We start from the raw sequence: 49,039 nt of genomic DNA on the forward strand, positions 1-49,039 counted from the left end.
TGCCGGGTGATTTGATCGGCGTCAAAGAGAGCCTTCGCAGCGCGGTCTAGCTGTTGATGGAAACATCAAGACAAGGAGCGAACAGGATGTCTCATACGCCTCACGAACTGGCCGAAGAGTTTCCGGACAAGGTCGATCTGATGAGTCAGCTCAAGCAGTCGGATGCGCATTTCGCGAAGCTGACAGAAGAATATCACGAGATCAATCGTGCGGTTCATCGCGCTGAAACCAATATCGAACCGATGGAAGAACTGGCAGAGGTGGACCTGCGCAAGAAGCGCGCGGCTTTGAAGGACCAGATCTGGGGGATTCTGTCCAAAGCCTGAATTCCGCAAAGGCGTGACGGGGGCTGTGGCCCCCTCCGTCTGCACCTGAAATTGGCGGGGTAAAAGGTCAATTTACCTCATATGGCAATGTGCCCCGCATATCCGTATTGATGGTAAGACGGCGCTCCAGCGGTGGAACCGAGCGTTGGTGGCAGGATTTTCTCTCGCAGATGCGGCAGGATATCCCAATAGGCTCGTAAGCGCTGGCATTGTTGATATCGAGGTTGTCCGCATAAACCAAAGCGTCAGCGTGCCTGACTTCACAGCCCAGTGCGATGGCATAGCGTCGAACCGGCGCGCCAAACGAACCACCGGGTTTTGAAATGTCTCGTGCCAACGAAATGTAGCGCACCCCATCCGGCGTCTCCGCCAATTGGCGCAGGAAATGTCCGGGCGTTTCAAAGGCGCGATGCACGTTCCACAGCGGGCAGGCCCCACCGAATCGCGCAAACTGCAGACGGGTGGCCGAGTGTCGCTTTGTTATTGTGCCTGCCTGATCCACACGAACAAAGAAAAATGGAATCCCCTTTGCTCCAGGGCGTTGCAAGGTCGACAGTCGATGGGCAACTTGTTCGATGGATGCGCCGAAGCGGTTGCTGAGCAGTTCCAGATCGTGGCGGTCTTCCTGCGCGGCTGCCAGGAAAGTTCCATAGGGCATCAGGGCGGCGCCGGCGAAATAATTTGCCAGCCCGATCTTGGCGATGGAGCGTGCCTCGTCGCTTTGGAAGCGTGCAAAGTCCAGCGTTGCTTCCAACAGTTTGTCTTGACTCAACAAGGCGACTTGGAGAAGGAGCTGAAAAACCTGAGTTTGCGGGGCCGACCGAGAGGAAAGACGCAGGGTTTTCGATTGGGTGTCATAACTTCGCAGAGCCTCGATATCGGAAAGCTCTACATGAATGCCGCGATCGCCGAGGCTTTGCAGCGCAGCGGCTCGAATGCCGCCCGTGCCGCCGCCGCGTTCGGCAAAGTGCTCGGCCGCGTGATCGACAGCGTCAATATAGTTGTCGCAATAGTGGAAAAAGTCGCGCACCTCTTCCCAGGGGCTGGCTTGTATGCGGGCATCTTCACGCCCCAGCGCCTCGTCAAGAGAGGCCAGCCGCTCATGGGTCTGACGGTAGTTTCGGTGCAATTCGATAAAGGCTCGTGCAAGCGCCGGAGCATTTGATGCTGTCAGGCGCAGGTCCGCAAGCGGCGGCATTGCGTCAGCAAAGATCGGGTCCGCAAGTGCTTCGCGCATGTCGGATACCAGCCGTTCGCTGTCGCCAGTGCTCAATTCGGTTACATCCAGCCCGAATTCCTGCGCCAAAGCCAGAACAACCGTCGTCGAAATCGGACGGTTGTTGTTTTCCATCTGGTTCAGGTAGGGCAGCGAGACACCCAGCTTTGAGGCAAAATCCTTTTGCGTCAGCGACAGTCGGGTGCGGATTTCGCGCAACTTTGCGCCGGCATAGAGTTTCTGTGTAGCCATCGACGTGCCTTTGCGGATTTACTTGGCGAAAGGCTAACTTTGCAAATCATCCTGTGCAAGTATTCAAAGGCCAAGCTGCTTTTCGCGAATGATGACCACAGTGATTGCCAGAACGGCAAGTGCCGAGGTTGCGAACATAAGCCACAACAAGGGCAGCGCGCCCGTCTCGGGAGTCAGTAACCATCCTGCAAAAGCGCTCAGCGCAGCGCCGCCACCGAGCATGATCGCGCCGCTCAGGCCCGAAGCCGTTGCAGCAAGGCGCGGGCGGACCGAAAGGGAGCCGGCTGTTGCATTGGGGATCGACATCCCGTTTCCGAGCCCAACGAAAGTCATCAGGCCAAAAAAAGAAACCGCACTGTCCGCGCCTAGAAGTGTAACTAAGATTGAAAAAGCAATTCCCAGCGTGTTCAGCCAACACCCCCAAAGAACCATGCGGTTCACTCCGACACGTGTCGAGAATTTCCCACTTATGAAATTGCCAAAGAAATACCCAAGAGCGGGTGCGCCAAAATAGATGCCAACCTCGGCGGCCGTGAGTTGGAAAACTTCGGAACCTACAAAGGGCGCGCCGCCGAGATAGGCAAAAAAGGCCCCAGACGAGAAACCACAGGCCAGCGAATATCCCCAGAAGCGTGGCGAGGTCAGCAATTCCGGATACTCGCGGAATTGTTGGACCAACGTCTTGCCACTCTTGAGGGCAGTTTCCCCGAAATCCGAATACGTCAGGAAAAGGGCCATGCAACCGAGAATGAGGAGCAGCCAGAAATTGGCCTGCCAACCAAGTGTTTCGTCCAAAAGCCCCCCGATGGCCGGGCCGATCATCGGCACTACGGCCATGCCCATTGTGACGTAGCCCAGCATTGAGGCCGCTTTGTCCTGCTCGTACATATCCCGCACGGCAGCGCGACTAAGCACAACTCCAACCGCGATCACCGCCTGGCACATGCGGAAAAACAGAAAAATCTCGGCGGTCGGAGCGTAGATGCAGCCCAGCGTCGCCAGAAGAAATAAGGCGATCCCCCACAGGATCACCGGGCGGCGACCGGCCTTGTCTGCAAGCGGTCCGATTATGATTTGCATGCCTGCATTTACGCCAAGATACACTGCCACCGAAAGCTGCATGACCCTGTAATCAGTCTGAAAATAGGCCGTCATGTTCGGTAGGCTTGGCAGAAACACGTTCATTCCCAGCGCCGAGAGGCCGGACAACAGAATAAGCGTCGCCAACGTCGGCGGACTGCGGTGAGTCTGGGTGGAACTGAACTGCATGGTTTGCATCTATTGCATTGGTTGCGCCAAATCCATGCCAGCCGGAGTGTAGATATGTTGATTAGCCAATTTTCATTTAGCAAATAAAAGATTGCCAATACTTTGCAAATTTGCCGAATTGTTCTTTGGATGATGCAAGACACGCTATATGGTCCGGTCAAATTTTAAAGGGGACAATCGTGATGAAAGACATCCTTTCCGAACTCGAAGGCCGCCGCGAAGCAGCGCGCCTGGGGGGTGGGCAAAAGCGGATCGATGCGCAGCACGGGCGCGGTAAACTGACAGCGCGCGAGCGGATCGAGTTGCTGCTAGACGAAAACAGCTTCGAAGAATTCGACATGTTCGTTTCACACCGCTGCACCGATTTCGGGATGGAAAAACAAAGGCCTGCGGGCGACGGGGTCGTCACCGGCTGGGGGACGATCAACGGGCGCATGGTATATGTATTCAGCCAGGATTTTACCGTTTTTGGTGGATCGTTATCGGAAACGCATGCACAGAAGATCTGTAAGATCATGGATATGGCTGTGCAAAACGGCGCGCCGGTGATCGGCCTGAACGACTCGGGTGGCGCGCGAATCCAAGAAGGTGTCGCCTCGCTGGCCGGATACGCCGAAGTGTTCCAGCGCAACATCATGGCCTCGGGCGTGGTGCCGCAGATCAGCGTGATCATGGGCCCCTGTGCTGGTGGCGCGGTCTATTCTCCGGCAATGACTGACTTTATCTTCATGGTCAAGGACACCTCATACATGTTCGTGACCGGCCCCGATGTGGTCAAAACCGTCACCAACGAGGTGGTCACTGCCGAGGAACTGGGTGGGGCCTCGACCCACACCAGAAAATCCTCGGTCGCCGATGGTGCATTCGAAAATGATGTTGAGGCGCTGGCCGAGGTGCGGCGTCTGGTGGACTTCCTGCCGCTCAACAACCGCGAAAAGCCGCCCGTGCGCCCATTTTTTGATGAACCGGGCCGGATCGAGGCGTCGTTGGATACGCTGGTTCCAGAGAACCCGAACACGCCCTACGACATGAAGGAACTGATCGCCAAAGTAGCGGATGAGGGTGACTTCTATGAGATTCAGGAGGACTACGCCAAGAACATTATCACCGGCTTCATCCGACTTGAAGGGCAGACTGTGGGCGTTGTTGCCAATCAGCCGATGGTGCTGGCAGGTTGTCTCGACATCGACTCCAGCCGCAAGGCTGCTCGTTTCGTGCGTTTCTGCGACTGCTTCGAAATCCCGATTCTGACTTTCGTCGATGTTCCGGGCTTTTTGCCGGGCACCAGCCAGGAATATGGCGGTGTGATCAAGCATGGCGCCAAACTGCTCTTCGCCTATGGCGAGGCGACAGTTCCAAAGGTCACGGTGATCACCCGAAAGGCCTATGGTGGAGCCTATGATGTGATGGCGTCCAAGCATTTACGCGGTGACTTCAACTATGCCTGGCCGTCCGCAGAGATCGCGGTAATGGGGGCCAAGGGCGCAACCGAGATCATTCACCGTGCTGATTTGGGAGATGCCGAAAAGATCGCGGCGCACGCCAAGAATTATGAAGACCGTTTCGCCAACCCCTTTGTGGCGGCCGAACGTGGCTTCATCGACGAAGTGATCATGCCGCATTCAACTCGCCGTCGGGTTTCGCGTGCCTTTGCCTCGTTGCGAGGCAAGTCGCTGAAGAACCCTTGGAAGAAACACGACAATATCCCGTTGTAAGGCTTTCGGGTGGGAGAGGCCCCGCCCCATGAAGGACAACAGATGATCCAAAAACCGCAAGATCGGAGACTCCCTATATTGTTCGTCGACGTGCCTATTGGCGTCGGACGGGATGCACTTGGGTCGCGCGCGGGTCATTGCGTCCATCTCCCCGGCAGCAAAGGGCAACGCAGAGTTTGGAGTTCGACTGAAACGAGAGTGATCGGACCGAAAGCGCGATCTCAATTTGACGCCAGAGGCGAATCGCCCACATGATCCGTGCGATCGTACATAGAGCCGCGCGCGCCCACCGCGCAGCGCCTGCAGCCCTGGCAGGAGGAGCCCGCCATTGGCGGGGCCGGGGCTGCGGCAGTTCTATTACCACAGTATCTCTGGTCATGCACACGAACGCCTTTGCGCAAGGCAGCCTGCCGGTGCCGTCCGGTCAGGAAGTCTGGCTGGATGAGGTTCTGCTGGATACCAATCCGGGCGAACTTTGGGTCCGCTTCCGGTTCGTAGCACCCGGAATCGGGTCAGAGATCGGGCAGATCGGGCATGACGTGGCGACCCACGATATGGACCATCTCTGCGATACCCTGGCCGTGCCGTACGTCGCCAGGCACCAGTTGGAACCGGCTCGCGTGATCATCTCGATGGCAGATCGTGAGGTGGAATTTGGGCAAACTCAGAAGGCTGCGACCCAGTACTTTGAAGCTTACAGGCTGGAAAATGCCGCCTGCGTATGGGAGGGGCTCTGATGTTGAATGCAACCTCTACACTGTTTCTGGCCCCTCAACCGTGCCAGATGGTTCTGAAAGCGAAAAAGATGACCCAAGTCGCATCCGGATGCCTGTTCCGGCACTATCCCGACGCCACGATGATACCTGCGTTTGCCTTCGCCCCTCTGCACGAGGAGGCGCTGCCATGCTGAAGCATCGTGGTTTTCCCGGCCGCCTTCCCGGCACCGATTTCCAGTTCACGATACGCCGGGCCAATCCCAAAGGTGTGACGCCATTGACGCGTCGCGAAAGGTTCCGCGACCGCAAGGCTGTTGACCGCAAAGCGGATGCAGTCTTTTTCGAAGCACTGTGGGAACATTTTGGCGATCAACCCTTTGAGCGCGGCAATCTCGATGCTGGACGGTTGAGCTGGCTGTTCGGACGCGAGGTGATCCCGGCAGAGGACCCATTCGATCCTGAAAGCTATAGCGCGCTACTAGTGATCGATGTGGATGCCGCGCGGCAGACGTTTCCGGGCGTTTTCGGGGGGGCTAGCTGAACATGCTCCCGGCCGTCGCATACACTGTCTCGCGCAATGTTGCGGACAAGGCCCTGCCCGGAATGGGGCAGGGCCGGAATGTGGTGTCAAAATGTCCACTGAGCCGCAAGTTGCACGCGACTGCCGTCAAAGGTGTTTCCCGAAATGACGTCATTGCGTTCGCCATAGATGTATTCGGCCATCAGTGTCAGATTGTCGGTGGCCTGGTAAAAGGCGTTCACGTGGATGGTTTCCAATTCCGTGAAAGACAGGGTCCCGGTCGACGTGGGAAGGTCATAGTCCTCTCTGCCGTAAGCTACGCCGACATTCCATCTGTTGCCCAGGTCTTGCCGCAACTCGATGGTATAGCCGTCCACGTCATTGGCTTGGCCGCCGACAATCGCATTGCCCACGCCGATCAACCAGGGACCAAGGGCTTCACCGTTCACGTACGTGACCTGAAAAAGACCGCCTTCCCAAGGGCGGACCGAACCCGCAAGGGTAATCCCAGTTTGATCGACTTCTGCGCCGCCCGACGTAGCTGTCCCGTAAAGGCCGGCCGCGCGAAGCGAGAACCGGTCAGTGCTGTACGCAACGGCTGCGGTGAGAACCGGATCGTCGGAAGCAGAGCCCGAAACGTTTTCCTCGACCGACGCGCTGAACACCGTATTGGCGGCAATATCCGCCGTGTATCTGACCTGAGGCACACGTGCGAAAGCAATACCAACCGGACCGTTGAATTCGACCGTGGTTGGATATTCTGCCAGGGGCATGAAGTTGGTCCAGTACTGGCCGATCAGCCAGGTGTCACCAATGCGGACGTTCGCATGGCGAACCCGCAACTCGGGCGAGCTGCTGGAGCCACCGAACAGGTCGAGTTCCAATTGACCGGTAATGTCGCCGATATCGCTCGGAGTGGTGCTTCGCAGGCCGATACGCGATTGCCGAACCGTCGCGCCGAAATGACCGTCCGTCGCGGCAGACGGCTCGCCGATTACGTTGACGAACGCTGTGTCCCCCTGGTCAAACTCGAAGTCATAGAAGAAGTCGGCTTTGACATAGCCGTAGATGTCGATTGCGGTGTTGCCAATGTTCAAATCACCGGACGGTGCGGCACCTTCGGAAGCCTCCAGCGCCTCGACCCGAGCACGCAGTTCGGCGATTTCCTCGGAGTCTTCCGCCAGGGCAGGAAAAGCAGCAAACGCGCACGCCGCTGCAGTCAACCCGAGGGTTGTTTTTGTGTTCATTTTCATATGCTTGGTCCTTGTCTTGCGAGTGAGCACAGCCAGCGTTTCACGCTGTTTACCAAGTGTGAAATCACGTTCTCGAGACTGGTCAGCGGTGATTTCTCACGGCAAAATGATTGTCCATCACGGAATGCCCACGCCTGCGTGAAGAATGAGTGCAAACTGTTGTCAAAGCGTGATTCTTTCAAAGCGGCGGCGAACAGCAGGAATGAAGGGAACTCCGCGGAGTCGAACGATCAATATGAAGGCCCTTACGTAAATGTGACACCAGCCACCTCAGGTGTTGGCCGGTCTGTTCACATTTGCGTCGGCACAATTTTGCGTGTGGGTGTAGAGAATGGGCAGAAACTAGCCGGAAACTCTGCCTTCCCAACAGACGTGTTGGCGGAAAAGCACGGCGCGGGCAGAGTGACCGGGCCGTGCGGCACGTCTTTGCCTGCGCCGCACATGCACCTACTATTCCGTACCCCTTCCTTCAGCGGGCTGGTTGATGTACCCCACATTGACCCGCCCGCTTTTTTCCGTCGGCTGGTTTTCGCAGGGTCACGGCAAAGATTTGCGCATGGTCAAGCTGTTCACCGAATTGACTTGAGAAATTTGGGATTTCCCATTCATCACACGCGTGAGCAGTCAAACTTGGATAGGGGATGCGACTCATGCGGAACATTCGGTTCATTTCGGTCATCGTGCTTTGTGCGGGCTTGGCCGCGTGTGGCGACACGAAAGGCGAACAGGCACTCTTTGGTGGCAGCGCGGGCCTGCTGGGCGCGCTCGTTCTTGACGCAAACCCGGTTGTCGGGGCAGCGGCTGGTGCGGCAGGAAACCTGCTGTATTGCGAAGTGCAGAAAAGCTGCTGATCAGCAGATTGTAGTTAAGGTCGGACATCCCGGCCAACCGAAATCACTGTGGAACGCCGTTTCGGGCCATATTGTCCGAAGCGGCGTTTTGCATTTGAAACATCCCAAGACAAAGGACGTTCCATGTTCAACAAGATCCTGATCGCCAACCGGGGCGAGATTGCCTGCCGGGTTATCAAAACTGCCAGAAAGATGGGTATCGCAACAGTCGCCATCTATTCGGACGCCGACAAGCAGGCCTTGCATGTTCAAATGGCCGACGAGGCTGTACACATCGGGCCGCCACCGGCAAACCAATCCTATATCGTGATCGACAATGTAGTGAACGCCATTCGCGAAACTGGGGCGCAGGCGGTACATCCGGGCTATGGTTTCCTGTCAGAGAACTCCAAGTTTGCCGAGGCTCTCGAGGCCGAAGGTGTGGCCTTTGTCGGCCCTCCCAAAGGTGCGATCGAGGCTATGGGGGACAAGATCACCTCCAAGAAGATCGCTCAGGATGCAAATGTCTCGACCGTTCCCGGTTACATGGGACTCATTGAAGATGCGGAGGAGGCCGTCAAGATTTCAAATGAGATCGGCTATCCGGTCATGATCAAGGCCAGCGCCGGTGGCGGCGGCAAGGGGATGCGGATCGCCTGGAACGACACCGAGGCACGCGAAGGCTTTCAGTCGTCAAAGAACGAGGCGGCAAACTCTTTCGGAGATGATCGGATTTTCATCGAGAAATTCGTGACCCAGCCGCGCCATATCGAAATCCAGGTGCTTTGCGACAGCCATGGCAACGGCATCTATCTGGGTGAACGCGAATGCTCGATCCAACGCCGTAACCAGAAAGTTGTCGAAGAGGCGCCGTCGCCGTTCCTTGATCCCGAAACGCGCAAGGCGATGGGCGAACAAGCAGTCGCGCTGGCCAAGGCCGTCGGATATTCCAGTGCGGGCACGGTTGAATTCATCGTGGACGGGAAAAAGAACTTCTATTTCCTCGAGATGAACACCCGCCTGCAGGTAGAACACCCTGTGACCGAGCTGATCACCGGTGTCGATCTTGTGGAACAGATGATCCGTGTGGCGGCGGGCGAGCCGTTGTCGATCACACAGGATGACGTGAAACTGAACGGCTGGGCCATCGAAAACCGGCTGTATGCCGAAGACCCGTATCGGAACTTCCTGCCGTCCATCGGTCGGTTGACCCGCTATCGCCCACCTGCCGAGACAGCCGCAGGTCCGTTGCTGGCCCACGGCAAATGGCAGGGGGACGCACCCGAAGGTGTAACGGCGGTGCGCAATGACACCGGGGTCTACGAGGGCGGCGAGATTTCGATGTACTACGACCCGATGATCGCCAAACTGTGCACTTGGGCACCAACGCGTGAACAGGCCATCGAAGCGATGCGTGTGGCGCTCGACGGGTTCGAAGTCGAGGGGATCGGCCACAACCTGCCCTTCCTGAGTGCGGTGATGGATCATCCCAAATTCGTCGAAGGTGACATGACCACCGCTTTCATCACCGAAGAATATCCCGACGGATTCGAAGGCGTAACACTGCACGAAGATGATCTGCGCCGTATCGCGGCAGCCAGCGCGGCAATGCACCGTGTTGCCGAAATTCGCAGAACTCGGGTTTCTGGGCGAATGGACAACCACGAACGCAAAGTGGGCACTGACTGGACGGTCAGCCTTCAGGGGCTTGACTACAACGTCGTAATCGACGCGGATCCGGCTGGTTCGACAGTAACATTCGAAGGCGGTGGGTCCTATCGCGTGGCTTCGGACTGGACGCCTGGGGATCAGCTGGCAACGTTGGATGTCAATGGGACACCGCTTGTTCTGAAAGTCGGAAAAATCTCGGGCGGTTTCCGCATCCGCAACCGGGGTGCGGATCTCAAGGTGCATGTGCGAACGCCGCGTCAGGCGGAATTGGCGCGCCTGATGCCCGAGAAACTTCCACCGGACACATCCAAAATGCTGCTTTGCCCGATGCCTGGTCTTGTCGTGAAGGTCGACGTCGAGGTGGGCCAGGAAGTGCAGGAAGGTCAGGCGCTGTGCACCATCGAGGCGATGAAGATGGAAAATATCCTTCGCGCCGAAAAGAAAGGGACCGTCGCCAAGATCAACGCCGATCCCGGAGACAGCCTGGCTGTCGACGAAGTGATCATGGAATTCGAGTGACCGGGCAACCCAGGTCGCTCACTGTGAAGAAAGGGTAACACCGTGAAACGCGGCAAAACCGTCTTGCCTGAATGGGATTTGACGACCCGGTGCGAGAGTCAGTTGCTTTCGCGCCGGTCGCGGATTTCCCGTTCGCGCATGGGGGTCTTGTCGATCGACCGGCTAATCTCGCGTACGCTCCATGGCGTGGGCTTACGCAGCTTTACCTCGCCGTCCTTGTCTACCAGAACCATCTGGAATCCACGTGGACGCAGCTTGTTGCGTACAGGTGTGCGCTCTTGGGGATTGGTGTCGGTCAAGACTACGACATCGCGGTCACGCAGCATCGCTTCGCCTTGTTGCAACATGTCGATCTGTTGCTGGAACCGGGGATCGGCAGGTGTGTCGGCAAAGATCACAATGGGACGCTTGACCCACAAGAACTCGGTCAGGTCGCTATTGCTGGCGGGACGGATCAGCTCGTCCTCCGCTGGTAAAGTGCCATCCGCCGCAAATGCAGCGAAGGGGATAAGTGCAGAAAAAACAACAGCTAGCGTGCGTCTCATTCGGCCTCCTGTTCGATTGAATATAGAGGCTATGTTGGCGATTGCGACTGAAGAAATGGACGCGCCTGCGAAAAAAACCGGGAATGGTCTTATCGAAAGGGGTGGACATGACTGTGAATAGTCCCCTTTCAGAGCATCGGCAGTCACATGATGGGATAGGCGACCAAAGGCTGCGCGTCATTCTTCACCTCGGCGCTCATCGCTGTGCCACGACGAGTTTCCAACACTACCTGCGCGATAACTCGGAGTTTCTTGAGCAAAACGGAATCGGCTTCTGGGGGCCTCCGAGGATTCGGAACAAGTTGTGCCCAGGATTTGGAAACACGGAAATCGCTACTCAAGTCCGCGAAGCGGCTGCGGAGCGTATCAGGGTGCAATCCAAACGCGCGGCAAAACGTGGGATCCAATGTCTCATTGTGAGTGACGAGAATATCCTTGGGACAATGGGGCAGAGCCTCAGAGAAGCAACCCTGTATCCAGCAGCTGGCGCGCGGCTTTCTGTTTTTGCCGGATTCTTCGACGGCGGCGTGACGGATATCGTACTGAATATCCGTCAACTGGAGGACTATTGGGCGTCGGTCCTTGCGTTTCAATTGCAAAAAGGTCGAACGATGCCGGGACCAGTTATTCTAGACTGGTTGGCCAAGAACAAGCGCAGTTGGCGAGAAGTCATCACTGATGTCGCATTGGCTGCTCCCGGTGTCCGCCTGTCGATTCTGCCATATGAAAGCTATGCCGGTCATCCGGATTTGCAATTTGCACATATGATTGGGCGACCCACACCAGTGGCCCATAAGGCCAAGCATTTGAACGCGGCCGAACGCCCCTGGCGCCCCACGACCTGCATCCCGGAAGATCCCGAGAATTTGCTCGCCGCATCCCCTTTCACTCTGGAACAGTCCGCCGTGCTGAACGTGGCCCACACCGCTGACCTGGACTGGCTTGCCGGTGGCGCCAACGGGCTCGCCGTTCTGATCGAGGGCCAGGAAACAAAACCTGACGGGGCATCTCCTGTCGCGACCGATATCCACAAGAGGAAGACATCATGACCAAAACCGACGACTGGCGCGCGCTGGCCGAAAAGGAACTGCGCGGCCGACCCGTTGAAGACCTTGACAAGACGACTCTGGAAGGGATCAAGGTCAAACCGCTCTATACCGAAGCGGATACGGCAGAGCTGGCGCATATGGGCACGTTGCCGGGATTTGGCCCTTTCACTCGTGGCGTCAAGGCAACCATGTATGCAGGCCGCCCATGGACGATCCGGCAATATGCCGGTTTTTCGACGGCCGAGGAATCGAACGCCTTTTACCGCCGTAATCTGGCAGCTGGTCAGCAAGGTGTTTCAGTGGCCTTCGATCTGGCTACTCACCGCGGTTACGACAGTGACCACCCTCGAGTGGTGGGCGATGTGGGCAAGGCCGGTGTGGCTATCGACAGCGTCGAAGACATGAAAATTCTGTTCGACGGCATCCCGCTCGACAAGGTGTCGGTGTCGATGACAATGAACGGCGCTGTCGTTCCGGTTCTCGCCAGCTTCATCGTTGCGGGCGAAGAACAGGGTCATGACAAATCGGTGCTCTCCGGGACCATTCAGAACGACATTCTGAAAGAGTTCATGGTGCGCAACACTTATATCTATCCGCCCAAGCCTTCGATGCGGATCATCTCGGACATTATCGAATTCACATCAAACGAGATGCCAAAGTTCAACTCGATTTCGATCTCGGGCTATCACATGCAAGAGGCCGGGGCGAACCTGGTGCAGGAACTGGCCTATACGCTGGCCGACGGGCGCGAGTACGTGCGCGCGGCGATCAATGCGGGCATGGATGTGGACAAATTTGCCGGGAGGCTCAGTTTCTTTTTTGCCATTGGCATGAATTTCTTCATGGAAATCGCCAAACTCCGTGCCGCGCGCACGTTGTGGCACCGGGTGATGACCGAGTTCGGGGCGAAAAGCGAACGTTCAAAGATGCTACGCACCCATTGCCAGACCTCGGGGGTGTCGCTGCAGGAACAGGATCCCTACAACAACGTGATTCGCACTGCCTATGAGGCGATGAGCGCAGTGTTGGGCGGCACCCAGTCGCTGCACACCAACGCGCTGGACGAGGCGATTGCGTTGCCGACCGATTTTTCGGCCCGTATCGCGCGCAACACGCAGCTCGTTTTGCAGGAGGAAACCGGCGTGACCGATGTGGTCGATCCTTTGGCAGGGTCTTACTATGTCGAAAGCCTCACTAACGAACTGATCGAAAAAGCCTGGGCCTTGATGCAGGAAGTCGAAGAGATGGGCGGCATGACCAAGGCTGTCGAAAGCGGCATGCCCAAGCTCAGAATCGAGGAATCGGCAGCCCGCCGTCAGGCAATGATCGACCGCGGCGAAGAGGTGATCGTTGGTGTCAACAAGTACCGCAAAGAAAAGGAAGACCCGATCGATATCCTTGATGTGGATAACGTAGCGGTGCGCGAGGCGCAGATTGCGCGGCTTGATAAAATGCGGGCCGACCGTGATGAGGAAGCCTGTATCGCAGCCCTGAACGAACTCACCCGCCGCGCCAAGGGAGGCGGCAACCTGCTCGAGGCGGCGGTCGAGGCCGCGCGCGCGCGTGCATCCGTAGGAGAAATCAGCATGGCGATGGAAAAGGAATTCGGACGTCACCGCGCCGAAGTGAAGACGCTCGCCGGTGTGTATGGCGCAGCTTACGAGGGCGATGAGGGTTTTGCGGCAATCCAGAAAAGCATCGAGGACTTTGCCGAGGCCGAAGGGCGCCGCCCGCGCCTGTTGGTCGTCAAGATGGGGCAGGACGGTCACGACCGCGGCGCCAAGGTCATCGCCACGGCCTTTGCAGATATCGGATTTGATGTGGATGTCGGGCCATTGTTCCAGACTCCGGCCGAGGCGGCGCAGGATGCCATCGACAACGACGTGCATGTGGTCGGCATCTCGTCCCAAGCTGCGGGGCACAAGACGCTGGCGCCGCAACTGGTTGAAGAACTCAAAAAAGCCGGTGCTGAGGATATCATCGTGATCTGCGGTGGCGTGATCCCGCAGCAGGATTATGACTTCCTTCACAAGGCGGGCGTCAAGGCGATCTTTGGCCCGGGTACCAACATTCCCGAAGCGGCACAGGACATCTTGCGTCTGATCCGCGAAGCGCGTGGCTAAGCGCGGAGTCATTTTAATAGGTATGGCGGCGGGTGCCCTGTGGGCACTCGCTGTCGTCATCTTGCTGCCACGGTTGGATTTGCCATTTTTGCCTTTGCCAATGGCCCTGCCGGTTGCGTTTGTTTTGCCGGGGCTGGTTCTCGCCGTCATGATTGGGCGGGCGGCCCAGCGGCGCTTCTTTGATGACGCAATTATTGATGGCGCAACATTTGTTCCGGATTCCGCCGCCGACATCGACCAGCGGGTGCTGACCAATACGGTGGAACAACTTGTGCTCGCATTGGCGCTCTGGCCGTTTGTCGCCCTTGTTCTTGGCGGGGCCGTTGCCGTCGTGCTCGGTATGTCATTCGCCTTGATGCGCGTAGTGTTCTGGCTGGGCTACCACAGGTCGCCACCCTTACGCGGATTCGGCTTTGCAGGAACTTTCTATCCGACTGTCGTTGCCGCTTTGTGGTCTATATTGGTTTGGTTTGTTTGATGCAGGTATCAGACTGTTGCACGCCGCCCACGAAACGCTAGGGTTCGCCTAAGCGGAGGTAAGTCATGCAACTGGACCACATTGCCGTCGCCGGGGCGACGCTTGAAGATGCGACCGAGCATGTCGAGGCAGCTTTGGGAGTTAAATTGCAGCCGGGCGGGCACCATGACAAGTTCGGAACGTACAACACGCTGCTAGGGCTTGCGAATGGCCTGTACCTGGAGGCTATAGCAATCGATCCCGAAGCGCCCGATCCCGGCAGGCCGCGCTGGTTCGATCTGGACAGGTTTTCCGGTGCACCTCGCCTGACAAACTGGATTTGTCACGTGACCGACATGAATGCGATTCTGGCTCGTATGCCGGACACGGTTGGTATGCCCATGTGGCTGTCGCGCGGTGAACTGCGATGGAAAATGGCCGTTCCTGAATCTGGTGCGCTGCCCTTCGACAACCTGTTTCCGGCGCTCATCGAATGGCAAGGAAACCTGCATCCGTCGGGCATGCTTACGCAAAGTGGCTGTACCCTAAGGCGACTGACCGTGTCTCACCCGCTTGCGGACGATCTTTCCGGCCTTCTCGGGCCACTGAAATGGGTCAACATCGAGCCCGGCGACCCCGGATTGAAGGCCAAGTTCGACACGCCCCACGGAATGCGGATTCTGGAATGACTATCCGCCGTGCAAGTTCCGAAGATGCGTCGGCCATTGCCGACATAACCAATGCCATCATACGGGAGACGTTGATCACGTTTACCTCGGCAGAACGCAGCCCGGAAAGCATTGCGGCAGATATCGGAGCGCGCGGCGAGGGGTATCTGGTGGCGGAGCTGAACAGAAAATGCGTTGGGTTTGCCACCTATGCGCCCTTCCGAAGCGGTCCCGGCTATGCTCATACGCGCGAGCATTCGGTACTGCTTGCCTCAGACGCGCGAGGGCAGGGATTGGGACGCGCTTTGATGGAGCAGCTCGAAATTCAAGCACGGAAGGATGGCGTGCATGTTCTGGTTGCAGGCATCTCCGCCGCAAATCCTTCCGCTATCGCCTTTCACAAGGCGATTGGGTTTTGCGAGGTTGGCCGGATGCCTCAGGTGGGCCGAAAGTGGGGAAAGTGGCTTGATCTGGTGTTGATGCAAAAAATCCTGTCTGGGGTATGATTCGTCGCACCTGACACCGGCTCTCTCGCGGGATAGGGTGGCCTCATGTCGATCTGGACCCGCATAACAGATGCCCTGAGCGCATTGGCGCAGGGGGAAAGTCTTGCCACCGTATTCGAACGGCTGCGCACGCCTCCTGAAAAGTCGGTGGCCTTCACCATTGCTGTCATTGCCCTTGGCGCCAAAATGGCAAAAGCCGACGGGCAGGTGACGCGCGACGAGGTGACGGCGTTTCGGGAAGTCTTCAGAATCGCCCCCGAGGACGAGGCAGGCGCAGCACGCGTGTTCAACATGGCGCGCACAGATGTAGCGGGCTTTCAGGACTATGCGCGAAACATACAAAAGATGTTCTCCGAAGACAGCACCACGCTCTGCGACTTGATGGAAGGGTTGTTCCACATCGCCTTGGCCGACGGGTTCTATCACCCTGGCGAGAACGAGTTTCTCGAAGAGGTCAGCCGGATATTCGGGCAAACAGACGCCCAATTCAAAGCCCTGCGCGCCCGTTTCGTTCCAGATGCGCCGACCGACCCCTACACAGTCCTTGGTGTTCCCTCCGACATGCCGCTGGCGGAAATCCGAAAGGTATGGCGACAGCTTGTGCGCGACACGCACCCGGATGCTATGATGGCCCGCGGTGTTCCGGAAGAGGCGGTGCGACTGGCCGAGAAGAAGATGATTGATATCAATCGCGCCTGGGACGAGATCAACGGCGCAAGGGCTTAAAAACGATGCGGTTGGCGACCTATAACGTGGAATGGTTCGCCAATCTCTTTGACAGGGATGACCATCTGATCGTTGATGACAGCTGGTCGGGACGGCACGACGTGACCAAGGCTCAGCAGGTCGAGGCCGTGGCCAAGGTGATGACAGCGATGGACGCTGATGCCATCCTTGTTGTCGAAGCTCCGAACACCGGTCGAACGCAGAATACCGTGCGTGCCCTGCAGGAGTTTGCCGCAACTTTCGATCTTCGGACCCAACGCGCGGTCATGGGATTTGCCAACGAAACGCATCAGGAATTGGCTTTGCTTTATGATCCCGATGCATTGCAAGCGCGACATGACCCGAAAGGAGAGGAGACCGGCAAGAAAGGCAGCACGGAGGCCCCCCGCTTTGACAGTGTTTTCCGGATCGACCTCGACATTGACGCCACCCAAGATCTGATCCGGTTTTCCAAACCTCCCATCGAACTTGCAATCCGAACCAAGGCGGGCAATGACCTGCGGCTGATCGGCGCACACCTGAAATCCAAAGCACCCCATGGCGCACAAAGGCGCGACGAGGCAATACAGATTTCTATCGCAAACCGGCGCAAGCAACTGGCCCAGGCGATCTGGCTTAAGCAGCGTATTGAACAGCATCTGGATGCTTGCGAAGAGGTCATCTTGCTGGGCGACATGAACGACGGTCCGGGGTTGGATGAATTCGAACACCTTTTTGGTCGTTCTTCGGTCGAGATTCTTCTGGACGCCGGGTTGTTCGACCCCCATGCGGCCAAGGCGAGCCAACTAAGGCCGGGGGCGGTTCCTGCGACGGCACGGTTCCAGATGCCGGGCGACGGGCGCTTTCTTCAGGCTCTGCTCGACTACATCATGATCAGCCCCGGCCTGCGAGACAAAGACCCGGTTTGGCGTATCTGGCATCCATTTGACGATCCAGATTGCTGGAACGTTCCGGAGCTCCGCGATGCCTTGCTAACCGCATCCGATCATTTCCCCGTGACATTGGATATTCAGATATGACCTTTGAACGCATGGATGGCGCGCCCTATATTCACTGGATGCGATCTGTCCTTGTCATCACCGCAATTGTCCTGGCGCCGGTTCCTGTGCTTGCCGAAGAAGAGACCGGAAAATCACTGATGGAGCAGGGGGCTGAACTGTTCTTTGAAGGGTTGAGGAAAGAGATGGAGCCGACACTGGACAATCTGCGTGACCTGACACAGCAGCTTGGCCCCTCTATGCGATCCTTCATGGAAGAGATGGGCCCGGCACTTGCCGATCTGGCGCGCAACATTCAGGATTGGAGTGTTTACGAAGTGCCCGAAATGCTGCCGAACGGAGACATCATCATACGCAGAAAACCACAGTCCGAGACCCCTGAGGAAGAACAGGAACCGCCGCAGGACAAAACGGCCCCCGGTCCGGAAATCGACATCTGAGAAAGGTTCAGTCTTTAACGATGATGCGGACCTTGGCACTCAGCGCCTCGGCCAGTGAATCGAGTCTCGCAGCGGCAATTTCGCTGAAAAGCGGCACGGTTTCCTTGGGCAGCACAAGCTCAAGCTCCAGCTTTTTCGGATAAAACCTGAGTTGCCCCATTCTCACCTCGTGCTGCATCCAAAGCATGGCCCCGAACCGCATCGCCTTGCCCAAAATCTCGGCCTGTTTTTGACCCTTTTCATCCAGAAGAGCGTATAGCGGGTCGAATTGAGCCTTGTCGCGTTTGTTGCGGTAGCGGTGCTGCAACGCGAGGCCGATGAATATCCGTTCAGAGTGCTTCAGACCGCCAAGGTTTGCGCGTGTGACGTTGTCGAAGCAAATCTCGGCCCGATAGTCGGGATGCGCCCGCCAGGACACGTCATGCAGAAGACATGCCGCCTTGATCAGCCTGACTCTGGCAGGCGGCACCGATTTGAACAGGGGCATCACGAATTCGAACAGGTACTTGCCAAAACCGGGCAGGCGGGCGTCTTTGGATTCCGCGAAATAGCTCGCCTCAATCAGTGGATCGCGGTCGCGCAGGCGTTGCGGCATCTGTTCATAAAGCAGACCCTCGCGGATTCCATAGCTGGAAATGGCGATATCCTTGGGCTTGAAGGTGCGGATCAGGCGGGCAAGAACGTCCATTGCATAGGGGACCAGCGCCATGCGCGAGCCGGAAACGCCCGCCTTTGCACGCAGCTTTTCCGGGTCTGAGTTTTCGATGAACTTGATGGTGGCGCGCACCTGTTTGGTGCTCATTCGGTATTCATGCAGAACCTTCAACGGGTAACCGCGCCGCGCCATGTCGATCCGGGCAAAAGCGCGCCAACTGCCACCAACCAGAAACAGGCGGTCCCGTTGTGGGCCTAACTGATCTCGCAGCTGTTCCATCACCTGCTTGATGTGGTCCTTGCGGCCGCGACGTCCGCCCTTGATATCACGCAGCTTCAGAGGCCCAAGCGGAGAGGTAAGGCGGCGACCGACTTTTCCGCCGCCGATCTCGGCCAACTCCATGGACGAGCCGCCCATGTCGCAGATCAGTCCATAGGCGCCGGGCCAACCCAGCAAAACGCCCTGCGCAGACAGCCGGGCCTCTTCCTCGCCGTTGATGACCTCGATGTTCAGGCCGGTTTCCCGCTGGACCTCGGCGCAAAACTCTGGCCCGTCCTCGGCTTCGCGGACCGCAGCGGTGGCAACGACGTGCAAGGGCGGCATGTCCAGATCGCGCGACAGGTGTTTGAACCGACGCAAGGCCGCAAGGGCGCGGGTTCGGCCTTCAGGGTTCAGGCGTCCGGATTCCGACAGGCCTGCACCCAACGCGCACATTACCTTTTCGTTGTAGAAATACGCGGGCGACCTGGCCGCGCCATCGAACACGACCATCCGGACCGAGTTCGACCCGACGTCAACGACCCCAACGCGCGACAAGGCGCGTGCGCTTGGGTCGTCGAACAGGGGCCTTCCGAAGGGTCCCCAATCTGGCGCGGTGGTTGCGATTGGTTTTTCCATCTCTCCCCCGGTCATGGCGTCGGCAGGATGCGAAATCGCCGGGATAGGGTCAATTGCAGGATCATCCTTGGCCTGCGTCATAGTTGAGCACCCTGACAGCCAGGGCGCGCGTGATTTCGCGTTTTTCTGCCAGTGCGAGGCGGTCAAGCTGGTCTACCACTTCAGAAGCGGATGCGAACCGGCGGTCCATGTGTTTGACGAGATACGATATGACATCGGGGCCGGGATTGAGCTGGCGGTCGACAAAGAGCTTGGCCAGAACCGCGCCCAAGAGTGCGTCGTCGGGCGGATCAAGCGCCACGTGATGCGCACCTTGGATGCGACTTTGCAGATCGGCCAGCGGCAGTGCCCACAAGACAGGGGGCAAACGGCCAGTCATCAAGAGCGACCTGCCTTCGGCCAGAGCCAGATTGTGCAGGTGGAACAGCGTTTTCTGACACTCGATGTCACTAGCAATATCAGGCACGTCCTCGACGGCAACAGGGTGCTGCGCCAGTTCCGGCACCTCTTCGTGCCGCAGGTCAGATGCGTGAACGATGCGCGCGCCTCTCTCGCCGGCCCAGACATGCGCCAGATGGGTTTTGCCCGCCCCTTCAGGCCCGGTCAGTACCAGTTTGTTTCCCGGCCAGGTCGAGGCGGAGATCATCGCAACCGCCAGTGCATTTGCTGGCGAGACAAAGAAATCCTCGCGCCCCAGTGCCGTCTTGGCCGGGAGGTCAAAGCTGAGTTGCTCGGCCATTCAGTCGTCGTCCTGATCCTGTGCGGTCAGCCCCAGATAAAGGCGACTTGTCAGATATTGTCCCGCGCCGAAACGTGCAAGCACCCCAAGTGCAGCGGCAACCGGAACCGCGATCAGCATCCCGACAAAGCCGAAGAGTGCGCCGAATACCGAAAGCGCCAGCAGAAGCCACACAGGATGCAGGCCGACTGAACTGCCCACGAGTTTCGGGGTCAGAAAATTGCCCTCGGCAATCTGGCCGGCAGCAAAGATGCCCGCAACCAACCCGATTGAGGCCCAGTCGCCCCAGAACTGAAACAGGGCCAGCCCGATGGCTAAAGACCCGCCGATCAGCGCCCCCAGATATGGGATGAAGGTCACAAGCCCTGCGATGAATCCTACGATCAGCCCGAATTGCAGCCCGACAATCATGAGAGCAACAGCATAATAGGTGCCAAGAATCAGGCACACCGTCCCCATCCCGCGCACGAACGAGGCCAGAACCTGATCGATTTCTCTCGCGAGCCGCCTGATCACGGGGGCGTGGTCCATCGGCAAAAGCTGGTCTATGCGCTCGATCATTCGATCCCAGTCAAGCAGCAAATAGACCGCCACCACTGGCACGATGACCAGCAGGATAACTACATTGATCGCCGAGCCGAGCGACGCCACCACGGTTTGCAGCACATCGCCGGTCTTGGATTTCAGGGTCTCACCGACTGAGACGAGAAACTGGTGGGTATTGGAATGTTGGTCGAGCAGCGAGGGAAACTGTTTTTCAATGAAACTGCGCAGATCTTTGAATAGCGACGGCAAAATCTCGACCAGATCGATCAGCTGCGTGATCAACGCTGGAACCACCATCAGAAACATCAAAACAAAAACCAGCACCGACAAAATCGTTATGGCCGCCGTTGCAGCCGACCGTGACAACCCCATACGTTCCAGCCGGTCGGCAACCGGATCAAGGAAGTAGGCGATGGCTCCCCCGATCACGAATGGCAACAGCACGTCGCCCAGCAACCACAAAGCTGCGACAAAAACCACCGCTGCAATGCCCCAGTATCTGAGTTGGTCCCTGACGGGCAAAGCCATGGTTTTGTTCCCGTTACCGCTTTCCTTCTTCAGTTCTTGGCCGATGCGTGGGTTTGATGCAACCCGTTCCTTGGCTACGGGTAATTACCCTAAGGCAATGTCGCACATTGCTCTGCCTGCCAAATTGAACGGTGGTGAAGCATGAAGCAGAATGCAAAATCTGTGAATTCCTACACCTTGACGATCCGCAAGCCGCAATGACGTGCTGCCTTGCCTCGGGTTTGTGGATCGCGTAGAGCGTTCGGGCTTTCGCTTGCCAAAGAGGATTGCCTATGCGTCTGTCCCGCTATTTCCTGCCTGTTCTCAAGGAAAACCCGTCCGAGGCCCAAATCGTCAGCCATCGCCTGATGCTGCGGGCAGGGATGATTAAGCAGGCCGCCGCCGGTATCTATTCCTGGCTGCCGCTTGGCTTCAAGGTTCTGCGCAAACTGGAAAACATCGTGCATGAAGAGCAGGCGCGGGCAGGGCATATCGCCATCCAGATGCCGATCCTGCAATCGGCGGATCTGTGGCGCGAGTCCGGGCGATATGATGACTACGGCCAGGAAATGCTGCGGATGCAGGATCGGCACGGACGCGACATGCTATATACGCCGACGGCCGAGGAACTGGTGACCGATATCTTCCGTGGCCACGTAAGCAGCTACAAGGACCTGCCGCTGACGCTTTATCAGATTCAGTGGAAATTCCGCGACGAAATCCGCCCGCGCTTCGGTGTGATGCGGGGGCGCGAATTCCTGATGAAGGATGGCTACAACTTTGACCTGACCAAAGAGGATGCGCTGCACGCCTATAACCGCCATCTCGTCAGCTATCTGCGCACCTACGAGCGCATGGGCCTGCAGGCCATCCCGATGCGTGCTGACTCGGGGCCGATCGGTGGGGACGATACTCATGAATTCCTGGTGCTGGCCGAAACCGGTGAATCCGAGGTGTTCTATGACAGCCAGGTCACCGATATTCGGCTGGGGCAGCGCGAGATCGACTATGACGACAAGGCCCAGTGTCAGGCGGTGCTGGAGGAGTTTACTTCGCTCTATGCCCGGACCGATGAAACCCATGACGAGGCGCTGTTCAACCAGATCCCCGAAGGGCGCCGGCGGTCGGCGCGGGGGATCGAGGTGGGGCAGATCTTCTATTTCGGTACCAAGTATTCCGAGCCGATGGGGGCAACTGTACAAGGCCCCGACGGAAAATCGGTGCCGGTACATATGGGCAGCCACGGCATCGGTGTCAGCCGCCTGATCGGCGCGATCATCGAGGCCAGCCACGACGACAAGGGCATCATCTGGCCCGAAGGCGTGACGCCGTTCCATTGCGGTATCGTCAACCTGAAACAGGGCGATGACGAGGCCGACGCGGCCTGTGAAAAACTCTATGGGGCGTTGACGCATCTGGGTCTTGACCCGCTTTACGATGACCGCAACGAGCGGGCGGGCGGCAAGTTCGCCACCATGGACCTGATCGGCTTGCCGTGGCGGATCACGGTCGGGCCTCGCGGGCTCAAGAACGGGGTGGTCGAACTCACCTGTCGCCGCACCGGGGAAAGCGAGGAGCTGAGCCCGGAACAGGCGGTCACCAAGCTTGCGGGCATTTATGAAGGCATTGCCTGAGCAAAGTGACGGGCCGCTGATCTCGGTGATCACGGCCACGTACAACCTGCTGTCCCAGGGGCGCGGCGACAGTTTTCGCGAGGTTGTCGCATGCCTGAGGCGGCAGGATTGTGCCCGGTTCGAGCATGTGATCCAGGACGGGGCCTCGACCGATGGTACAATCGACTTCATTCGGGAGTACACCCGAATTGACCGGTTTGTACGCATTCAAAGCACCCAAGATGCCGGATTGTACGACGCCATGAACCGCGCCGTTGCGGCGGCGCGGGGGGATTATGTGCTGTTTCTGAACTCGGATGACGCGCTGGCCTCGGACGATGTACTGAATGCGGCGGCTGACGCGTTGGAGGCTTCGCGGCCGGATTTCCTGTTTGGCGCGACGGCACAGCAGATGGGCGCGGGCGGGGTTCACATCCAGAACCGGATGTCGCTGAAGGCTGTGTTGCAGCGGATGCCGTTCTGCCACAACTCGGTGTTCATCCGCCGCGAGGTGTTTCTGGCACTGGGCGGGCATGACCTGAGTTTTCCGGTGGCGGCAGATTACGACATGATGCTGCGGATGATCGCAGCGGGATATCGCGGCGAGCGGCTGGAGCATCCGGTATCGTTGTTCTGGACCCGGGGAGTGTCGGGAGACGATGAGCGGACCGCGCAGGATTATGCAAGGATCTGGATGAAGTTCTTTGACGGGTATTCCTCGGCCAAGGGACTGACTGTTGAGGATTTTGCAAGGTTCTACAAGCGGGGGCACATGCCGGCGGCCCTGGTGCTGGACGTCTTGCGGCGGCGGGGGCAATCGGAGGCGCTGCGCGCGGCGGCGCGGCACAGTCTGTTCAAGACCATCCGGCGCAATTTGCAGCCCTGGCGGAAATTCTGAGCCTTGCGGATTTCGGATTGAGCGCCTTCGGCGCGCTCTTTTCGATCTTGGATTGAGGGACGCTGTCCCTCAAACTCTCTGGGGTACTTGCAACCAGAAAGAAGCAGCGAACCCCGAGCGGTAACCGCAGCGGGGTTGCCTTGGCGTGTCGCCGACGCTCAGGACGGATGCGCCGGTCGCGCGGCGATCAGATCGCCATCTGCGTTGCTGCCGGGCAGGGCCACGACGATGGGGCGACCGAACCGCCGCACCAGATCGCGTAATTCGATGCCGAGAAAACGCAGCCCACAGATCCTGCAGCCGGTTGTCCGGTCGGTGATGCAGAGCCGACCCTGCCGGAAAACCAGCCGGTAACCCTTGGCGCGCAACGTGTCCCTGAGTGTTGTCCAACTGGCGGCGTTTTCGAAATCCGGTCGGATCGCCGCGCGAAGAAGGGCGGCGGTTTCGCAATCCAGTTGAGTTGAGGCGTGGTTCGGCCCCGATGGGCCTACGGGTTGAATTCGTTCTTCATAACTCATGAGCGTCTCCCGCTCTAAACTCATTAATCCCCCGGAGCAGGGTGTCAAAATTTCCCTATCCGGTCAAACAGTGAAATAAAATTACTCGAGGAGCGTTGCATTTGGAAGTCAGTTAGCGCAACCGGAAACGAATTGTTTGTGTTCTGGGGACAATCCTTGGCGCCTGATTGGCCGGGCATTTGCGGTGACACTTGAATTGTCGCGCCTGACGCTGCAGGTGTGAAAGGTGAACAGAGCGGCGTCGCGCGCCGGTTGCAATGGATACGGGCAGAACGGCATGGCGATGAGTTTCGTGACGGTGGTCTATTCGCGAGACTACCCATTGCTGGAGCTTCAGGCCCTGTCGATGGCCCGGTTTCTGGACACAGGTCAGGTCGGTTCGATCCAGGTCGTGATGAACGATTGCAACGAGGCCGTGCTTGAACGGGCGCTGGAGCCATTGCTGGCCGCCTATGGTCCCTTGGCGGCCAAACTGCGTATTCTGCGCGGGGATGACCTGTTGCGTGAGGGCTGGCGGGGCAACGACGGCTATCGTATGCAGCAGGCGCTTAATCTGGCGGCGGCGGCGCGGGCACCATGCGAGCGAGTGGTTATTCTGGACACTCAGAACCTGTTCCTGCGTCCGGTGACGGCAGAGGATTTCTTTACCAGCGACGTCAGGGGCAAACTGACATTCCTTCGGCCCGAAAACGAGTGTCACCGGGCGTGGTGGCGCGAGAGCCTGAATGCGCTGGGCATGCAGGCGGCAAATCCGGACACTGTCCGGACAACGACATTTTCGACGCCGTTTCCGGTCAGGCGTCAATTGGCGCAGGATCTGTGCAGGGATATCGAGGCGCGGTACCATTCGGTGCAGGGCCTGTTCGCGTCGCGGCGCAACCTGTCGGAGTTCATGTTGCTGAACGCCTTTTGCCTGAGGGAATATGGCGATATCCGCGCCGGGTTCGAGGAAACCATGCGCCGGAATGCGGAGCTTTGGCCGACCAATTCGCCCGAGCAGGTGGCGGCGGAGATCGATCGGCTGGAACGGGTGGAAACCTTGTCCTTTGGGCTGGACACCCGGGCCTTTGCGGCCTTGTCCGAGGATATGCGAGCGCGTGTCTTTGCCGCGCTCGAGGCGCGGGGAATTTGTGACCGGGATACGGCGCAGAAGGTCCTGGCGCGGGTATCGGCAGTATCCGGCTGACAACATTGCGCCCTGCGCAAACTCTTCCCTTGACCATTGGCTGTGATCGAACGAGGGTCCGGCACGCAAACCCGCGGAGATTTCATGACCGGCACCCCACCTCCTTTTGCGCCATTCGAATGGAAGATCGCCTGGCGGTATCTGCGCGCCCGGCGGGCCGAGGGCGGGGTCAGCGTGATGACCTGGATCTCGTTGATCGGCATCACGCTGGCGGTGTTCGCGCTGATTGCGACGCTGGCGGTTCGGTCGGGGTTCCGGTCGGAGTTCGTCGGCACCATTCTGGGGGCGAACGCGCATGTCACCCTGTACAGCGCAGGCGAGATCGATGCGCAGGGGCGGGTGGACCGGACGATCAAGGAATTTGACGCGATTGCGCAGCGGGTGGCGCAGGTTCCGGGCGTCGTCAGCGCGGCGCCGCTGGTCAAGGGTGAAGTGCTGATTACCAATCGCGAGGCAAGTTCGGGTGTGCAGATATTCGGCATTCGCAAGGATGACCTGCTGAAGCTGCCGGGGATTGCACAAAGTGAGGATGCGTATGGCGATCTTGCCCGGTTCGATGAAGGCATCGCCATCGGCTCGGGCGTGGCACGCGCCATCGGTGCAACGGTTGGCGACCGGGTCAAGCTGACCTCGCCCAACGGGGTCAGGACGGCGTTCGGGGTGTCGCCTCGTGTGAACGCCTATGAGGTTGTCTATGTGTTTTCGGCGGGGCGGTATGACATAGACCGGACGCGGGCCTATCTGCCATTTGGCGAGGCGCAAAAATTCTTTAACCGCGAAGAGTTGGCGGATGAAATTGAAGTGATTGTCGAAGCCCCGGAAGAGTTGGATCCGATGATCCTGCCGCTCTATGATGCTGCCGGAGAGCGGATGCAGATCTGGACGTGGAAGGATTCCTCGGGCGGGTTCCTGCGGGCTTTGGAGGTTGAGGACAACGTTATGTTCATCATCCTGTCGATCCTGGTGCTGATCGCGGCGATGAATATCGTGTCGGGCCTGATCATGCTGGTCAAGAACAAGGGGCGCGATATCGGCATCCTGCGCACCATCGGGTTGAGCGAGGGTTCGGTGCTGCGGGTTTTTTTCATCTGCGGGGCGTTCACGGGGATGATCGGCACCGCGATGGGAGTGATCCTGGGGTGCCTGTTCGCGCTGTATATCGATCCGATCTTTTCCTTTGTGAACTTCGCGATGGGCGGCGGGGTCTGGGACCCGGCGATCCGGGGGATATACGCGCTGCCGGCCGAGTTGCATCTGGGGGATGTACTTAAGGCGGTGGGGCTGTCGCTGGGGCTGTCGTTTTTCGTCACCTATTTCCCGGCCCGCCGTGCGGCGCGGCTGAATCCGGTCGAGGCGTTGCGCTATGAATGACGTGACTTTGCGGCTGGACGGCCTGACCAAGACTTATCTGCAGGGCACGCCGGGTGAGGTGCAGGTTCTGCGCGGTGCCGATCTGGAGTTGCGCGCGGGCGAGGCGGTGGCGCTGGTGGCGCCGTCGGGGGCGGGCAAGTCGACGCTTTTGCATATTGCCGGGCTGCTCGATACGCCGGACACCGGGACGGTCGAGGTCGCGGGCCAGGCGGCCAGCGGCAAGGGCGACCGGACGCGCACGGCGATCCGGCGGCGGGATGTCGGGTTCGTCTATCAGTTCCACCATCTGCTGCCCGAGTTCACGGCGCTGGAAAACATCACCTTGCCGCAGCTGGCAAACGGCGTGTCCGAAAAGGATGCTGAGGCGCGGGCGATGGATCTGCTGGGGCGCGTCGGCGTGGCGGGGCGTGCGGGGCATCGCCCGGCAGCTTTGTCCGGGGGCGAGCAGCAGCGGGTGGCCTTTTGCCGCGCGCTGGCGAATGCGCCGCGGGTGTTGCTGGCGGACGAGCCGACGGGCAACCTGGACCCCGAGACCTCGGATCAGGTGTTCGACGCGCTGATGGATCTGGTGCGCGGCAATGGGTTGTCCGCGCTGATCGCGACGCACAACATGGACCTGGCCGCACGGATGGATCGCGTCGTGCGGCTGGAGGCGGGCGTTCTCAGGCCAGCTGAGTGATCGCAACGCCAATGGCCATGACCGCGATACCGCCAGCGCGCATCAGGGTCAGTGGGGTGACCTGTGCGCCGAACAGGCCATAGTGATCGATGGCGGCGGTGCTGAGCAATTGCCCGAGCAGCACGAAGAACACCGCATTGCCGACGCCGAAATGCGGCGCGACATGGGTGATGGACAGCACGTAGAAGGCCACCAGCAGGCCGCCAAGCAGCAGGTGTTTGGGGCTGGAGGCGACCTTGGCCAGCGCCTGCGGGCCTGGGAACAGCAGCATGACCAGCGCCGAGGCGCCAAGGGCCACGGCAAAAAGAACGACCGCGGCAGCGGTTGGCGAGCCGATCAGCTTGCCCAAAGCGGCGTTCAGTGCGGCGAGGATCGGGATACCGATCCCTGCGGCCAACATGATTGCTGCGTATTGTGTCATGCCCGAATCCCTTCTGCCCGTAAATCGTTGATCTGGATCATTGTGATACTCCCGGTTGTGGGCAAGCCTGCAATTGCGCAGATCAGATGTGGAGAGGGATCGATGAGGACAGTTCTTGGATATGCAATGGCCGCAGGTATTGCCCTGGCAGCGCCTGTCGCGGCGCAGGATGCCGAACGCGGGGCCGAAATCTATCGCCACCATTGCGCCACCTGTCACGGCATCGAGGCGACGGGGCACGGGCCAATGGCCGGGGTTCTGATCATCCAGCCGGTAGACCTGACCGCCTTGCAGGGCGCGGACGGCGAGTTTCCGACCGAGCGCGTGGTGCGCCGCATCGACGGGCGCGACCCGCTGGTCAGCCACGGCAGCCCGATGCCGGTTTACGGCCCCTATTTCGAGGGTAGTGACGTGGCGATCAAGACGCCTGCCGGGCAGCCGATCCTGACCAGCGAGCCGATTGCCGATCTGGTCGCGTATCTGAAAACACTGCAGGGTAGCTAAGAGCATGCGTATCACGGGCATTGGATTGGCAGGGGTTTTGATTCTGGCCGCCTGCACACCGGAGCCAAGGATGCCGACGCCGTCCGAGGGCGAGGCGATTTTTGCCGCCAACTGCACGGCCTGCCACGATTACGACGGGCGGGGCGGGACACTGGCCGAAGGCCAGGTCGCGCCCGATCTGACGCGCATTGCGGAGCGCAATGGCGGGACGTTCCCGCGCGCCGAGGTGATGTCGCAGATCGATGGTTACGGGCGTGGCAGGGTGTCGCCCGACATCATGCCGGAATTCGGCGGGCTGCTGGAGGGAGAGCTGGTGCCGGTCGAAGTGAATGGGGTGCTGACGCCCACGCCGCGCCCGTTGGCCGCCTTGCTGGCCTATCTGGAAAGCATTCAGGTCAGCGGCTGAACGATCAGTCGCAGATGCCCTGAATTTCCGCGCCGCTCCACGGAATGACCACGTCGGTTTCGCGCGATTGCGGCAGATCGGCCACCTGCATCGACTGGCTGAGCATGGCGTGCAGGCGTTTGGTGCGCTGTGCCCCGGGTGCGAGGGCGCGGCAGCAGACATATTCCTCGATGATCGCGCCTTGCTGTTCGAACCCGTAGCTGAGGAAATCGGCAGGCCCGTCGAGGTCGAACAGGTAAGGATCGTCATCCCCACCATGTTCCGCGGCGGCGCGCAGCGGGTGATATCCGGTTTCGCGGCGGTTCTGCCATTGCCAGACATGGGTCAGTTCATGGGCCAGCAGCATGGCGGCCACCAGGTTGAGGCTGTCGGGATATTCGCTCATGTAATCGTCAAGGTACCAGTCACGGGTAAAATAGACCTTGTTGAACAGGGCCACGGCGGCGGGTTTGCTGGTTACGATCTCTTCCTTGAGGGGCGGCAGGATGCGCTCGCGGCAGGTCACGCGCGGGCGCTGGTTGCGCCGGAAGGTCACCGCCGCCACTGGCGCGCCTTCGACCAGGCGCACACGGTCGAGGTTGAGGCTTTCGCCATGAACACGGGCGGCAAAGTCGCGTTCGGTGTCGGTCAGGGGGCGACCGCAGGCGGCAAACAGAAGAAGGACAAGAAACGCGCGTAAAACCATGATTTCGAGAGTAGCCCGCATTCGGTCTGCCGCAAGACGTTTTCACAGGCTCATGGCCAGAACCCGGCTGATTTCGGTCAGTGACCGGCCGGATTGATCCATCCATTTGTTGAACGCGTCCTGCGTCGCGGCCAGTGCCTTTTTCGAGGTGGGCGTCTTGTCGACCACGCCTTCGGCCACCAGTCGGGCGGTAACATCACGGGACAGGATGAAACTGTCGCGCCCGACAAAACGCATGGCATATTGCGCGGTGGCGCCGCCCAGACGCGAGCCGCGTTTGCCCAGCATGGCGAGCAGCCCGACATAGTCGGTCGAGGGCCAGCCGCCCAGAACCGTGCCCGCGCCGCCCTGTTCACGAAGCTCCATCAGAAAGGCGGCGTTGTCGCGAACCGTGGCGATCTTGGTGCCGTTGCGCACGATGCGGGTATCCTGCAGCAGCGCGTCGAATTTTTCATCGTCCATGAAGGCGCAGCGGCCCACGTCGAAGCCGTCGAACGCGGTTTCGAACCCGTCCCATTTGGCTTCGATGACCTTCCAGTTGAACCCGGCCTGAAACACGCATTTGGTGATGGTCGACAGCCACCTGTCCTCGGGCAAGGCGGCCAGCTCGGCAGCCGATTTGGGTTTGACCAGTTTTTCGTTCAGCGCATCCGGGCCGCCGTGCCGGTCGGCGGCGAGTTGAAATATCTCGTCGAAATGGTGCATGTCGGCATCCTCCTGCGTCAGAGTGGTTCCTTTCGCTTTGCCTTGGCAAGCGGAAATCATGCGCTTGTTCTGGTGTCATATGTACCTCCGCCGTTGCGGGGAGCTTGTCGGGGCGCAGGAGCGCTGCCAAGAACTGCTGTCCGAGCGGATCTTGGGGTGCCGGGATCACGGGAAGGTGAGATTCGTGATTGACTGGTCAATCAATAACCGGCAAGACTAGGATCATGGAGAGACCAGACCGGGGTGCAGGTCCGGAATGGAGGGGAGGAAACAGTGCCGGGGCGTGGTCGTCTTTGGCGCGATGGGGTTTGAACTTTTCCGGGTTTCCATATTGCAGTGCGCCGAGAGTTGTCGGCAATATGAGACCTTGGAATATGAACGGTCGCGAGAGGGCCGATTTGCCAACTGGGAGAGAAATGATGAAGAAACTGAGCCTCGGCCTTGTTGCCGCAACTGTTGCAGGGTCGGCCTATGCCGCCGACATGGGCGCGGTGGACGAGCCGATCAAGCTGGCGATCAACGAGTGGACCGGTCAGCACGTCACCACGCATGTCGCCGGCGAGATGCTGAAAGCCGCCGGGTACAATGTGGAATATGTCACCGCGGGCATGATGAACCAGTTCCAGGCGCTGGCGGATGGCGACATTCACGCAACGCTGGAAATCTGGTCGTCCAACGTGTCGGACGAATATGCCAAGAAGATCGACGAGGGATCCGTTGTCGAGATCGGCGATCTGGGCCTGGCCGCAAAGGAAGGCATCGCTTATCCGGCGCATGTGGGCGAGTTGTGCCCCGGTTTGCCGGCGTGGGAAGCGCTGGCCGACTGCGCGCAGATGTTCGCCACCGCCGAAACGCTGCCATCGGGCCGTCTGGTCGATTATCCGGCTGACTGGGGGACGCCGGGCGCGGACCGCATGACCGGTCTTGCCTTGCCGTTCAAGGCGGTTCCGGCGGGTTCCGAAGGGGCGCTGATCGCCGAATTGCGCGCCTCGACCGAGCGCAAGTCGCCGCTGCTGATCACCTTCTGGCAGCCGCATTGGGCAATGTCGGCCTATGACGTGAAATTCGTCGACCTGCCGCCGGGTGAAGAGGCGTGTTTCAACGATCCGGCATGGGGTCCGAACCCCGACGCGGTCAACGATTGCGATTTTTCACCCTCGCGCATCTTCAAGGCCGGCTGGAATGGCATGGCCGACAAATGGCCCGCCGCCTATGAGATCCTGACCAACTATCAACTGGCGGTCGAGGACCAGCAGCCGATGATGGGCGCGATCGATGTCGATGGCGGCGCGGTCGAAGAAGTCGTGGCCGCATGGATGGCCGAGAACGAGGGCAAGTGGCGTCCGGTTGTCGACGCCGCAACCAAGTGAGTCCCATAGGTGACTGACGCCAAAACGCCAGCCATTGCCTGCCGGAACCTCTGGCAGGTCTTTGGCCCCGGTGCGGAAAAAGCCCTGACCGACGCGCTGTCTCGGTCAGGGGGAGATGCCGACAAGGCCGCCGGCGATCTGCGCGCAAAGGGATACATCCCCGCCGTGCAGGACGCCAATTTCGACGTCAAGGAGGGCGAGCTTTTTGTCATCATGGGGCTGTCGGGGTCGGGCAAGTCGACACTGATCCGCTGTATCTCGCAACTGCTGCCCGGAACCGGCGGAGAAATCCGGATCGAAGGCGACAATGTCGTCGGTGCGACGAAAAAGCGCCTGACCGAATTGCGCCGCAAGACGCTGGGCATGGTGTTCCAGCATTTCGGCCTGTTCCCGCACATGACCGTGGCAGAAAACGTGGCCTATCCGCTGCGGGTGCAGGGTGTTGGCAAGAAGGAGCGCCGTGCGCGGGCGCAGGAGGTCATTTCGCTGGTGGGCCTTGACGGGCGCGAGGACAGTTTCCCGCGCCAACTGTCGGGTGGGCAGCGGCAGCGCGTGGGTATCGCCCGGTCGCTGGCGGTGAACCCCGATATCTGGTTTCTGGACGAGCCGTTCTCGGCGCTTGATCCGCTGATCCGGCGGCAGTTGCAGGACGAGTTTCTGCGCATTCAGGCGACATTGAAGAAATCCATCGTCTTCATCACCCACGACATTGCCGAGGCGCTGAAGCTGGCGGACCGGATCGCAATCATGCGCGATGGCAAGATCGTGCAGATCGGCACGCCGTCCGATATCGTGCTGCGCCCGGTGGACGACTATGTGCGCGAGTTTTCCAAGGATGTGGCCAAGGGGCAGCATGCCAAGGTGGCCTCGGTTCTGCATGCGGGCGAGGGCGAATACGGGCCGGACGATCCCGGACTGACCACGGCGATGACGCTGGACACGGCGCTGGCGCGCTGCATGCAGCTGTATCAGCCGGTGCCGGTGCGCGACGCATCGGGCACGGTCGTCGGCACGGTTCACCCATCCGATCTGGCCGCTGCCTTGCAGGTGGACGAGGCATGAGCGCGGTTGCCGATATCGCATCCGCCCGCGCCATGCGCCTGACGGCGGGGGCGCAGGCGGCGCTGATCACGGTGATCGTGGGCGCGCTGTGTCTGGTGCTGGAGCCGGTGGCCCCCTGGCTGGTGAAATGGCCGGCGGCATGGGTCATCCCGGCGACCGATTGGGTCGGATCGTTCCTGGCGTGGTTCCTGAACGGGATCAAACCGGCGGCGCGGCTGTTTTCGGACGTGATGGCCTATCCGATGAACTGGGCCAACTTCGTGCTGGGCGGCACACCCTGGCCCATCGTGATCGGTATCGTCACCGCGCTGGGCTGGTATCTGGGCGGGTTGCCGATGGCGGCGCTCGGCTTTCTGGGGCTGAGTTTCGTTCTGGCCTCGGGGTACTGGGCCGAGAGCATGAACACGCTGGCGCTGGTCGCCGTGTCGGTGCCGGTGGCGCTGATCATGGGCGGTGCGATTGGCATTCTTGCCAATGAGGTGCCGCGCGTGAAGGCATTCGTTCAGGCGGTACTGGATATCATGCAGACGGTGCCGACCTTTGCCTATCTGACGCCGCTTTTGCTGCTTTTTGGGTTCGGCCCGGTGGTTGGCCTGATCGCTTCGGCGATCTATGCCGCGCCGCCGATGGCGCGCAACGTGCTGTTGGGGCTGGAACGGGTCGAGCATGAGGTGAAGGAAGCCGCCATCATGTCGGGCGGAAGCCGGTTTCAACAGCTTTTCCAGGTCGAGATCCCGTCGGCCGCCACCCAGATCATGGTCGGAGTGAACCAGTGCCTGATGGCGGCGCTGTCGATGGTGATCATCGCCGCCGTTATCGGTGGCTTCAACGATATCGGTTGGGAAGTTCTGCTGACCATGCGCAAGGCGCAGTTCGGCGAGTCGCTGCTGGCCGGTCTGGTGATCGTGGTTTTTGCGGTGGTGATCGACCGGATGAGCGGCGTTCTGGCGACCGAACGCAAGCGGTATGACACGCGCGTGGTCTGGGCGGTGCTGGGGTTTGCGGTGGTCTTTACGCTGGCATTTTGGGCGCGGTTGCCGAACCCGTCCGACCTGACGCTGCTGGACCCGGCGGCGGATGCGGTGGACAGGGGGCTGACGCAGTTCACGCAGGCGAATGCCGGGTGGCTGGACGGGCTCAAGAACAACTCGATGTTCTATGTTCTGTTGCCTCTGCGCATCGGTCTGGATCAGGCGGTGTTGCCTTTTACCTGGGGCTTCATGTGGACGCCCGCGATGAGCTATGGCCTGTTTGCCGCCGGGGCCGCGATTGCCGTCGTGATGGCGTGGCAGGGCCGGATTACCGGCGGGCTGACCGTTCTGATCGCGATAGGGATGCTGGAGACCGGCATTGCCAACCTGCCATGGCCTTTCGTGCTGACCGGTGCGGCGGCGCTTGGATACGTGGCTGGCGGCTGGCGGTTGGCGGCGCTGTCGGTCGGTCTGTTGTGCACGATCCTTGTTTCGGGCCTGTGGGAGCGGGCGCTGCTGTCGCTGTATCTCAGCGGTGCGGCGGTGTTTTCCTGCGCGGTTTTCGGCGGGTTGATCGGGCTGGCCAGCGCGGTGTGGGAGCCGGTGTGGAAAATCGTGCGGCCGATCTGCGACATGCTGCAGACCATCCCGCTGTTCGTGTTCCTGATCCCGGTGCTGATGGTGTTCCAGATCGGCGAGTTCTCGGCCTTTCTGGCGATCTGTGCCTATGCGATCGTACCGATGATCCGGTACACGCGGCACGGGCTGGTCAATACGCCGGACGAGATGATGGAGGCGGCGATTTCCAGCGGTGCGACCGAGTGGCAGATCATGCGCGACGTGCGCGCGCCCTATGCCGCGCCGACCATCCTGCTGGGGCTGAACCAGACCATCCTTTACGCCTTTGCCATGCTGGTGATCGCAGCGCTGATCGGGACCACCGGTCTGGGCCAGTCGATCTATCTGGCGCTGGGACAGGCGGATGTCGGGCTTGGCATTTCCGCGGGTGCCGCGATGGCCATTCTGGCGCTGATCGCCGACCGCATGGTGCAGGGCTTTGCCGAGGAAAAGCGCAAGGCGCTGGGTCTTTGACAATTGCGGCGGGGCGGCACCTGTGCCATCCCGCCGCCGACTTGACTTCGGACAAAGACCAAACCACTCGGCCCCTTTACATCCCAGTTCACAAGACCGGAGCAAGGCATGAGCGGCTGGGGCGAGTTTCTGTTGGCGTTGGGGGTGTTTCTGGCAAGCCATGTGGTGCCGGTGCGCCCGCCGGTGCGCCCGTGGCTGATCGACCGGCTGGGCCGGGCCGGTTATTTTACCGCCTATTCCCTGTTCTCGCTGGCAGTGCTGGCCTGGCTGATCGTGGCAGCCGGGCGCGCGCCGTATGTCGAAGTGATCCCGCCCTGGCCGGTCTTGCGCTGGGTGCCGGTGTTGACCATGCCCGTCGTCTGCTGGCTGGCGGTTGCGGGGATGTCGATCCGGAACCCGTTTTCTTTCGGAGGGCTGGGGCGCACGCCCTTTGATCCCGAACGACCCGGGATTCTGGCGGTCACTCGCCATCCGGTCCTGCTGGCGCTGCTGCTATGGGCACTGGCGCATCTGATCGCCAATGGCAGTCTGGCCCATGTGATCCTGTTCGGCCTGTTCGCGGGTTTCGCATGGCTGGGCATGGCGCTGATCGACCGGCGCAGGGCGCGCGAGGTGCCGGAGTGGCGCGAGCTTGCCCGCAATACCGCCCGTCTGTCGCTGCGCCGCCCAATTCCCTGGCCGCGCCCTTGGGTGTGGCTGGCTGCCACCGTGGCCTATGCCGCGATCCTTCACCTGCACGCGCCCGTGATCGGGTTGTCGCCGCTGCCATAATCAACAGGAGTGGCCGAAACCCGATGCGCGTGCTATCTGCTTATCCAACAACCGAAGTTCAGGAGCCATGACCATGCATCTGGCCTATATCACCACCACCGACCGGGGCGCGACCGACCGCCTGCTGAGCGCGGCCGCCGACCGTCTGAAGGCAAGCGGCTATGCCCTGGCCGGTGTCGTGCAGACCAACACCGAATGCTACGACAGCAGCAAATGCGACATGGACCTTCAGGTGCTGCCCGACGGCGCGACCATCCGCATCTCGCAATCGCTGGGGTCTATGGCGCGGGGCTGTCGGCTGGACCCGGCGGCGCTGGAACAGGCTGTGGGCGACGTGACCGCGTCGCTGGACAACAGCCCACAGCTGATGATCGTGAACAAGTTCGGCAAGCACGAATCCGACGGCCGCGGGTTCCGTCCGGTGATCGGCGAGGCGCTGGCGCGCGACATCCCGGTTCTGGTCGGGGTCAACGGGCTGAACGAGGACAAGTTCCTTGAATTTGCCGGCGACGCGGCCCGCAAGCTGGCCGCCGATCTGGACGAGATCGAGGATTGGATCGCGGCAGTGATCGCGGAACGCTCGGCCGCCTGAGCGGTTCGGTGTTCGTAAAGCATTGAAAACCTGCCTGGTATCGCTGCGCCCTTGTTCCGCTTTCTTGTCTTAGGAAAAGGGGAGCGGGTGAGTGCGGGAAACCGGGCGGGCTTTCCCTCAGGCACTTTGACATTCGGCCCGTGATCAATCAGCCATTCCAGACTTTTGATCGCCCCCTGAACAGCTCAGCCAGATCCGGAGGCATCGCTCTGCCGCGTCGGCCGGCATGCGGACAGATGGCGATGTTCCACTTTAAGATCGTGTTGCAAGGATTTGAATTCAAGGAGAAGTGGTGGGCGACCCTGGAATCGAACCAGGCGTGCGTCTCCGCGAGGGAGTTACAGTCCCCTGCCACACCTTGCGGCCTGTCGCCCACTGTCAGGCGTTGCACCTGACGTGGAGGCGTGATTACTAGCGCGGCAAAGGAGCGTCAACAGGAAAATTCCGCTTTGGCGCAGGAAACCGAACTCATGGCCCGGAGGCCGGTAAGATGAAGAAACCCAAGTGGGTGATTGAAAAGGAACAGGCCCGCAAAGCGGCGGCATCAGAGACCGTCTGGCTGTTCGGACTGCACGCTGTTCGCGATGCGTTGATGAACCCGAAACGGCAGAAACTGCGCCTTATCGTGACCCGGAATGCACAGGACAAGCTGGCCGAGGCCATTGAAGTCGCAGGAATTTCTTCTGAGCAGGTGGACCCGCGCAAATTCAGCGCGCCAATCGATCCCGGATCGGTGCATCAGGGCGCCGCGCTGGAGGTCAAGCCGCTGGAATGGGGCGGGCTGGACGAGAACTGTATAGGCGCCGAACACCCGCGTGTGATCCTGCTGGACCGGGTGACGGACCCGCACAATGTCGGGGCGATTCTGCGATCGGCCGAAGTTCTGGGGGCCAGCGCGGTGATCGGCACACGCCACCATTCCGCGCCCGAAACCGGAGCATTGGCAAAAACCGCCAGCGGTGCGCTGGAGCGCCAGCCCTATCTGCGCGTGCGCAACCTGGCCGACACAATCGTCGAACTGCAGGGGATGGGATTTTATGTGCTGGGGCTGGATGGCGAGGCGGATGTGACCATCGAAGAGGCGCTGGCGGGACGGCGCGACCATCCGGTGGCGCTGGTGCTTGGGGCCGAGGGGCCGGGACTGAGGCAAAAGACCAAGGAAACAGTGGACCGGCTAGTCAAGATTGACGCGGCGGGCGGATTTGGCTCTCTCAACGTCTCGAATGCGGCGGCGATCGCCTTATATGCCTCCAGACATGTCTGACAGGAGGCACCAATTCCGGGACCGGCCAAAATCGCAACTTGTTGCTACTGCGGCACCCGTGCGGCGCTGGTGTTGCGCGGGCGCGAACGCCACGAGTTGAGCTGTGCGAGCTGTGGTGCGCCCCTGCATGCACTAAAGATGCTGCGCAAGGAACACGTGAAGCCAAGCGGCCAGAAGGAACGGGGTTTCATGCCGAATCACATGCGCAAAAAACGAAAAAAGATCGGATCACGACGGCGGAAGATCGCCAAGGTGATGGATGAAGTCTGGGATGTGATCGAAGATATCTTCGATTGACGGGTTTTTTGGAACACAGGCCGATCACATAACCGTCAGATGGGGTTTCGAAACGCATGTGTTTGATGCATTTTATAGTTTGAATATTAAGGCAGAGAATTGATGATTTCGCGACGAGAATTCGTGGTGGGCATGGCAGGAGTTTTTGCAGCCAGAACCGCGTGGGCAAATTCCCCCTTGTACTATGCAGACCAAGGAATGGCGGTCAGTGGGTTTGACGCCGTTTCGTATTTCCGGTCGCAAGCTCCGATGAGCGGACAGGCCGATATTTCGGTGATGTGGAAAGGGGCCGAGTGGCGCTTTGCCTCGATGGAGCATCGAGAAATGTTCGAGGCCAACCCGCGCGCTTTTGCGCCGCAATTCGGCGGCTATTGCGCCTATGCGGTGTCGCGTGGGCATCTTTTGGAATCCGATCCCAGAGCCTGGCGTATCGTGGATGACAAGCTGTACCTGATTCATTCGCCGAAAGTGGAAAAGATCTGGGAACAGGATATTGCCGGGAATATCGCGCTGGCAGAACAGAACTGGCCTGCTCTGCTGCAGGGATGAATGGTGATTCTTCGCTGAGTTGGGCTTGTCATCACATTTTTGGGCGCGCCCCTTTTTTTCTCTGAGATAGGACCTAAATGTCACAGTGACCGCGGACTGGAACTGCCGCGGGTCATTTCACTGTCCCTCGTTCCATAACTGGCGCCCAAGGTACACTTGGGCGCTTTTTTCTTTCTGCGGTGCTGGATAATGTGCCCACATGCCAGAGTATTCCGACGCCTATCTCAAAACGATTCTGCAACGCACCAAGGTCATCGCCGTGGTGGGGGTGTCGATGAATCCGGTGCGGCCCAGTTATTACGTCGCGCGCTATCTTGGGCTGAAAGGATTTCGGGTGATCCCGGTCAATCCGGGCCATGCGGGCGAAAAGCTGTTCGGGCAAACGGTGCGGGGTTCGCTGTCGGATATTACCGAGCCGGTGGACATGGTAGATATCTTTCGCCGCTCCGAAGCTGTGCCGCCCATCGTCGATGAGGCGCTGGATTTCTTTCCGGGGCTAAGAACCATCTGGATGCAGATCGGGGTCGAGAATGCCGAGGCTGCGGAAAAGGCGCAAGCGCGTGGCATCGACGTGGTGATGAACCGGTGTCCCAAGATCGAGTATCAGCGCCTGTTCGGTGAACTGCGCATGGGCGGCTTTGCCACCGGCATCATCTCATCAAAACTGTAAACGCCGCGTCTATTCGTTGAATTCCTGATCAAGCTTGGCCTGCTTGCGCTGGGTCTTGTCGATCAGCACTTCCATGCGGGGGCGCCAGTCATATCGCGTATCTTCAAGCGTCGGCGCCCAGAACAGAGTGCCGCCGTACCGCCACGGATCCAGTACGACGCCGTCATACATGTCGTCCCCGCGTTTCGAGATGATGGCGGTGCTGTGGTCGATCAGGAACGGGTTTTCCGGGTCGGAAATCGCCCGGTGCAGCGTCAGGGTGCGGAAGTTTTCCTGATTGAGGCGTTTTTCCATGTCTTCGGCCCAATGCCAGCACAGACCGCGCGGGCGCAAGCCGTGGTTGACCTTGGCATTGTGCACCAGCGGCGGGTCGGTGATCTGGTATTCCTCGGCCAGTTGTTTGGGATAGAAATAGGCGATGCGCGCCGCCCGTTCGGCCTCGGCCGGATCGACCTCGGGGCCAAGGCTTTTGAGTTGTCGCGCCAGTTCGTCAACGTCCTGCTGGGTGGCAGAGGGTGCCGGGGCGCAGCCTGCCAGAACAGCCAGAGACAGAGCCGCGAAGATGGACAAAACGCATTTCAGCATTCCCTGTTTCCTCGGGATTTTGTGAGTGTGCAATCGGATCAAGGGTAAACCGGGGTTGGCAAGGTTTCAATTGCCGGGTCGCGCGGCCTTTTCGGCGATGCCGCTGATCCCCTGCCGCCGCGCCAGTTCGTCAAGCACGGCATCCAGCGGCACGTCGCACGCGGCCAGCATGACCAGCAGGTGATAAAGAACATCCGCCGCCTCGGCGGTCAGTTTTTCGGCGTCGCCCTTCACGGCCTCGATGATTGCTTCGACGGCTTCTTCGCCGAATTTCTCGGCGCATTTCTCGGGGCCTTTGGCGAGCAGTTTTGCGGTCCAGCTCGACTCGGGGTCGGCTTTCTTGCGGGCGTCGATGGTGGCGGCGAGGTCGTGCAGGATGCTCATGTCAGCCTCATCGGGATACCGGCGGCGGCCATGTGTTGTTTGGCCTCTTGAATGGTGTATTCGCCGAAGTGAAAGATCGAGGCCGCCAACACCGCGCTGGCGCCGCCCCTGGTCACGCCTTCGACCAGATGATCCAGATTGCCGACACCGCCCGAGGCGATCACCGGCACGTCGACCGCGTCGGAAATGGCGCGGGTCAGCGGCAGGTTGAAACCCGCCTTGGTGCCGTCGCGATCCATCGAGGTCAGCAGGATCTCGCCCGCGCCCTTGGCGACCACGGTTCGGGCGAACTCTATCGCGTCGATGCCGGTGGGCCTGCGCCCGCCATGGGTAAAGATCTCCCATTTGCCGGGGCTGGCGGTCTTGGCGTCGATGGCGACCACGATGCACTGGCTGCCGAACTGGTCGGCGGCCTCGGCCACCACGTCGGGGTTGGCCACGGCGGCGGAGTTGAAGCTGACCTTGTCGGCGCCGGCCAGCAGCAGGGCGCGCACGTCGTCCCTGGTGCGCACGCCTCCGCCCACGGTCAGTGGAACAAAGCATTGCTCGGCGGTGCGCTGGACCACGTCGAACATGGTGCCGCGGTTTTCGTGAGTGGCGTGGATGTCGAGGAAACAGATCTCGTCGGCCCCGGCGGCGTCATAAGCCTTGGCCGATTCCACCGGATCGCCCGCGTCGCGCAGGCCCACGAAATTCACGCCCTTGACCACGCGGCCATCGGCGACATCGAGACAGGGGATGATACGGGTCTTGAGCATGGGCGATCCTGTTGTTGCCGTTGTCCTAGCGGCAAAGCCCTGCCGATGCCAGAGTTGTGACCGGATGAAACGCCGCAGTCGGGGAGATTTGGGTAGAATGGTCAAAAAAGGGAGATTTGATATGCGCGTTCTTTTCTATGCGACTTTGATGGTGTTTGCGGGTGCGGCTGCGATTGCCGGCGATCTGGTCAAGGTCAAAACCGACAAATCGGTGAGCGAGGCGATGGATGCTCTGGAGGCGGCGGTCGGCAATGCCGGGGCAACGGTTTTCGCCCGTGTCGATCACGCGGCAGGGGCCAGGAAGGTCGATATGGAACTGGGCGAGGCACAGCTTTTGATCTTTGGCAATCCCAAGCTGGGAACCCCGGCGATGCAGGCCGACCCGCGCGCGGGATTGTTCCTGCCGCTCAAGGTGCTGGCCTATTCGGACGCTGACGGGCAGGTCTGGCTGGTTTATGAAGACCCAGCCGAGATGCTGGAGGATCTGGATATTCCCGCCGATGCCCCGGTCGTGGGCAAGATGCAGGGTGCCTTGGGAAAACTGACCGGAGCGGCGGCGAATTAGGTTACTTGAGCACCCGGATCGCTTCGGCAAGATCGAGGGCCCCGTCATAGAGCGCGCGGCCAGAGATCGCGCCGTTCAGCCCGGCGCCGCAATCGCGCAGGGCGATGAGGTCAGCGATAGAACTGACGCCGCCGCTGGCAATCACCGGGATCGACACGGCGCGGGCGAGGGCGGCGGTGGCTTCGATATTGGGACCTTGCATCGCCCCGTCGCGGTTGATGTCGGTATAGATGATGGCGGCGACGCCTGCGTCTTCGAAGCTGCGCGCGAGATCGGTGACCTGTACGTCGGTCTCTTCGGCCCAGCCCTTGGTGGCGACCATGCCATTGCGCGCGTCTATGCCGACGGCGACGTGACCGGGGAAGGCCCTGGCGGCGTCGCGCACCAGGTCGGGGTTTTCAACCGCTACAGTGCCCAGAATGACCCGCGCCAGCCCCTTGTCGAGCCAGGTTTCGATGGTGGCCATGTCACGGATGCCGCCACCCAGCTGCGCGGGTACGTCACAGGCCTTGAGAATCGCCTCGACCGGGGCGGCGTTCACCGGCTCGCCTGCAAATGCGCCGTTCAGATCGACCAGATGCAGCCATTCGCACCCCGCATCGACAAAGGCGCGGGCCTGTGCGGCGGGATCGTCGTTGAACACGGTGGCTTTGTCCATTTCGCCGCGCAGCAGGCGCACGGCCTGACCGTCTTTGAGGTCGATGGCAGGATAGAGGATCATGATCGGGCGGCCTTTTGCTGAAATCTGCGCGGCATATGGCACAGGCCGGGCAGGGGATGCAACGCGACGCCAAGTCAATCTTGCCGGATTGGGGCGGGCAGGCGAGACTGAGGGCAAAACACGGAGGTTTGAATGATGAAATTTGCAATCGCGGCGGCGGGCCTTGCCGTTTTGGCAACCGGCGCATGGGCGGACGACCCGGTAGACGGTCTGTGGAAGACCCAGCCGGGGGATTCCGGCGGGTATCTGCATGTCACGATCGGCCCCTGCGGCAGCGCTGTTTGCGGGACCATCGACAATGCGTTCGATGCCGACGGCAATGAGGAACTGGACTATGAGAATCTGGGCAAACAGATCATCTGGGACATGGTTGCGGATGGCGACGGCAGTTATGGCGGCGGCAAGATCTGGGCGCCGGACCGGGACAAGACGTATAACTCGAAAATGACTCTTGAAGGCAATGACCTGACGGTCAAGGGTTGCGTCGCAGGCGGGCTGATCTGCCGGGGGCAGACCTGGACCCGGATCGAGTGACCCTGCTCGCCTGACCTGTGTTCCCTAAGGGGCCCAGGTCAGGAAGTTTCCGATCATGCGCAGGCCCACATCCTGACTTTTCTCGGGGTGAAACTGCATACCCACCATGGTATCGCGGCCGATCACGGCCGTGACCGGGCCGCCATAGTCGACATGGGCCAGTCGCTGCGCCGGGTCGTCGACGTGGAACTGATAGGAATGCACGAAATAGGTATGATCGCCCGAGGTCACGCCGGCAAAGACCGGGTGGTCGTGCTCGATCACCAGATCGTTCCAGCCCATGTGCGGAACCTTGAGCGACTTGTCGGCGGGCTCGATCCTGACGACATCCCCGGCGACCCATCCCAACCCCGGCGTTTCCTCATATTCGTGGCCTTTGGTCGCCATCAGTTGCATGCCGACGCAGATGCCCAGAAATGGGCGGCCTTTCTTCTCGACCGCTTCGACCATGGCGTCATAGATGCCCTTGTGACCGCGCAACTCGGCGGCGCAGGCGGGAAAGGCGCCGTCGCCGGGCAGCACCAGCCGGTCGGCGCGGGCGACGACCTCGGCTTCGGAGGTCACTACGACCTGACCGGCACCCATGTCGCGCGCCATGCGCTGAAATGCCTTTTCGGCGGAATGCAGGTTGCCCGACTCGTAGTCGATGATGGCGGTCAGCATCTACAGCGCGCCCTTGGTGGAGGGGATCGCGTCGGCCTTGCGCGGGTCGGTCTCGACGCCCATGCGCAGGGCGCGGGCGACGGCCTTGAAGGCGGCCTCGGCGATGTGGTGGCTGTTCAGCCCGTGCAACTGATCGACGTGCAGCGTGATGCCGCCATGGGTGCTGAGGGCCTGAAAGAATTCGCGCACCAGTTCGGTGTCGAAGCTGCCGATCTTTTGCGTCGAAAGATCGACATTCCAGACCAGAAAGGGCCGCCCCGACAGGTCCAGCGCACAGCGCACCTGCGCGTCGTCCATCGGAAGATGGCATTCGCCATAGCGGCGGATGCCTTTCTTGTCGCCCAAGGCAGCGGTCAGGGCCTGACCCAACGCGATGCCCGTATCTTCGACCGTGTGGTGGTCGTCGATGTGATAGTCACCGCTGGCGCGAATTGTCATGTCGATGAGCGAGTGGCGCGACAGCTGATCCAGCATGTGATCGAAAAAGCCGACGCCGGTCTGGTTGTCATAGGCTCCGATCCCGTCGAGATTGATCTCGACCGTTATGTCGGTCTCGGCGGTCTTCCGGCTGATCGTGGCGCGACGCATGGGCGTATTCCTTTTGCTACCGCGCGCTTATAGGCGGGACACCGGTTCGATTTCCAGCCCGCATCGACCGGGCGCGGCGATGTGTTGCGCGAAAAACAGGGGATTGCACCCGGTTCGCCCCCATGCCAGCCTGTTGCAAAATCAAGAAATAGGCCCTGCCATGACCACCTGTGTTTTCATCCAGATCCGCTGCAAGCCCGGAACCACCTATAAAGTGGCCGAAGACATCGCCCTGCGCGAGATTCACTCCGAGCTTTATTCCACCAGTGGCGAATACGATCTTCTGATGAAGCTTTATATCCCGGAAGGTCAGGATGTGGGTCATTACATCAACGAACACCTGCTGGTGATTCCGGGCATCGAACGGTCGTTGACGACGATGACCTTCAAGGCGTTCTGAACCCGGTTCGGCTGGCGGTTCAACGGCTTTTGGTCGCGGAAAACAGCGCCTCGCCACCAAGGCGGCGAGGCGGGTGCCGCAATCCCAATCAGGGGATCGTGGCGCTCAGGCGGCAAGCAACCCTTTGTCCTTCAATTCGGCATAAGCGGCATCAACGGCCGTTTTGAGGCGGCGCAGCATCTCATCCACTTCGGTCCTGGTGATGATCAATGGCGGGCAGAGGGCGGCGGCATTGCCTGCAACGGCGCGGATCAGCAAACCGTTTTCCTGCGCCAGCCGCTGTACGGTGGCCCCGCCTGCGCCCTTGTCTATGGTTGCGCCGGTGGTCTTGTTCGACACCAGTTCCAGCGCCGCGATCAACCCCTTGCCGCGCACTTCGCCCACCAGCGGGTGATCGGTGAAGATCGCGCGCAACTGGTCCTGCATGTAAGCGCCCACGTCGGCGGCATGGTCGAAGATCTTGTCGCGCTCGTAGATTTCGAGTGTCTTGAGCGCCGCCGTGCAGGCCACCGGATGCCCGGAATAGGTATAGCCATGGCCGAACACGCCGACCGCCGCCGAAGGTGCCACCATCTTTTCGTACATCCAGCCCGGAATGACCGACGCGGAGATCGGGAAATAGGCCGAGCTGAGCTGCTTGGCAAAGGTCATCAGGTCGGGTTTGATCCCCATGGTGGTGCAGCCGAAATCGGCGCCCGTGCGGCCAAAGCCGCAAATGACCTCGTCGGCCCAGATCAGAATGCCGTGCTTGCGCAGCAGCGCCTGAAGCTTTTCGTAGTAGCCTTCGGGCGGCACGATCACACCCGAGGCGCCGGTGATCGGTTCGACAATCATTGCCGCGATGGTGTCGGCGCCTTCGGCCAGGATCTGTTGTTCCAGGTTGTCGATGATACGGTCGACGAACTGCGACTCGGTCTCGTTGCCCTGACGCCCGGTGTAATAATGCGGCGCGTCCGAGCGCAGGATGTGCAGCGCCTCGACGGGAGCGTCGAAATGCGCAAGGTTGGCGGGCAACGACGTCATCGAACCGGCGGCGACGGTAACCCCGTGATAGCCGCGCTCACGTGTGATGATCTTGCGCTTTTCCGGCTTGCCGATGGCGTTGAAGTAATAGCGCAGCATCTTGTAGTGGGTGTCGTTGGCGTCCGAGCCGGAATTGCCGAAAAAGAAATAGGCATCCTCGACCGGCACCATCGCCTTGAGCTTTTCGGCAAGCTGCATGACCGGTTCATGGGTCTTGCCGCCAAAGGTGTGGGAAAAGGGCAGCCGGTTCAGCTGATCGGTGATTGCCTGGATCACCTCGGCATTGTCATAGCCCAGCGAGGTGCACCACAGACCGGCCAGGCCCTCGATATACTCCTTGCCGGCGGTGTCGTAGACATAGATGCCCTTGCCGCGATCCAGCACCAGCTGTTCGGTGGCGGCAAGGTTGGTGGTGGGATAAATGACAGGGGCCATGGCGAGATACCTTTGGTTTGCCGCGTGGCGGCGATTCAGCTGCGCCAAGCTTTGCCTTGTCTGGCGGCCCGCGTCAAAATTTTTGATCAAATTTCCGCCGCGACAGAATTGCCCGCCAAAACGCAAAAAGCCGCCCCGTGGGCGGCCTCTTTGCGTATCTGGAGCGGGCGAGGCGATTCGAACGCCCGACCCTAACCTTGGCAAGGTTATGCTCTACCCCTGAGCTACGCCCGCAATCAGATACTCTCGGTTCCTCGTTGGAGCGGGCGAGGCGATTCGAACGCCCGACCCTAACCTTGGCAAGGTTATGCTCTACCCCTGAGCTACGCCCGCCCCGTTGAGTGAGGCGTGAAGTATAAATTCTGACCGGAAGCTGCAAGAGGAAAAACGCATATGACAGAAAAAAAGTGTCGAACAGGAGGGAGGCGTTCGGGTTAGCCGGAGGGGCGGCCGGGCCGCATCGAATGGCAGGTTCCGACGATGGATGAAGGGCTTACCGGATACACAGCGGGAGCAAAGTGAAGCATCCAATGCCGCGTAACAAGGACCGATACTTGGGAGGATGGAGGCGAGTACCGGAATCGAACCGGTGTACACGGATTTGCAATCCGGAAAATTTTGCTGATTTTAAAGGGAAAAATTGTAAACGGACTTGTTTCGTTCAGGTTCACTTTTCAATAGGTTACGAGGCCCAAGTAAACGGTTTTTCACCGGCTTTTCCTATGGTGAAAAGGCAAAGAAAAACCGCTGAGGGGGCGGCCACCCACCTCAACGGCATAGAAGAATATTTCCGTCCCAATGCTTACGGCATTTCCGGTCTAACCTCAACCCAATTGGCGGTGAGACCATGAGCTGGCGCATTGCAAATGAATGCGCCGAGCGCCGCTTTGGCAGCGCCGCGCGCAAGCAGATCATCATGTTCCTAGCCGACAAAGCGAGCGACGATGGCTCTGGTATCTGGTGTTCGAAGGGGACCATCCAGCGCCACACAGAGCTCAGCGAGAGCACGGTCAAGCGAACCATCATCGACTTCCTGCGCGAAGGCATTCTGATTGAGACGGGGCGGCGGCACTGCAAGAATGGCTACACCGTCATTTACCGCATCGTTCTGGAGCGCGTGGCCGCGCTCGAAACCACGGCCGAGCCCGACATTGAGACGGGGGTCACTGTGAACCCCGTCCAGCCTGAACCCGGTACGGGGTCCACGGTGAACGGGGTACGGGGTTCACGGTGGACCCCAAACCATCCTAAAACCATCCATAAACCACCTACGCGCAGGCGCGAGGCGGCGGAGGAGGTTGAAGATCTTGAAGCTGAGAAGATCTTGGCGGCCTATCCCGAAGACAGGATCCGAGACCGGCGAACCAGTCTGCGTTTGATCGCAGCGGCTGCGATGGCCGGAGTGACACCCGATGACCTTCTGCAGGCGGTCAAAGCCTATGCCAAGGAAAGCGAAGGCTATACGCGCAGCAAGGTTTGCTTCTCGGACAATTGGTTCAAGATGCGCCGATGGGAGAAGGGGCTTGCCCAAATCCAGGTCGACCGCGAGAAGGCGCGAGAGGCCGAAGCCAAAGGTCGTGCGAGCCTCGCCGAATGGATCCAAGAGCGCCATCCCCTGTGCCGCCATATCACCAACCGGCAGATCGAGGACTTGATCGCGTCGAAGCTGGTGACACCCGAACAGGTTCGCGCTGCGGGGTTGCAGGCATGACTTTCGAAGGAAGGCAACGCAATCGTTTCGTTCGAGCAGACGCGTTGTATGTGTGCGGTGAGGCAACCAGGCCATGTTTCGTAATGGCAACCTTAATGCTCCCAATGTTATGATGAGATAACATAAGCCGTGGTGCGAGCAGGGGCGTTGGATCGTCAGGTTGAGTGGCGAAAATTGACATTAATGTTTTCTCTGCGTAACATATGGAGGCTTAGTGTCACTTGGAGAAATCATTATGGCTGTTCCGATCAAAATGCCCAGGGCGGCGCGTAAGGAGCTCGTGACACTTGGGGAAAACATTCGCGTTGCACGACTGCGCCGCAAACTGACCGCTGAGATTGTTGCGCAGCGTGCTGGCACAACGCGGCAGACCATCGCCAAGATCGAAAGCGGTAACCCTGCAGTCAAGATCGGCACCTACGTTGCCGTATTGCAGGCGCTCGGCCTCTTGAAAGGCTGGGGGGATCTGGATGACCCGGTCGGTGAGCAGATGGCCTTGGATGACCTTCCGCAGCGTGCGAGACTAAAAAATGGTTGAGGTCTGGATCGACTGGAAGGGGCTGAAACGGGTTGGTATGCTCCACCGTACAGCTGGGCGGGGCCGAGAGCGGGTCTCCTTTACCTATCATGACGATTGGCTTGCCGACGAAAATGCCTTCGGGCTTTCGCCGGACATGCCTCTCGTCAGAGGGCAATTCGTGCCGGAAGCGGGGCAGGATATGCTTGCACCGCTTGGGGATTCTGCCCCCGACACCTGGGGCAGAACGGTGATGCGGCGCTATGAGGGGCGCATGGCAGAGGCCGAAGGGCGACGTCCGAGAGTGCTGCAAGAAACCGACTACCTGCTTGGGGTGAATGATGAGACCCGTTTGGGTGCGCTGCGTTTCAAGGTTGAAGGAGTGTTTCAAGCCCGCGAGGGCATTGGCGTGCCTGCGCTGGTGAGCCTCGGAGATTTGCTTCATGCGTCTCAGCGCGTTCTGCGCGGGGAGGAGACCGCAGAGGACCTCAAAATGCTGTTTGCTCCGGGAAGCTCGCTAGGTGGCGCACGGCCGAAGGCCAGCATCCTTGACCAGCACGGCCGTCTTTCTGTCGCCAAGTTCCCGAAAGAGACGGACACCTATTGCGTGGAACGCTGGGAAGCGATTGCACTGGAGCTCGCAAGGCGCGCTGGAATTACGGTCTCGGATCACACGCTTGAGATGGCTGGCGACAATCCTGTTTTCCTGTCCCATCGGTTTGACCGGAACGAGGACGGCAGGATCCCGTTCATCTCAGCTATGGCGATGCTGGGCGGCAAGGATGGCGAAAGCTACAGCTATTTGGACTTGGCCGATATTATCACCTCAGAAAGCGTGACGCCCGACCAAGACCGCGAGGAACTCTACCGGCGGGTTGCCTTTTCCATTCTCGTGACGAACCTCGATGACCATATGCGCAATCACGGATTTCTGCGTGGGCGGGGCGGATGGCACCTCTCACCAGCCTACGACATCAACCCCGTGCCGAACCAGCCGCGTGTGTTAAAGAGCTATGTCGACGATTACAACCCGGATGCCAGTATCGCCCTGCACCGCGCGCAACATGAATCCTATCTTCTGGAGCGCGCCGAGGCCGATCGCATCATCGCAGAGGTGGCCGAAGCGACCATTTCTTGGCGTGACGTCGCCCGTGCACTGGGGGCTCCGGAGAGGGAAATCAAAGAGATGACGACAGCCTTCGAGCACGAGGAAGCGGATCTGGCGCGAGCGTAAACTGGGGCAGCTGTCGCCTCTCGAGGACAAAGCAACACACCAGTTGTCCGTCGTCAGAGGTTTTGGGCCAGTTGGCGGCGTGATCTAAGAGAGGGTCTGGCGCATCTGGTTGGTCAGATTAAGCGGCGGATTTGCGGTGAAGCAAGCGCCGGGT

General features: G+C 59.9%; 56 protein-coding genes and 3 tRNA genes. 37 read left to right on the forward strand and 22 right to left on the reverse strand.

Translation table 11 applies throughout. From position 1 onward, the window contains the following. Positions 1 to 86 precede the first annotated feature (86 nt). A complete protein-coding gene (locus AC2FMY_RS15265) occupies positions 87 to 326 on the forward strand; it encodes an HP1242/YdcH family protein (protein ID WP_480751080.1) in 240 nt (79 codons plus the stop codon). A gap of 67 nt (positions 327 to 393) precedes the next feature. Here the strand turns inward: AC2FMY_RS15265 and AC2FMY_RS15270 are convergent, their stop codons facing one another. Further along, positions 394 to 1,794 carry a helix-turn-helix domain-containing protein gene (locus AC2FMY_RS15270; protein WP_480751078.1) on the reverse strand — a complete coding sequence of 467 codons (1,401 nt, stop codon included), beginning with the start codon at positions 1,792 to 1,794 and terminating at the stop codon, positions 394 to 396. Between the two features lie 63 nt (positions 1,795 to 1,857). Then, complete coding sequence (locus tag AC2FMY_RS15275) at positions 1,858 to 3,063, reverse strand: multidrug effflux MFS transporter (protein WP_496744923.1); 1,206 nt, start codon at positions 3,061 to 3,063, stop codon at positions 1,858 to 1,860. Positions 3,064 to 3,245: 182 nt separating this feature from the next. On the opposite strand from AC2FMY_RS15275, the gene AC2FMY_RS15280 reads away from it, so the two are divergent. From AC2FMY_RS15280 to AC2FMY_RS15295, 4 genes are all read left to right on the forward strand, one after another. Beyond that, complete coding sequence (locus tag AC2FMY_RS15280) at positions 3,246 to 4,778, forward strand: acyl-CoA carboxylase subunit beta (protein ID WP_496744922.1); 1,533 nt, start codon at positions 3,246 to 3,248, stop codon at positions 4,776 to 4,778. A 251-nt stretch (positions 4,779 to 5,029) separates the two neighbouring features. Beyond that, on the forward strand, positions 5,030 to 5,515 hold the full coding sequence (locus tag AC2FMY_RS15285) for a DUF6497 family protein (RefSeq protein ID WP_496807665.1): 486 nt from the start codon (positions 5,030 to 5,032) through the stop codon (positions 5,513 to 5,515). Beyond that, positions 5,515 to 5,688, forward strand: a complete 174-nt coding sequence (locus AC2FMY_RS15290) for a hypothetical protein (RefSeq protein WP_480751071.1) — start codon at positions 5,515 to 5,517, stop codon at positions 5,686 to 5,688. Before AC2FMY_RS15285 ends, AC2FMY_RS15290 begins: the two co-directional genes overlap by 1 nt. Then, positions 5,682 to 6,035, forward strand: coding sequence for a hypothetical protein (locus AC2FMY_RS15295; RefSeq protein ID WP_480751069.1), 354 nt, complete (start codon positions 5,682 to 5,684; stop codon positions 6,033 to 6,035). Before AC2FMY_RS15290 ends, AC2FMY_RS15295 begins: the two co-directional genes overlap by 7 nt. 86 nt (positions 6,036 to 6,121) lie before the next feature. Here the strand turns inward: AC2FMY_RS15295 and AC2FMY_RS15300 are convergent, their stop codons facing one another. Further along, positions 6,122 to 7,261, reverse strand: coding sequence for a DcaP family trimeric outer membrane transporter (locus AC2FMY_RS15300; protein WP_480751068.1), 1,140 nt, complete (start codon positions 7,259 to 7,261; stop codon positions 6,122 to 6,124). Positions 7,262 to 7,917: 656 nt separating this feature from the next. Here AC2FMY_RS15300 and AC2FMY_RS15305 point away from each other — a divergent pair. Together AC2FMY_RS15305 and AC2FMY_RS15310 are read left to right on the forward strand one after the other, a co-directional pair. Further along, on the forward strand, positions 7,918 to 8,118 hold the full coding sequence (locus tag AC2FMY_RS15305) for a hypothetical protein (RefSeq protein WP_480751066.1): 201 nt from the start codon (positions 7,918 to 7,920) through the stop codon (positions 8,116 to 8,118). Positions 8,119 to 8,241: 123 nt separating this feature from the next. Next, a complete protein-coding gene (locus tag AC2FMY_RS15310; protein WP_496744918.1) occupies positions 8,242 to 10,287 on the forward strand; it encodes an ATP-binding protein in 2,046 nt (681 codons plus the stop codon). 98 nt (positions 10,288 to 10,385) lie between these two features. Here AC2FMY_RS15310 and AC2FMY_RS15315 read toward each other — a convergent pair whose 3' ends face one another. Then, the gene (locus tag AC2FMY_RS15315; RefSeq protein WP_480751063.1) at positions 10,386 to 10,832 is read right to left on the reverse strand and encodes a DUF4174 domain-containing protein; all 447 of its coding nucleotides are present in this window, start codon (positions 10,830 to 10,832) and stop codon (positions 10,386 to 10,388) included. 143 nt (positions 10,833 to 10,975) lie between these two features. Further along, positions 10,976 to 11,389, reverse strand: a complete 414-nt coding sequence (locus AC2FMY_RS15320) for a hypothetical protein (protein ID WP_496807666.1) — start codon at positions 11,387 to 11,389, stop codon at positions 10,976 to 10,978. Between the two features lie 54 nt (positions 11,390 to 11,443). Here AC2FMY_RS15320 and AC2FMY_RS15325 point away from each other — a divergent pair, with 54 nt between their 5' ends. The 8 genes from AC2FMY_RS15325 (at position 11,444) to AC2FMY_RS15360 (ending at position 17,799) form a co-directional block, all read left to right on the forward strand. Then, positions 11,444 to 11,881 (forward strand): hypothetical protein, encoded by a 438-nt coding sequence (locus AC2FMY_RS15325; RefSeq protein WP_496807667.1) that lies wholly within the window; start codon positions 11,444 to 11,446, stop codon positions 11,879 to 11,881. After that, positions 11,878 to 14,004: a methylmalonyl-CoA mutase gene (gene scpA, locus AC2FMY_RS15330; RefSeq protein ID WP_480751060.1), complete on the forward strand. Its 2,127-nt coding sequence runs from the start codon at positions 11,878 to 11,880 to the stop codon at positions 14,002 to 14,004. The genes AC2FMY_RS15325 and scpA overlap by 4 nt, the downstream gene beginning before the upstream one ends. A 100-nt stretch (positions 14,005 to 14,104) precedes the next feature. Further along, entirely contained in the window at positions 14,105 to 14,482 is a 378-nt protein-coding gene (locus AC2FMY_RS15335) for an MAPEG family protein (protein WP_496807668.1), read from the forward strand. 65 nt (positions 14,483 to 14,547) lie between these two features. Next, a complete protein-coding gene (locus AC2FMY_RS15340) occupies positions 14,548 to 15,150 on the forward strand; it encodes a VOC family protein (RefSeq protein WP_496807669.1) in 603 nt (200 codons plus the stop codon). After that, on the forward strand, positions 15,147 to 15,635 hold the full coding sequence (locus AC2FMY_RS15345) for a GNAT family N-acetyltransferase (RefSeq protein ID WP_496746244.1): 489 nt from the start codon (positions 15,147 to 15,149) through the stop codon (positions 15,633 to 15,635). The genes AC2FMY_RS15340 and AC2FMY_RS15345 overlap by 4 nt, the downstream gene beginning before the upstream one ends. A gap of 45 nt (positions 15,636 to 15,680) precedes the next feature. Continuing rightward, positions 15,681 to 16,361, forward strand: coding sequence for a TerB family tellurite resistance protein (locus AC2FMY_RS15350; protein ID WP_496746246.1), 681 nt, complete (start codon positions 15,681 to 15,683; stop codon positions 16,359 to 16,361). Positions 16,362 to 16,366: 5 nt separating this feature from the next. Beyond that, on the forward strand, positions 16,367 to 17,380 hold the full coding sequence (locus tag AC2FMY_RS15355) for an endonuclease/exonuclease/phosphatase family protein (RefSeq protein WP_496807670.1): 1,014 nt from the start codon (positions 16,367 to 16,369) through the stop codon (positions 17,378 to 17,380). Further along, the gene (locus AC2FMY_RS15360) at positions 17,377 to 17,799 is read left to right on the forward strand and encodes a hypothetical protein (RefSeq protein WP_480751052.1); all 423 of its coding nucleotides are present in this window, start codon (positions 17,377 to 17,379) and stop codon (positions 17,797 to 17,799) included. The genes AC2FMY_RS15355 and AC2FMY_RS15360 overlap by 4 nt, the downstream gene beginning before the upstream one ends. Positions 17,800 to 17,806: 7 nt before the next feature. Here the strand turns inward: AC2FMY_RS15360 and AC2FMY_RS15365 are convergent, their stop codons facing one another. The 3 genes from AC2FMY_RS15365 to AC2FMY_RS15375 all read right to left on the reverse strand — a co-directional run bounded on the left by AC2FMY_RS15365 (position 17,807) and on the right by AC2FMY_RS15375 (position 21,164). Continuing rightward, positions 17,807 to 19,351, reverse strand: a complete 1,545-nt coding sequence (locus AC2FMY_RS15365; RefSeq protein WP_480751175.1) for a Ppx/GppA family phosphatase — start codon at positions 19,349 to 19,351, stop codon at positions 17,807 to 17,809. A gap of 61 nt (positions 19,352 to 19,412) precedes the next feature. Then, positions 19,413 to 20,090: an HdaA/DnaA family protein gene (locus tag AC2FMY_RS15370; RefSeq protein WP_480751051.1), complete on the reverse strand. Its 678-nt coding sequence runs from the start codon at positions 20,088 to 20,090 to the stop codon at positions 19,413 to 19,415. Further along, positions 20,091 to 21,164: an AI-2E family transporter gene (locus AC2FMY_RS15375; RefSeq protein ID WP_480751050.1), complete on the reverse strand. Its 1,074-nt coding sequence runs from the start codon at positions 21,162 to 21,164 to the stop codon at positions 20,091 to 20,093. It abuts the gene before it with no gap. Positions 21,165 to 21,436: 272 nt separating this feature from the next. Here AC2FMY_RS15375 and proS point away from each other — a divergent pair, with 272 nt between their 5' ends. Further along, positions 21,437 to 22,777 (forward strand): proline--tRNA ligase, encoded by a 1,341-nt coding sequence (gene proS / locus AC2FMY_RS15380; protein ID WP_496746251.1) that lies wholly within the window; start codon positions 21,437 to 21,439, stop codon positions 22,775 to 22,777. Beyond that, entirely contained in the window at positions 22,761 to 23,654 is an 894-nt protein-coding gene (locus tag AC2FMY_RS15385; protein WP_496746252.1) for a glycosyltransferase family 2 protein, read from the forward strand. Before proS ends, AC2FMY_RS15385 begins: the two co-directional genes overlap by 17 nt. A 158-nt stretch (positions 23,655 to 23,812) precedes the next feature. Here the strand turns inward: AC2FMY_RS15385 and AC2FMY_RS15390 are convergent, their stop codons facing one another. Continuing rightward, a complete protein-coding gene (locus AC2FMY_RS15390; protein ID WP_496746254.1) occupies positions 23,813 to 24,172 on the reverse strand; it encodes a hypothetical protein in 360 nt (119 codons plus the stop codon). A 226-nt stretch (positions 24,173 to 24,398) separates the two neighbouring features. Here AC2FMY_RS15390 and AC2FMY_RS15395 point away from each other — a divergent pair, with 226 nt between their 5' ends. The 3 genes from AC2FMY_RS15395 to AC2FMY_RS15405 all read left to right on the forward strand — a co-directional run bounded on the left by AC2FMY_RS15395 (position 24,399) and on the right by AC2FMY_RS15405 (position 27,408). Continuing rightward, positions 24,399 to 25,358: a DUF6492 family protein gene (locus tag AC2FMY_RS15395; RefSeq protein WP_496746255.1), complete on the forward strand. Its 960-nt coding sequence runs from the start codon at positions 24,399 to 24,401 to the stop codon at positions 25,356 to 25,358. Positions 25,359 to 25,442: 84 nt separating this feature from the next. Then, positions 25,443 to 26,729 (forward strand): ABC transporter permease, encoded by a 1,287-nt coding sequence (locus tag AC2FMY_RS15400; protein ID WP_496746258.1) that lies wholly within the window; start codon positions 25,443 to 25,445, stop codon positions 26,727 to 26,729. Further along, the gene (locus AC2FMY_RS15405) at positions 26,722 to 27,408 is read left to right on the forward strand and encodes an ABC transporter ATP-binding protein (protein ID WP_496746260.1); all 687 of its coding nucleotides are present in this window, start codon (positions 26,722 to 26,724) and stop codon (positions 27,406 to 27,408) included. Before AC2FMY_RS15400 ends, AC2FMY_RS15405 begins: the two co-directional genes overlap by 8 nt. On the opposite strand, the gene AC2FMY_RS15410 is transcribed toward AC2FMY_RS15405, so the two are convergent. Next, positions 27,392 to 27,829 (reverse strand): DMT family transporter, encoded by a 438-nt coding sequence (locus AC2FMY_RS15410; RefSeq protein WP_480751040.1) that lies wholly within the window; start codon positions 27,827 to 27,829, stop codon positions 27,392 to 27,394. The genes AC2FMY_RS15405 and AC2FMY_RS15410 overlap by 17 nt on opposite strands. 102 nt (positions 27,830 to 27,931) lie before the next feature. On the opposite strand from AC2FMY_RS15410, the gene AC2FMY_RS15415 reads away from it, so the two are divergent. Then, complete coding sequence (locus tag AC2FMY_RS15415; protein WP_496746262.1) at positions 27,932 to 28,333, forward strand: c-type cytochrome; 402 nt, start codon at positions 27,932 to 27,934, stop codon at positions 28,331 to 28,333. 4 nt (positions 28,334 to 28,337) lie between these two features. Then, positions 28,338 to 28,739 carry a c-type cytochrome gene (locus AC2FMY_RS15420; RefSeq protein WP_496807671.1) on the forward strand — a complete coding sequence of 134 codons (402 nt, stop codon included), beginning with the start codon at positions 28,338 to 28,340 and terminating at the stop codon, positions 28,737 to 28,739. A 4-nt stretch (positions 28,740 to 28,743) separates the two neighbouring features. Here AC2FMY_RS15420 and AC2FMY_RS15425 read toward each other — a convergent pair whose 3' ends face one another. Beyond that, on the reverse strand, positions 28,744 to 29,424 hold the full coding sequence (locus tag AC2FMY_RS15425) for a hypothetical protein (protein WP_480751174.1): 681 nt from the start codon (positions 29,422 to 29,424) through the stop codon (positions 28,744 to 28,746). Between the two features lie 42 nt (positions 29,425 to 29,466). After that, complete coding sequence (locus tag AC2FMY_RS15430) at positions 29,467 to 30,129, reverse strand: DNA-3-methyladenine glycosylase I (RefSeq protein WP_496746264.1); 663 nt, start codon at positions 30,127 to 30,129, stop codon at positions 29,467 to 29,469. 419 nt (positions 30,130 to 30,548) lie between these two features. Here AC2FMY_RS15430 and AC2FMY_RS15435 point away from each other — a divergent pair, with 419 nt between their 5' ends. From AC2FMY_RS15435 to AC2FMY_RS15455, 5 genes are all read left to right on the forward strand, one after another. Beyond that, on the forward strand, positions 30,549 to 31,499 hold the full coding sequence (locus tag AC2FMY_RS15435) for an ABC transporter substrate-binding protein (RefSeq protein WP_496746265.1): 951 nt from the start codon (positions 30,549 to 30,551) through the stop codon (positions 31,497 to 31,499). Between the two features lie 9 nt (positions 31,500 to 31,508). Next, positions 31,509 to 32,561: a quaternary amine ABC transporter ATP-binding protein gene (locus AC2FMY_RS15440; protein WP_480751031.1), complete on the forward strand. Its 1,053-nt coding sequence runs from the start codon at positions 31,509 to 31,511 to the stop codon at positions 32,559 to 32,561. Continuing rightward, complete coding sequence (locus tag AC2FMY_RS15445) at positions 32,558 to 34,624, forward strand: ABC transporter permease (protein WP_496746267.1); 2,067 nt, start codon at positions 32,558 to 32,560, stop codon at positions 34,622 to 34,624. Before AC2FMY_RS15440 ends, AC2FMY_RS15445 begins: the two co-directional genes overlap by 4 nt. Positions 34,625 to 34,732: 108 nt before the next feature. Further along, positions 34,733 to 35,395, forward strand: a complete 663-nt coding sequence (locus AC2FMY_RS15450) for an NnrU family protein (protein WP_496746269.1) — start codon at positions 34,733 to 34,735, stop codon at positions 35,393 to 35,395. A gap of 73 nt (positions 35,396 to 35,468) precedes the next feature. Continuing rightward, the gene (locus AC2FMY_RS15455; protein ID WP_480751172.1) at positions 35,469 to 35,987 is read left to right on the forward strand and encodes a DUF2478 domain-containing protein; all 519 of its coding nucleotides are present in this window, start codon (positions 35,469 to 35,471) and stop codon (positions 35,985 to 35,987) included. 290 nt (positions 35,988 to 36,277) lie between these two features. Here AC2FMY_RS15455 and AC2FMY_RS15460 read toward each other — a convergent pair. Further along, positions 36,278 to 36,361 (reverse strand) — tRNA-Tyr (locus AC2FMY_RS15460). Positions 36,362 to 36,477: 116 nt separating this feature from the next. Between AC2FMY_RS15460 and rlmB the strand changes: the two genes are divergently transcribed. The 4 genes from rlmB to AC2FMY_RS15480 all read left to right on the forward strand — a co-directional run bounded on the left by rlmB (position 36,478) and on the right by AC2FMY_RS15480 (position 38,767). Further along, positions 36,478 to 37,251, forward strand: a complete 774-nt coding sequence (gene rlmB, locus AC2FMY_RS15465; protein WP_496746271.1) for a 23S rRNA (guanosine(2251)-2'-O)-methyltransferase RlmB — start codon at positions 36,478 to 36,480, stop codon at positions 37,249 to 37,251. 12 nt (positions 37,252 to 37,263) lie between these two features. Next, on the forward strand, positions 37,264 to 37,548 hold the full coding sequence (locus tag AC2FMY_RS15470; protein WP_480751170.1) for a hypothetical protein: 285 nt from the start codon (positions 37,264 to 37,266) through the stop codon (positions 37,546 to 37,548). Positions 37,549 to 37,650: 102 nt separating this feature from the next. After that, positions 37,651 to 38,097, forward strand: coding sequence for a YHS domain-containing (seleno)protein (locus AC2FMY_RS15475; protein ID WP_496807672.1), 447 nt, complete (start codon positions 37,651 to 37,653; stop codon positions 38,095 to 38,097). A 199-nt stretch (positions 38,098 to 38,296) separates the two neighbouring features. Next, positions 38,297 to 38,767 (forward strand): CoA-binding protein, encoded by a 471-nt coding sequence (locus tag AC2FMY_RS15480; protein WP_496807673.1) that lies wholly within the window; start codon positions 38,297 to 38,299, stop codon positions 38,765 to 38,767. Positions 38,768 to 38,776: 9 nt separating this feature from the next. Here AC2FMY_RS15480 and AC2FMY_RS15485 read toward each other — a convergent pair whose 3' ends face one another. The 3 genes from AC2FMY_RS15485 to hisF form a co-directional block, all read right to left on the reverse strand. Continuing rightward, on the reverse strand, positions 38,777 to 39,352 hold the full coding sequence (locus AC2FMY_RS15485) for a hypothetical protein (RefSeq protein ID WP_480751022.1): 576 nt from the start codon (positions 39,350 to 39,352) through the stop codon (positions 38,777 to 38,779). 66 nt (positions 39,353 to 39,418) lie between these two features. Beyond that, positions 39,419 to 39,736, reverse strand: a complete 318-nt coding sequence (locus AC2FMY_RS15490; protein WP_480751020.1) for a phosphoribosyl-ATP diphosphatase — start codon at positions 39,734 to 39,736, stop codon at positions 39,419 to 39,421. Continuing rightward, the gene (gene hisF, locus AC2FMY_RS15495; RefSeq protein ID WP_480751019.1) at positions 39,733 to 40,494 is read right to left on the reverse strand and encodes an imidazole glycerol phosphate synthase subunit HisF; all 762 of its coding nucleotides are present in this window, start codon (positions 40,492 to 40,494) and stop codon (positions 39,733 to 39,735) included. Before hisF ends, AC2FMY_RS15490 begins: the two co-directional genes overlap by 4 nt. Before the next feature lie 121 nt (positions 40,495 to 40,615). Here hisF and AC2FMY_RS15500 point away from each other — a divergent pair, with 121 nt between their 5' ends. Continuing rightward, positions 40,616 to 41,059, forward strand: coding sequence for a DUF302 domain-containing protein (locus AC2FMY_RS15500; RefSeq protein WP_480751017.1), 444 nt, complete (start codon positions 40,616 to 40,618; stop codon positions 41,057 to 41,059). Between the two features lies 1 nt (position 41,060). Here AC2FMY_RS15500 and hisA read toward each other — a convergent pair whose 3' ends face one another. After that, positions 41,061 to 41,780, reverse strand: coding sequence for a 1-(5-phosphoribosyl)-5-[(5-phosphoribosylamino)methylideneamino]imidazole-4-carboxamide isomerase (gene hisA / locus AC2FMY_RS15505; protein ID WP_496746276.1), 720 nt, complete (start codon positions 41,778 to 41,780; stop codon positions 41,061 to 41,063). A gap of 132 nt (positions 41,781 to 41,912) precedes the next feature. On the opposite strand from hisA, the gene AC2FMY_RS15510 reads away from it, so the two are divergent. Then, entirely contained in the window at positions 41,913 to 42,314 is a 402-nt protein-coding gene (locus tag AC2FMY_RS15510; RefSeq protein WP_480751015.1) for a DUF2147 domain-containing protein, read from the forward strand. A gap of 24 nt (positions 42,315 to 42,338) precedes the next feature. On the opposite strand, the gene hisH is transcribed toward AC2FMY_RS15510, so the two are convergent. Beyond that, the gene (gene hisH, locus AC2FMY_RS15515; RefSeq protein ID WP_480751014.1) at positions 42,339 to 42,977 is read right to left on the reverse strand and encodes an imidazole glycerol phosphate synthase subunit HisH; all 639 of its coding nucleotides are present in this window, start codon (positions 42,975 to 42,977) and stop codon (positions 42,339 to 42,341) included. After that, a complete protein-coding gene (hisB, locus tag AC2FMY_RS15520) occupies positions 42,978 to 43,565 on the reverse strand; it encodes an imidazoleglycerol-phosphate dehydratase HisB (RefSeq protein WP_496746278.1) in 588 nt (195 codons plus the stop codon). Positions 43,566 to 43,725: 160 nt separating this feature from the next. Here hisB and AC2FMY_RS15525 point away from each other — a divergent pair, with 160 nt between their 5' ends. Then, positions 43,726 to 43,965, forward strand: coding sequence for an Lrp/AsnC ligand binding domain-containing protein (locus AC2FMY_RS15525; protein ID WP_480751011.1), 240 nt, complete (start codon positions 43,726 to 43,728; stop codon positions 43,963 to 43,965). A 105-nt stretch (positions 43,966 to 44,070) separates the two neighbouring features. On the opposite strand, the gene AC2FMY_RS15530 is transcribed toward AC2FMY_RS15525, so the two are convergent. The 3 genes from AC2FMY_RS15530 to AC2FMY_RS15540 all read right to left on the reverse strand — a co-directional run bounded on the left by AC2FMY_RS15530 (position 44,071) and on the right by AC2FMY_RS15540 (position 45,756). Further along, positions 44,071 to 45,423: an aminotransferase gene (locus AC2FMY_RS15530; protein WP_496746281.1), complete on the reverse strand. Its 1,353-nt coding sequence runs from the start codon at positions 45,421 to 45,423 to the stop codon at positions 44,071 to 44,073. Between the two features lie 159 nt (positions 45,424 to 45,582). After that, a tRNA-Gly gene (locus tag AC2FMY_RS15535) sits at positions 45,583 to 45,657 on the reverse strand. A 24-nt stretch (positions 45,658 to 45,681) separates the two neighbouring features. Continuing rightward, positions 45,682 to 45,756: transfer RNA gene (locus AC2FMY_RS15540), tRNA-Gly, on the reverse strand. 514 nt (positions 45,757 to 46,270) lie between these two features. On the opposite strand from AC2FMY_RS15540, the gene AC2FMY_RS15545 reads away from it, so the two are divergent. The 3 genes from AC2FMY_RS15545 (at position 46,271) to AC2FMY_RS15555 (ending at position 48,885) form a co-directional block, all read left to right on the forward strand. Beyond that, complete coding sequence (locus AC2FMY_RS15545) at positions 46,271 to 47,134, forward strand: hypothetical protein (protein ID WP_496807674.1); 864 nt, start codon at positions 46,271 to 46,273, stop codon at positions 47,132 to 47,134. A gap of 235 nt (positions 47,135 to 47,369) precedes the next feature. Next, on the forward strand, positions 47,370 to 47,672 hold the full coding sequence (locus AC2FMY_RS15550) for a helix-turn-helix transcriptional regulator (RefSeq protein WP_240610978.1): 303 nt from the start codon (positions 47,370 to 47,372) through the stop codon (positions 47,670 to 47,672). Beyond that, positions 47,665 to 48,885 (forward strand): type II toxin-antitoxin system HipA family toxin, encoded by a 1,221-nt coding sequence (locus tag AC2FMY_RS15555; protein WP_496807675.1) that lies wholly within the window; start codon positions 47,665 to 47,667, stop codon positions 48,883 to 48,885. Before AC2FMY_RS15550 ends, AC2FMY_RS15555 begins: the two co-directional genes overlap by 8 nt. Positions 48,886 to 49,039: the final 154 nt, after the last annotated feature.

The organism is Ruegeria sp. YKSE079 (assembly GCF_059612845.1).

Coding starts and splice junctions, on each gene's coding strand:
- AC2FMY_RS15265 (WP_480751080.1), top strand. CDS start 87: ATGTCTCATACGCCTCACGAACTGGCCGAAGAGTTTCCGGACAAGGTC.
- AC2FMY_RS15270 (WP_480751078.1), bottom strand. CDS start 1,794: ATGGCTACACAGAAACTCTATGCCGGCGCAAAGTTGCGCGAAATCCGC.
- AC2FMY_RS15275 (WP_496744923.1), bottom strand. CDS start 3,063: ATGCAGTTCAGTTCCACCCAGACTCACCGCAGTCCGCCGACGTTGGCG.
- AC2FMY_RS15280 (WP_496744922.1), top strand. CDS start 3,246: ATGAAAGACATCCTTTCCGAACTCGAAGGCCGCCGCGAAGCAGCGCGC.
- AC2FMY_RS15285 (WP_496807665.1), top strand. CDS start 5,030: ATGATCCGTGCGATCGTACATAGAGCCGCGCGCGCCCACCGCGCAGCG.
- AC2FMY_RS15290 (WP_480751071.1), top strand. CDS start 5,515: ATGTTGAATGCAACCTCTACACTGTTTCTGGCCCCTCAACCGTGCCAG.
- AC2FMY_RS15295 (WP_480751069.1), top strand. CDS start 5,682: ATGCTGAAGCATCGTGGTTTTCCCGGCCGCCTTCCCGGCACCGATTTC.
- AC2FMY_RS15300 (WP_480751068.1), bottom strand. CDS start 7,261: ATGAACACAAAAACAACCCTCGGGTTGACTGCAGCGGCGTGCGCGTTT.
- AC2FMY_RS15305 (WP_480751066.1), top strand. CDS start 7,918: ATGCGGAACATTCGGTTCATTTCGGTCATCGTGCTTTGTGCGGGCTTG.
- AC2FMY_RS15310 (WP_496744918.1), top strand. CDS start 8,242: ATGTTCAACAAGATCCTGATCGCCAACCGGGGCGAGATTGCCTGCCGG.
- AC2FMY_RS15315 (WP_480751063.1), bottom strand. CDS start 10,832: ATGAGACGCACGCTAGCTGTTGTTTTTTCTGCACTTATCCCCTTCGCT.
- AC2FMY_RS15325 (WP_496807667.1), top strand. CDS start 11,444: ATGCCGGGACCAGTTATTCTAGACTGGTTGGCCAAGAACAAGCGCAGT.
- scpA (WP_480751060.1), top strand. CDS start 11,878: ATGACCAAAACCGACGACTGGCGCGCGCTGGCCGAAAAGGAACTGCGC.
- AC2FMY_RS15335 (WP_496807668.1), top strand. CDS start 14,105: ATGGCCCTGCCGGTTGCGTTTGTTTTGCCGGGGCTGGTTCTCGCCGTC.
- AC2FMY_RS15340 (WP_496807669.1), top strand. CDS start 14,548: ATGCAACTGGACCACATTGCCGTCGCCGGGGCGACGCTTGAAGATGCG.
- AC2FMY_RS15345 (WP_496746244.1), top strand. CDS start 15,147: ATGACTATCCGCCGTGCAAGTTCCGAAGATGCGTCGGCCATTGCCGAC.
- AC2FMY_RS15350 (WP_496746246.1), top strand. CDS start 15,681: ATGTCGATCTGGACCCGCATAACAGATGCCCTGAGCGCATTGGCGCAG.
- AC2FMY_RS15355 (WP_496807670.1), top strand. CDS start 16,367: ATGCGGTTGGCGACCTATAACGTGGAATGGTTCGCCAATCTCTTTGAC.
- AC2FMY_RS15360 (WP_480751052.1), top strand. CDS start 17,377: ATGACCTTTGAACGCATGGATGGCGCGCCCTATATTCACTGGATGCGA.
- AC2FMY_RS15365 (WP_480751175.1), bottom strand. CDS start 19,351: ATGGAAAAACCAATCGCAACCACCGCGCCAGATTGGGGACCCTTCGGA.
- AC2FMY_RS15370 (WP_480751051.1), bottom strand. CDS start 20,090: ATGGCCGAGCAACTCAGCTTTGACCTCCCGGCCAAGACGGCACTGGGG.
- AC2FMY_RS15375 (WP_480751050.1), bottom strand. CDS start 21,164: ATGGCTTTGCCCGTCAGGGACCAACTCAGATACTGGGGCATTGCAGCG.
- proS (WP_496746251.1), top strand. CDS start 21,437: ATGCGTCTGTCCCGCTATTTCCTGCCTGTTCTCAAGGAAAACCCGTCC.
- AC2FMY_RS15385 (WP_496746252.1), top strand. CDS start 22,761: ATGAAGGCATTGCCTGAGCAAAGTGACGGGCCGCTGATCTCGGTGATC.
- AC2FMY_RS15390 (WP_496746254.1), bottom strand. CDS start 24,172: ATGAGTTATGAAGAACGAATTCAACCCGTAGGCCCATCGGGGCCGAAC.
- AC2FMY_RS15400 (WP_496746258.1), top strand. CDS start 25,443: ATGACCGGCACCCCACCTCCTTTTGCGCCATTCGAATGGAAGATCGCC.
- AC2FMY_RS15405 (WP_496746260.1), top strand. CDS start 26,722: ATGAATGACGTGACTTTGCGGCTGGACGGCCTGACCAAGACTTATCTG.
- AC2FMY_RS15410 (WP_480751040.1), bottom strand. CDS start 27,829: ATGACACAATACGCAGCAATCATGTTGGCCGCAGGGATCGGTATCCCG.
- AC2FMY_RS15415 (WP_496746262.1), top strand. CDS start 27,932: ATGAGGACAGTTCTTGGATATGCAATGGCCGCAGGTATTGCCCTGGCA.
- AC2FMY_RS15420 (WP_496807671.1), top strand. CDS start 28,338: ATGCGTATCACGGGCATTGGATTGGCAGGGGTTTTGATTCTGGCCGCC.
- AC2FMY_RS15425 (WP_480751174.1), bottom strand. CDS start 29,424: ATGGTTTTACGCGCGTTTCTTGTCCTTCTTCTGTTTGCCGCCTGCGGT.
- AC2FMY_RS15430 (WP_496746264.1), bottom strand. CDS start 30,129: ATGCACCATTTCGACGAGATATTTCAACTCGCCGCCGACCGGCACGGC.
- AC2FMY_RS15435 (WP_496746265.1), top strand. CDS start 30,549: ATGAAGAAACTGAGCCTCGGCCTTGTTGCCGCAACTGTTGCAGGGTCG.
- AC2FMY_RS15445 (WP_496746267.1), top strand. CDS start 32,558: ATGAGCGCGGTTGCCGATATCGCATCCGCCCGCGCCATGCGCCTGACG.
- AC2FMY_RS15450 (WP_496746269.1), top strand. CDS start 34,733: ATGAGCGGCTGGGGCGAGTTTCTGTTGGCGTTGGGGGTGTTTCTGGCA.
- AC2FMY_RS15455 (WP_480751172.1), top strand. CDS start 35,469: ATGCATCTGGCCTATATCACCACCACCGACCGGGGCGCGACCGACCGC.
- rlmB (WP_496746271.1), top strand. CDS start 36,478: ATGAAGAAACCCAAGTGGGTGATTGAAAAGGAACAGGCCCGCAAAGCG.
- AC2FMY_RS15475 (WP_496807672.1), top strand. CDS start 37,651: ATGATTTCGCGACGAGAATTCGTGGTGGGCATGGCAGGAGTTTTTGCA.
- AC2FMY_RS15480 (WP_496807673.1), top strand. CDS start 38,297: ATGCCAGAGTATTCCGACGCCTATCTCAAAACGATTCTGCAACGCACC.
- AC2FMY_RS15485 (WP_480751022.1), bottom strand. CDS start 39,352: ATGCTGAAATGCGTTTTGTCCATCTTCGCGGCTCTGTCTCTGGCTGTT.
- AC2FMY_RS15490 (WP_480751020.1), bottom strand. CDS start 39,736: ATGAGCATCCTGCACGACCTCGCCGCCACCATCGACGCCCGCAAGAAA.
- hisF (WP_480751019.1), bottom strand. CDS start 40,494: ATGCTCAAGACCCGTATCATCCCCTGTCTCGATGTCGCCGATGGCCGC.
- AC2FMY_RS15500 (WP_480751017.1), top strand. CDS start 40,616: ATGCGCGTTCTTTTCTATGCGACTTTGATGGTGTTTGCGGGTGCGGCT.
- hisA (WP_496746276.1), bottom strand. CDS start 41,780: ATGATCCTCTATCCTGCCATCGACCTCAAAGACGGTCAGGCCGTGCGC.
- AC2FMY_RS15510 (WP_480751015.1), top strand. CDS start 41,913: ATGATGAAATTTGCAATCGCGGCGGCGGGCCTTGCCGTTTTGGCAACC.
- hisH (WP_480751014.1), bottom strand. CDS start 42,977: ATGCTGACCGCCATCATCGACTACGAGTCGGGCAACCTGCATTCCGCC.
- hisB (WP_496746278.1), bottom strand. CDS start 43,565: ATGCGTCGCGCCACGATCAGCCGGAAGACCGCCGAGACCGACATAACG.
- AC2FMY_RS15525 (WP_480751011.1), top strand. CDS start 43,726: ATGACCACCTGTGTTTTCATCCAGATCCGCTGCAAGCCCGGAACCACC.
- AC2FMY_RS15530 (WP_496746281.1), bottom strand. CDS start 45,423: ATGGCCCCTGTCATTTATCCCACCACCAACCTTGCCGCCACCGAACAG.
- AC2FMY_RS15545 (WP_496807674.1), top strand. CDS start 46,271: ATGAGCTGGCGCATTGCAAATGAATGCGCCGAGCGCCGCTTTGGCAGC.
- AC2FMY_RS15550 (WP_240610978.1), top strand. CDS start 47,370: ATGGCTGTTCCGATCAAAATGCCCAGGGCGGCGCGTAAGGAGCTCGTG.
- AC2FMY_RS15555 (WP_496807675.1), top strand. CDS start 47,665: ATGGTTGAGGTCTGGATCGACTGGAAGGGGCTGAAACGGGTTGGTATG.